A 55,206-nucleotide genomic window follows, 5' to 3' on the forward strand; every position below is an offset into this window, starting at 1 on the left:
TTCGTATAAAAATCTAATTTCAGTGTTTTCACCTGTTCTTCAAATAATTCAAGATTTATTGGTGAAAACCATTGTCCAAATGAAGTTTTTCGTGTAATCTTGTCCATGAGATGTGTCCTTTATTAGTGGATTTGGACGGGTTACCACCTGACTTATCCATTATAAAGGACTTTTTCTTTGCATAAAATAATTTATTGAAGATTTCGAATGTTTTTAATAGTAAAACAAAATTAGTGCAACACTAGTGAAAATTTACTAATAGAGGATGAGTTCAATATGGGCAGCACGAATAAATATTCACGCCAACTATTATTTTGGCCAGAAGGAAAAAAAGATCAAGAAAAGCTCCAGCAAAAAGTTGTTACAATAATTGGGATCGGTGCCTTAGGTACAGCACTTGCCAATCACCTAGTTCGAGCTGGCGTCGGAGAAATAAGAATAGTTGATCGAGACTTTGTCGAAGAAAGTAATTTACAACGACAAATGCTTTTTGATGAGAGCGATGCCCGTGAACATAAACCAAAAGTTGTTGCTGCAAAGGAGAAGTTAACTGCTATAAATTCGACTGTTACCATTGTTTCTTACATAGAGGATATAAACGCTAACAACATCGAAGCAATTGTAGAAGGATCTCATTTAATTTTAGATGGAACCGATAATATGCAAACAAGGTTCTTAATTAATGACGTAAGTATTAAATTAGGGATACCTTGGATTTATGGCGGTGTTGTTCACTCAAGAGGGATGACAACTACGATAATTCCAAATCGAACACCTTGCTTTCGTTGTTTATTTCCTAATGTAGAAAATGGGCATGGAGAAACGTGTGACACACTTGGTGTATTAAGTACTGTTGTACATGTCATTGCATCCTATCAAATTACTGAAGCATTGAAACTCTTAATTGAGGATGAGACTTATATTAGAGAGGAAATGCTGCAAATTGATGTTTGGAAAAATGATTTTGATTTATTTCCGTTTCAACTATCCCTAAATGAAACCTGTCCCTGTTGTCAAAAAAGAAATTTTGAATTCCTATCAAAACCTAACCGCGGTTACTTTGTTTCATCCTTATGCGGGCGAGATTCAATTCAAATTAGCCCCACAGACGAAAGAAAGATCGATTTTAACGATTTCGTACCAAAATGGGGCCATTTAGGTACACTAATACAAACGCCATATTTATTAAGGTTAACCTATGACGAATATCAACTTTCTTTATTTACAAATGGACGCCTTTTTATTCAAGGTACTAATGATCAAACTATCGCAAAACGACTTTATTCAACCTTAGTAGGAGATTAGATTCCGTTCATTGTTATGAATAACTAAATTTCAAATTCACTAAGCTTATTACTACGAGTTTAGTTTTTTAAGTTACCCTAACATTTCTTATCACTTTTGCATAAGTTAACAACAAACGAATGAAAGGTGATATTATTCAGATGAGGAAATTAAATTATACTGATTTGTTAGCCGAGCTCGGTATTAGTAGTGCACACCCCGGTGGATCAAATTTATCGAAATCTATTCTTTCAAAGGAAAACATTAATAAAGAAATGCATGTTCTTGATATCGGTTGTGGTACAGGACAATCGTCTGCTTTTCTAGCCAAAAACTACAAATGTAAGGTTACCTCCCTTGATGCCCATTCAACTATGGTTGAAAAAGCAAAAAAACGCTTTAATAATAAAAAATTACAAATTAATCTACTTAAGGCGAATGCTGAAGCACTCCCTTTTAATGACGATAATTTCGATCTTATACTCGCCGAGTCTGTTCTGGCGTTTACAAGTATCGATCTATCATTACCTGAGCTTTATCGTGTGTTGAAACCTAATGCAAAACTTATTTCCATTGAAATGATCACTACTAAAGACTTAAATCCATTTGAAAAAGCTGAAATACAAAACGTTTACGGTATACAGAAAATACTAACTGAAAATGAATGGACGAATCACTTTACCAATGCAGGTTTTTCAACTGTTATTGTGGAACATGACGAGAATGTAAATTATCAACACTTTGCTTCAGAAGAAAATGACCCTTCACCTTACATTGACCCAACATTGTTTACTATCTTAGAAAGTCATGTTCATATAATGGAGAAATTTAAAGATAGGTTAACTTATCGTATTTTTAAATGCACTAAATAATTTCGCTTTATTCCCTATTACACTTAACTGAGTGAATTTCATAATTACTAAAACCGTATTTATTAAAACACATTCGAATTCGAATGTGTTTTTTCTGCTTATAGAAAAGCACAACAACTTGGTCATAACTCAAAAAGGAAAAAATGCTTCTGTGTCTACTAACTTTACTTCATAATAAATTACTCCGAAGTAGTGTTTTGTGAGACGAGTAGCCGTTGGAGGAAAAATGCATGTAGCTACTCTAGGATGTATTTCATGCAGTAATTGAGGTCAGTAGCTTTAGAGACTTGGGAAATTGCTTTCTTTTATTTAATATACTCAAAATGCCACGCACTTTTTCTTATCCATATATTTAAAATACATCTTAAATATGTTAATTTTAATTCAACATAAGAAAAGCGCAAGGCGCCCGCCTATCGGCGACAAACACTGGAAGACCTGCTCGTAGCGGTCGGGTTTTTGACCGAAAGAGAAGGTCTGAAGTGATCGAGCCGATGGCGCCTGGAGCTAGACAGTTTCCAAGTTAGAAATTTATAGATTCTGATTATGTAAAAACAGACAAACTAACGTCTAAAAAAAATCGGCAAAACGGTTATAATTTTGTCATGAAAACTCGGGAAAAGTAATCATACATAAACAACAGTTGAAGGGGAGATTTACATTGAATGTAATAGTTTATGACCTAGAATTAGTTAAACGATTTAGGAAAGGTCAACTTAGCGAAATTGTTGAGATCGGCGCTTGTAAAATTGACTTAAATTCCAAAAGGATTGTTGATCAGTTTCAAGTTTACATATCACCTAAAAGCGGTTACGTTTCAAAAAGCACTCGAAAGTTTATTAAAATGAAAAAAGAAGATCTTGATAAAGCAATACCTTTCAAAAAAGGTATGCAACAATTTACTCAATGGATAGGGGACAATTACTACCTATGCTCCTGGGGTAAAGATGATAAGTCACATATCATCAATCAATGCATTCGTAATAAAATTAAACTAGACTGGTTTAAAAATTATAATGATATTCAAAAGCAAATAGGAAAAATCATTACAACTAACAACAATAGTCAATTAGGTTTGAAAAACGCTTTAAGTATAGCTGAAGTTGACCCTATAGGAAAAGCTCATAGAGGGATAGATGATGCCATTAATACAGCTCATTTACTAATAAAGTTTATCGATCAAATAAAATTAGACAAAAACATAGTTACTAAAAAGGAAATCTTTCAGCAATCCAAAAAAATTAAGGAAACCATTCAACTTAATAAAGCGTTAAAAGTAAACGATAAAAATAAAACAACAACCAGCTAGCGGTTGTTGTTTTATTTTTATCATTTACCTCACTCATATGTAGTTTTGATAACATCTTGTATAAAAGAATACATAAGGAGATGAAGCAAAGTTAGACTAGACAAATTCGACATTATGCTCTACTAAGAATATCCGTTAACACAGGTACAATTTGCTTTTTACGAGAAACAACGCCTTCAAGAAGAGCTGTGTTATTAATTAATGTAACATTATAAGCTTCTTCCACTGCATTTGTTTTATTTCCTAAAGCTAATGCCACTGAATTACTATTTAAAATATCGGTAACAACCAATACAAATAAATCTAAGTTTTTCTTCTCGATTTCTGCATTTAGTGTTGCTTCTAATTCCTCTTGACGAACTAGTACATCATTTGTATCAACAGCATTTACTTGAGCAATTTCAACCTTGTAATTACCCATTTGAAATTCTTTAGCATCAAGTGAAATTAATTGAGCTACAGTCTTGTCACTTAAATTCGCTCCTGCTTTTAGCATTTCTAAGCCATATGAATTAGCATCCACCCCTGCAAGTTCTGCTAATTCATGCGCTGCTTGTACATCTTCGTCAGTACATGTTGGAGACTTAAATAATAAAGAGTCAGAGATAATTGCTGATAACATCAATCCTGCAATTTCTTTTTCAATCTTAATGCCTTTCTCTTTATAAATTTTATTTAAAATAGTTGCTGTACAACCAACTGGCTCTGCACGGTAATATAATGGGTCACTTGTTTGAAAGTTAGCGATACGGTGATGGTCAATAACTTCTAACACACGAACTTTTTCAATATCCTCTACACTTTGTTGAAATTCATTATGATCTACTAAAATCACCTGATTAACTTCATTTGCAACAGTTTTAACTAAACGTGGTGCTTCTGCTTTAAAATAGTCCAATGCAAACTGAGTTTCTCCATTAACATCACCTAAACGGACTGGCTCAGCATTCAATCCTAATTTCACTTTTAAATCTGCATAAGCAATTGCTGAACAGATTGTGTCTGTATCTGGGTTTTTATGACCAAAAATAAGTACCTTTTCCATTTCTCTACTCCTTAATGATTAAATTTTATATCGATAGCACCTATTCTATCGAAAAAAATACAATTTGTCTAAACTGTATTTTACATTATGTAGTAATTTTTTTCACTATTTTCTATTTTATAAAAGACCCAATGACCACGAAGAGAAAAAGCAACCAGCGAAGTTATTTCTTCACTAGTTGCTTCTCTTTATTCTTTTATCTGTACTTTATACTTTCTGAGCCACGTATCAATTTGCGCTAAGTGCGCAATAAGCTGTGGACCGGTCATAAGTTGCCCGAACCACTCGTAAGGTCGTAATTATAAAACGTTGATATAATCACATTTTAACAGAAAATATAATCTTATAAAACTTGCTGCAACTCTTTCCAATGTCTACCGAATATTTGAGCATGACGTTTGGTTAAGAATGAATTATCATATCTTTTTTCTATTGGGATCGGCGGTGCTAAATGCACTAAGAATGGAGATATTACTTCTTTTCCATTTAATAAACAGATTGAATAATGTTTCGGTGTTTCCATCGCTTGTTCTACAGTAAATAAAGGCTCTAGACGTTCTTTTGCTTTTTCGAATGTTTTTTTGTTGTCATTAGCCATCAAAAATTGATTAACTCCACCACTGATTAGGTTTTCTTGTAAATAATCAGGTAGCTTATTCCAATGGTGAAATGCGAATATACTGCCTAACCTCTCTTTACGTCCTTCCGTTGCGATCCGTCCCATTAATTCTGCTAAGCCTCTCGTTTCAACTTGCTCTGGTTCATTAAAAATCATGAAACAACCATGTTTTTCTTTATGCTCTTCACTCATTAACATGCGAGTCATTAATACTTTTAACGTAAGCCAGTGAACTAAAACTTTTGCTGCATTCCCGATTTTTCGTCTAGGCATACGTACGATAATTACTTTTCCTTCTTTCATCCACTTTTCAAAATCAACTTCTTTTTTTGGTGGTTGAGCAAAAATATCATACAGATTATCATCACCAAAAAACATAGTCAATCGATCTAGGATAGGATCAGCTTTGGTCCCTAATTCTTTGTTATCTCCCCATTGCATTAAGTCTTGTGCTAAACGCAAATTCCCTTTTTCCTCTAGTTGTTCGATAATCTCGAAGCGATATTCCTCATCTTCAATTAATCGTTTGATGTTAAAGAGTGATCCACCACTCGCTTTGCTTGCTTCCATTAAGATTTTCTTGGCTCTTGTTAAATCTCCTAAGTTTAAAAAATCAACCATTTCAGTAGCAAATACGCTCGTTCCTTTGCGACCAATTTTATTCATGACATCGGTTAAGTCTAACGGTATAATCCATTCTTCGTTCGATAAATCTAAATCGATTACTTTTTCAGGAGGAATTAAATCTCTTATCCCATCCGCCATACCTTTATGACCCTCTTGGCATATCCAGTCAGGGATAACAAACGATATGCCATGATTTAGATTGCCTTCACGAACAAAGTTCTGGAGTAGATTATCTTTTCCTGATCCTTGCTTACCAATGAATGTATATCCCGAATAAAAGCTATCTTTATCCTTAGTCGGTACTCCTACTTCGATTTCTTGATCTTTATATTCTGAAACTCCAACGTGTAAACACGTATCTTCACGTACAATACTTGGTATGTCTGTTTCCACTTTCTTTTTCACACTGAGTGCATCATCATATTTTCGTTGTAATTCTTTGTTAGGCATCATTAATGCTAATTTACTCATTTCATCTGTACTAATTAAATTTACATTTGCGTCAAGTTTTGTTTTTAGTGTTAATTGAAGGTTGTTCACTTCTTCGATGATCTCTACTCTTCTTCTATTAAAATTAACAGTAATCCCTTGGAGTTCATTTGTATCTGTTAAATCAGTTAATGAAAGTGAAGGTGTTTCAGACAACGAATCTCTTACTAGTCGATCTGACGAATGAGCAAAAATACGAATATGACTTTTAAATACTGGTAAGTATGCTTTATCATGGCTAATTCGATTAGTTCCAACTTCATCCTCAATCGAATGTGCTTTATTGATGACTTTTTCTTTTTTAAATTCTTTTTCACTCTTAAAGAAAACGTTGCTGAACGCTTGGAATGTATCCACTAATAGATCATTGATTTCATTTACTACTGCTGCAATCCCTACTTTTACGCCATTTGCGACGCGACCACCGTTTAATGTCGCTCGTTGAGGAACTTTCCCCTTCGATAACTTTTCAAATGCCCATTGAGCATTCTTAACCCATTTTTTTCTGTTTTCTACTTCGTTACAAACACTCACTCTTACCATGTCGCCATCATCTGTTAATTCATCGATCGTATTCATTAAACCAGAAATAGGTGTCTTGGTATCGTTGGTATTTGTATTTAAGCTAAATATGTCATGCTTTAAATATTTCATTTCTTGAACGATGGTATTTTCTATTGGTACGTGTAAATCTTTTATATCAGCTTCTTTCATCGTAATGCTCATTTTATTTTCTAACTTACGTTTTAACTTTTTGGCTTGAAACTCACTAGTCGCTACGTAAAATTCAAGCCTTTTCTCTCCTTTTTCTTGTTTAAAGATCACATCAAACCAAAAGTAGTCTTTTTCACGAAATGTAAATTTAAAGCCTTCTCTTTCTCTACGACTACCTAAACTTTCATACATCTCATACATCTTGTGGATAGTTTTCCAAAGCCTCTTATTGTTGTTGGAAACATTCGTATGAGGAATAATGCGATAAACCACCATTTTATTTATTTCTATCTTTACTACATCGCTTAATTTAATCGCTTTAACTTTTAAAAATTTGTTATACCAGGGTTCTGGCCACGCTTCCACAATCTTTCTAGGCCGGTAAACCTTAGCCGGCCCAGGTAAGTTGTTACTGACTGTTGGTAAATAAGGATTGTCAATATCTACAATAAAGTTATCTCCTTTAATCATTTTTTACCCAACTTTCTAACTACATGTATTTTTAACAAATCAGTTTCATGCAATAAAGCTCCAGCACCCATTCCCCAAGCAAAAACACCAATACCAATCATAAAAGCTGTCATTTTTATTCCTCCTCTTAGTAAATCAATATACATAAAGCTAAGATAAGAAAAGCTGCATAGGCTAATAAAACTTTAATAGCACCACCACGTTTTACCATGCTTCCTAAAATGATGACTACACCAGCCAAGATAGTACTGTAACCGACAATGTCAGGTAAACTAACCACAAACCAATCCCATATATAAATTAAACCTTCACCAACCTTTTTCCCAAGATAATCTAAAACTACATTGTCGCCTTTATCGTATTGATCCACTTGCCCATTTTCAAAAAATGTTTTTACACCATCTAAAAATCCTTTATCTCCAGTTAGATCAGCTAACGTATCTGCTAAAGGCGCTGGATCAATGAACTCGCCGTTCGGTGTTTGTACGGCAAAATGTAAATGAGGTCCTGTCGTACTCGTGCCAGTATTACCACTTAACCCAATAAATTCACCGAATTCTATTCGTTGTCCTGGTGAAACGTGTATCTCTTTTAAGTGGCCGTATACATAGGCGTTACCGTCATCGCCTCTAATAATTATTCCGTTACCTAACGGTGTATTTTCTGGCGTTAAACGTTCAACAACCCCAGGTGTAATACTTTTTAATTCTGTCCCCTCACTTAAACCTAAATCAATTCCAGTATGCGGGCGAAAATTTCTCACTTCAGACACTTCTCCGAACTTTGATGTTAGTCTGATCTTATATTGACTGCCTACTAATTCCATGTCTATTTGCTCCCGATTGATTTAAGAAAGTCTCTTATATCAATTGCGTGCCTTGCAAGCAAGTAACCACAACATACCCCTATCACTATTTCAATCGCTTTTGTACGATGCCCAAGTGCCCATGCAGCCCCAGCGAATATAATTACTAACACCACACCAGCGTCAAAAATCCCCATAATCGCATCATAAATATCTTTGAATGTAGTTTCGGCATCAGTTAAAGTTTCTTCTGGAGCAACTACAGCAACTACAGCTGGAGCAGTACCATCAGCCAACGTTTTTGGGGATAATAAAAATAATGCCGGACCTGCTGCAGTTAATACTCTTTTCATTATTTTTTTACTGCTTTTATTTTCAAGTGAGTAAAATTCACGACTTTTAAAATCGAATTTTTTAACAACTTTAATTTTTTTCATTTTCTACTCCCCCTTAAAATCGGATAAACTTTCATCAATTCTTTTTCATGCCAAATTTTCATAAGAAGATATCCAACAATCATCAAAGTTTTCACTTAAATCCCCCTAATATCTTTTTGATTTCAGGAAAAACTAATAACACTCTACAATGAAAGGATGACTGTAAAATGCATATCATCATTGCAGTTGGAGCTGGCATCGCAATCGGAACTTTAGTTAATCTTTTTGTGGGATAAACGGGCGGCTTATCGCTCGTTTTTTTATTTCCTTCTTTTTTAATTCTAACTTTTCTGCAACAGTTAATTTTCTAATGTTATCTTTTTCAACTGGTTTATTTACTTCGATCATTGTCGCTTTTGTTTCAACTTTTTGATTTATATTTATATCTTCCAGGATTAGTTTTTTAACATAAGCGGTAAAATTCCTTCGTTTTACGTGCTTCAAAATTAGTTCATCATCTGCGTTTTTTTGATTGAAGGAGACAGACTTAATCACTTTATTTTTACTCATAAAAATTCACTTCCTAAAATGTTTTAGACTTGCATTTTTTCAGAGGTATTCGCATATAGCTATTAACAGGCGTAGCGTTAGTAGCTAAATTCCCCGAAAGGGTTATTTTTTTACTCAAATTGGTATTACCGGTATTACCATTTTTCTCTATATCATCATTTCCATTAAGTTGTCATTTTCATCTGTTTTCATATCTTGTTTAAATGGGGTTGCTATCCCCTCCATATCTTTTTGAATTAATCGTTTCACATAATTTGAGAAGTTTGGATATTGCTTAAAGTGACTAATCATTTTGTTTTCGTAAGGATCCGCTTTATTAAATGAAATACTTTTAACTACTCTCATTTAAATACACTCCTTGCTATCTCATAAAACCCAATAGAATTTGCATATACTGGGTGGACAAGCTTGTATGAATTTCCTTCAAATATAGTTGGTTCAAAAACACTTAAATTATTAAAATATTTTTTTAAATAAGGAGCTAACATTTCTGCCGAACCTCCGATTAATCTGACAAAATCTTGTCGCCCCCATTTATTAGCTTTAGTTATAATCGACTCTGCTAAAGATTCTAAATCATTACTTTTATTTGTGTTCATCCCATAATTAAGAGTAAAAGCTTCTTTATCTATATACCTCTTATCATTTAGAGTAGCTCCATTTACCGTACCTGACCCAATATCGATAATTCGAACAATACCTAACTCTGGTTGGCACCAAAATGAAGCTGCTCCCTCAGCCGCCACCTCCACACGGCGAATAACAATTGTTTTTGTGACGCCGTTAACTTCTAGTTCGTGTCTACCTCGAAGCATTTCTTTGATAGCATTCTTTTCAATATGATCATGCTTTTCTATCGGTTGACCTACCACAACAGAATGTTCAAAAGCATCACTATATCTGTGGATAGCTAATAGGACTCGTAATCTTGCATCTTCATGAGCTTTTGTATCACCCATTCTAGACCTTATAAACTCAGACTCATATTTTGCAAGCGTTCCAGCGAACCCTCTTTTACCTTCGAAATAGTATTCCATATCATCTTTCGAAAAAGTTTGTTCTAGTTTTCTTTTTCTCCATTCTCCTAAACATGAAAGGAACTTATAAGGACCGTAAGGCCCCATTACTTTCACTTCATAGTTACCTGCATCGATGCCTAAAATCATTAAACCCACTCCTCCTTTAATTTGCTTTTTCAAGAAAACTTATTAAATCAACATTTAATTTGTCATAATCATCAATTTGTAAATAAATACATTCAGCAACAAAGTTTGGATCTGCGTCGTTTCTTTCTAATATTTCAATTAATTCACTCCACTTTTCTAATAGGTTAATTGTGTTTTTGATAGTTTCTTCATCTGTTTTCGACCAACTATCTCTTAAAGCGATTTTTAAAATTGTTGTAGTTATCATTAAACTCACTCCTTTTATTACTGTTGTAATAATTCTTTTGTTATTATCAAGCTTTTTATTACTCTTGTAATAACACTATATGTGCGTATGCCTAGAAATTGCCTGTCCATTAAAAAATATATTTTACACCTTACAAAAACGTTAATATCCATTAAAGTAAGACTATAAAAAAAGAGGATCTCGTTATTCTGAGACCCTCTGAAATATTGAATTTACTGTAACGTTTAATTTTTCGCTAATTTCCAAAGCTGTTTCCAAATTTGGTTGCATCTTTTGAGTTTCATATCTACTGTATTGAGATATGTTTATCCCCAAAAAACTTGCAAACTCAGTTTGGTTCATTCTTTTATCGTGCCTAAATTCTTTTAATCGATTTTTTATAGACAATATACTCCCTCCTTCTTATATATTATGGTTTCGATAATAAAATTGCTTTTCCCTTCAAAAAAATTTTAGGGACAGGCAATTTTTAGGTATTCGTGCATATACATATAGTAAGAACTAAATAACACCAAAGGAGTTAGATAGCCCCTCACAAGAGGGGTTAAAATTATTTTATGTCTAAGTTTGTCGAAACCATTTCCTTATTTTGGGTAAATAGTATAATGTTGCATGTACAATAAAGAATGGGGGAATTACATTGAAAAAAAGATTATTATTTTTACTTGCTGCTCTATTATTAGTTGTATCAGCATGCGGAACGACTGAAGAACCTACAGAAACAGAAGTTGAAAATGAAGAAGGTGTAAATCAAGAGGAAGAACAAGAAGAGGTTTTACCAGAAGAAGTTAATGACGATGGATTCGAACACTCTGTAGGTGACGTTATTGAAAACGAAGGTGGAAAATTCACATTAATTTCTAGAGCTAGTGATATTGAAACACAAGAAACCGGACCAATCATTTTTAATATTTCACAAGTGAATACATCAACTGGCGACCTAAAAGGTGATCTTGCTTCCTTTTTGGAAAAAGATTTTATTAATTACATTCAAATTGACATGGAAGTAGAAAACACATCAGAAGAAAATATCACGTTCTTTCCCGCACAAGCAACAATTACAACAAATACAGGAGAACAACTTGAATCCGACATGTGGTTATCCGAACACATTGATGGCGAATTTATTGGTGCAGTAAAAAAATCTGGTTCTCAATTTTTTATCCTAGAAAAATCTGTAGCAGAAGATATTGAGTGGGTAAGAATAATTATTGGGGCCCCTATGAATGCTGATTGGGAAAATGTTGGTGAAAAAATTGACTTTACCGTAAATCTAAAATAAAAGGAGATAAGGAGATAATATGAAATTAATAGCTATTCTTTTAATTGCTTTAGGTTCTTTAGGTTTACTTATGTCAGTTATGATGTATGGTGACATAGGAATTGCGGCGGCAATAGGGGCCATTACTGCATTATTGTCTGGCATAGGATTTTTAAAAGTAAATAAGAAAATATCAGAATAGCCCCGGTATCCGGGGCTTTTTGACTAAATCATTACAATTTTCTTTAAAAACTGAGAGATATACTGACATTTTTATAGAAAAGTAATTAGCTAATTATTTCAGATTGAAATTTTAATTCAAATTGTAGTTGTCTCTTATATAGTAGTTGGGGTTTTACCTCCACGTTCTCATTAATTATTTTTGCTGTTGTACCAAGGGTTGAAGGTGGTTTATTTTCCGAGAACTCATGTAGACCGGCCATGTTCTCATTATTTCAATTAATGAGAACTCATATGGACATTATTTAGCTATAACACGTTAGTGTCATGACAATGATAAAACCTCAGTTGTTTTATTAAAATTTAGCCCTCACCAATTAAGGCAAGGGCTTATAAATTTTATCCAAACATATGACCCCAAGTTTGCGGACCAACAATTCCATCCACAGTTAATCGATGTCTACGTTGATATTCACGAACAGCTCTTTCTGTTATAGGACCGTAAATTCCATCTGATTTAACTCCTAATTTAATTTGTGCTGCTTTAACATCTTCGCCACGCATAAATGGTGATTGTAAACGTAAAAGTCTTGTGTACTGTGGTTTATTTTGTTTAAAAGTTTCTAATGCATTTGCTGATTGTGGTCCGAAAAGACCATCAACTGTAATTCCTGCTGCTCGTTGAAATGCTCTTAGAGCTACCTCTGTTTCATCACCAAAGTGCCCATCAGCTCCCCAACGAGGTAAGTCGAATCCCGCTGCAGTAAGTTCTTTTTGCATTCGTTTGACGTGTTCCCCTTTATCCCCATGACGGATAATATTTTCACTACCTGTTTCAACAACCACTTTTACTTGTGAAGGCTTTTTAATTTCAGCCTCTCCTTCCCAGGCATCTGCATATTTCTTAACATCAGTTAGGAATTGGTTCCACGTCACACCATTTGGTTCCAACCAACTTTGAGGGTCTGAGCGTCTACCTGGATCTTCGAAACGATGTGCAGTAATTTTAGCAAAAGGATCCCAACCATTTTCTGCACATACCTTAGCCCATGCCCACACATAACGATCATAAGCCTCAGCAAATTCGCCTGTACGGCATAAACTAATAGCAATAGCATGATCATTAGCTTTACCTAGATTAAGCGTTTGACGGTCATTTTGACGTTGGATATGGAGAGCCTTTTCATTAAGTGGAATAATCTCAATGATTGACTTTGAATCTACCAACTGATGATAGGACGCTCGTACACTGTGATTTTGAAAGTACCTTACATGAGTGTCGGCGTCAGCTGAGTTGTTTGCTGTTTCATGAGCTGCACCATAACGTGGACCAATTACTTTTTCCTGATTACGGTTTGCTAAATTGCTAATATACCTTTTTTCAATTTGATATTTATTTTTAACTGCCATTATTTTTCATCCTCTCTTGGTTCTGTATAAGTTAAAGCTTGTAAGCTATCACTAAATCCTTTTGTAGTTGGATCATTAATAGCGTTGTAAGTTGACACCGCAACTAATCCTAGTACATAAGGGTTTTTAATAGCTTCGATGATTACATTTCCGAGAATATTCCATGTTGTTAAATCTTCGAGAGACAACCCCATGTAGGCAAGGATTGGAACTAATACAGCTAAAATAACTTGCACAACAAAATGTGGGTTTTTAAATCGTACTTTCCAGTTGACTTTCATGTTACCCTCTCCTTGTTTTTTTATGATTTGATAAATGTTTGTACCACGAAAAACAATAACCCAATTCCACCTACAATAATTCCCCCCATAACCGTGCGCCATAGCCAAGTTTGATTATTTTCTAATTTATCAAGCCTTTTGTGAGCGCTACTTGCTTTACTTTCTAAAGATGCATTCTTTATTTTCAATTCCTCAACATCACTTTTAACACTTTTAACATCTCTTACGTTTTCCTCAATTCTGATTAGACGTTCTTTAAAATCGTCAAAACTTTCAACAAGCTTATCTAGTACTTTTTCAAAAGCTTCGCTCACCTGCTAACCCCCTTTGACAAAATAAAAAGAGCTCCCGAAGGAACTCTCATTGTACATGAAATCTTTTGTGCGCTTGTTTCTTACGTTCTTCGCTAACATGGGCATAGACTAAAGTAGTGCTCGGGTCCTCGTGACCTAGTAATTTTTGAACATCAGCGAGATCTGCTCCATTTTCCATTGCAAGTGTTCCAAATGTATGTCGGAATGTATGTGGGGTTATCTTTTTTGATATGTTAGATCTTTGTTCAATCTTATCGATTATTCTTTGTATATTTCGATTACTCATTTTTCTATACGGTTTGCGTTCGGTAACAAATAAATATTCACATTCATCGTTACGGCTATTTAAATATTTACGTAATTGGTGCATGGATTTTATCGATAGATAGACTGTCCTTTCTTTATCCCCTTTGCCAATCACATGGATTTTCATTTCGTGTAAGTTAATATCAGTCGTCTTAATATTAGCTATTTCGGATAATCGGCAACCTGTCGAATACAAAACTTCTATTAGTGCTCTTTCTCGTTGATCTTTACAAGAGTCACGTACAATTTCCATTTCCTCGATACTTAACCCTTTTGGTAATCGTTTAGGCTTCTTTGGCGGCTTGATTTTAGCAGCTGGATTACGTAATAGTAATTCCTCTTCAACCATCCAAGCGAAAAAACTTTTTAAAGCCGATAATTTTTTATCTACAGTACTAATCATCCAGCTACTATTACTTGCGAGGTACTTCCTTATGTCAGCTGTGTTAATTTGTACAATAGGTTTATCAATTTTTTCAGAAAACAATTTCAATTCAAGCTTGTAGCCTTCTAACGTTTTATCAGACATTCCTTCAATTTGTCTTGCAGACAAATACATGTCGATTTTTTCTTGCAGATCACCCTCAATATCTGTTTCTGTTTTCCTTTGAATTTCGTAATTAGATAAAACCTCTTCTAACCTAATTACGAGCTTTCGGCGATCCACATCAAGAAATAATGTGCTTATGACTACTTCTAGGTCATTCATAAGCCTGGCAGTATCATTTACCTCAAACATATTCAATTCCCCCTGGAAAGGTTATTTCGCTTTGAATACGTCCTACAACAGAAAAGAAGTAGGTACGCATTCCAGGTGCGTTTAAGTCGGGGAGCTACCCCAACTAACCTACTTCCATTTTAACATATCACTTTTTAAAAGTGATAGTCAATAAAGAACATTTGTTCGTAAAGTTATTTGACAGGCATGTTTAATTCTTTAGCGTTGTCGATGTGATACTCAACGTGGTCATATAATGACATATAATCACCGTCGAGATCATCTGAGCATTCGTCATAACTTACCGCTAGTTGCATCTTAACTATGTCGTTTTTAAGCCATAGTTGAGCTATTGTATTGTCCCTCATTTCAGATAACACTTTTTCTACATCTTTTGAAGTTGTCATAATAGCATAGCACTTCCCTTAAATTTGATGGCTTAAAAATTTATACCCTATCATTTCGTCAGTAGATTCATCACGAATTGCCGTGACTCTTCCTTCCATCATTAAGTCACCTAATATTAACTTAAAAAAGGTTTCGTCATATTTAAAACCATATTTAACGCCTCTTTGTATAACCTCGGTTTGTAACATATAATCCATTATAGCTTTAGCAGAAGGATAAACGGGTAGATTTTCAACTTCAAATGCCTTATTTTTATCGTTTATAATCAATCGATGATAACTTTTGTCAGTAGTATCAAAAGCAACATTTGCATTTTCTAGATAACTTAAAACTTGTTGTTTAATCTTATCTCTATTTGTGACTTTGTAATAAATAGAGTAATACATGAAAAAACCAACCGGGACGATTATTACAGCTGTAATAATCGCAGTGATTATTACTTCAAATAAAAATTCAAACATAAATTGGCACAACCTTTTCTTGTATAATTACAGCAATCTCTATCTTATTTTTTATCTAAAGGTAAAAACTTCATAGCAATTTTAGCTTGTTCATAGACTCCTGAATATAACGTAGATTTTTTTGGATCGATTAAATTTAGTCTGTTACAGTATTTTTTAAACATTTCAACATACCATCCGTCAGCTCTAGGATCTATAGTTATGTTTTCAATAAAATCGCTCGGCTCGAGATTTAGATATATAAAGTCATTATCTTCTTGTTTTGGTTTGATAAACCCTTCATCGTTAACTGTAACTAACCTTACTTCATTTTCGTGTTCAAATGCTCTTCTTTTAAGATATGCCTGGGAGAACGGACTTTTATATTCATTGTTTTCAATTGAATTATTGAGTGCCTCTAATAAATCGTCGTAATAGATTACTGGCGCCAGAAAACCATATTGAATTTCTTGTAACAATTCAATTTTTAGGACTGAAGTTTCTATGAGTACCCCATCCCTAAATGGGGAATAAATTCTCCACATAGCATCGGACTCTTTATTTAAACTAAAGCACATACCGTGCATGATTTCAGTAATTTCCCAAATAGGGTACTCCAATCTTCCGTCATCTCTTAAAGTCGGTAATTTACTTCCAGGAACTTCCCATGTATCTTCCCATTTTTTTACCTTTGTTAAGTAAATCTTTTTACACTCTACAAATGACATAAACTGATTTAAACTCATATATCTGTATAATTTTGTTTCAGGTGTTAAATCTGACGTTTTTATGATCCCTCTTTTATTCATAATACTCTCCTCACAATCTGAGATTTGTTTCTAAGTAAGATATTACGATTATACAACAAAATTTGTAAAAAGTAGTGTATACTTGTCAATATTTGATAGAATGGGGGTGAAACCATGGATCCAATTATCACTTCAGCAATTACTTCATTCGTTACTACTATTGCAACTAATGGTAGTAAAGTTCCAATGCAGACCCTTGATGACCTTTGGTATTTAGCTTTCGGTAAGATCAACCATATTGCTGAGCTTAAAAAGGCTAAACATGAAGTTGAAACGGCTCATTATAAAGATTTAGTTGCTCAAAAAATATTGAAAATCAATGAAAACAACCTACAAGAACCGCCTATGAGCGTAGTAGGACCCGCCTTGGAAGCATCTCGTTATTACATCGAAGAAGAAAAATTAAGGGAAATGTTCGCGAGCGTAATTGCTGCTTCAATGGATAAAACCAAATCAAAAAACGTACATCATGCATTTGTTGAAATAATAAAGCAAATATCTCCTGATGACGCAAAGAACTTAACTTTTTTTAAGGTAAGGAATAATCATCCCATTGTACAGTTTAAATCTGTCCACCTTAATGGGAAGGGCTATCTATTATTAAAGACAAATGTTTTCCTTGGACACTACACAGACATAATTACTGGTAATGAAAACGCCGCTTCAATTACCAATTTACATCGATTAGGATTAGTTTCTATATCGTATGAAGAAAACTATTCAGAGAAGCACAATTACACTACTTTTCGTGACTCTACTTTCTATAAGAACGTTAGTAACCACCAAGACCCTGAAGTAACTAGAATAGAAATGCAAGAAGGAATTATAAGGATAACACCTTTAGGGCAATCGTTCATTAATGTCTGTTTATAAATTCATTCTTTTTTACGTCTGTTCCTAATAAATAAATTAACTACAATAGAAACTGTCATGCTTGTTAAAATAACCAAGATAATTTCACTCATTCTTTATCTCCTTTTTAAAATTAAAGTAAAAAACACCCACTATTTCAAGGGTGTTTTTTTACTTCTTAAAAGTTTTTTTATGTCTAAAAGTTATGTCACAGTATTGTCCGATTGTGTATTAATATTCTTGCACCCATGTACCTGTATTAGCACTATATACTTTTAACCTGTCTGCCTTTTCGGATGGTATAAAGGTTATTCTTCCTCTATACCTGTATATCGTTACTGTGCCAACAGTTGTTTTTGCACGTATTCCAACACTCGCCACTTTATCGCGTTTTAGGTATGTTTGTGAGTAAAAAGGAATCGTTTGTCTTTTGTCACCTTCGGAATATACCTCAAAACGGTTAATAGTACCTGAAAATCCGTACTGAAAGTCTGTACTCTCCTGTCCTATAAATGGGTTGAAAGTATTAATTGAAGCTGGATCACTACTTTTAACGGTAACTACACCCTCAAATAACAAAATACCATCGCTAGGTGGGGTGAAAATGAACTTAAATTGATTGATTTCCACTAAACTTGTGCTATTAATCGTAATGGTTGTCGTCCCAGTTTCAAAATGCGTTTCAATCACAAATGGTTCATTAGGTGTAAATACATCTTGTCTAGCGTGTTGAATGATAATATTCCCGAACCATTCTAATGCTTTAGTCAATTCAACACTGCCGTATGTGGAACCGTATCTACCGTCTGCCCACTCAGGATTACCACTCACAATCTTTTTAACATGATAGGAATAATTATAGGCACTGGGGGTATCTTGCTGACTATTATTGATTACTGGTGTAGCGATATCCCGCACTAAGAAATTAATTAAATCATCGTAAATGAATTGGTTTGTTGCGTTTATAGAGTTATAAGCAACGTAATCATGACTTGCGCTTCCTAAATTGTGAATGTCAAGATAGGCAGTTGCATCTGAATAAGTGTTTAGCGTATCTCTAATATATTGTGATTCAATCTCGCTAAAAGGTGCTGTGCCTTTATAATCATGCCCAAAAGGTGTTGAAGCTCCTGCGTATTCGCTCCACTTGTAGTCGAAGTTGCGGTTTAAATCAACACCATTTGAATTCTGTCTTACACGAGGATGTGGTTGTGAAACTCCCCAGGGATTCTGAATTGGGAGAATAACCAATCTTACGTTATTACGGATATAAGCCAACTGCGGGTATTTGTGCCAATCCTCCATTAAATGCTTTAAAAAAAGGTACACCGCTAATATTCCAGTCAATTCCCCGCCATGTATCCCTGCACCTAAAATTAAAGTTTTTCTGATTTTTTTAGGTGTGAACACATATCTCCACACATCATAAGTTCCGCTTGCATCTTTACCTAAAGACGTTCGTGTTAAATGGCTTATATTAGCTAATCGCAATGGTTCGAACAAATTGTTAATAAACCCATCTGCGTTACTTCCAAACGTATCAAAAAAGTAATTCGCATGATCCTTTCTTGCTGGAAGTTGTGTAGGCGGTTGCCAGTACATACTTGCATTGTTATCTGCTTTGACTTGCACCGTGTCAACTTGTGTCATAGTATGTGCCAACTGTACACCAAGATCAGTTAACTGTGGAGCGTAATCTTGCTCTAATTGTTGCAACTTTTCACGTATTTCTGTGTCTAAAAGTCCTTGGTCAAAACTACCGTCAAGGAGTGCTTCTGTTATCTCTCGTGCTTCAGCTGAAGTTTTCCCCGACTCTTCGAGTGCCTCAGCAATGGCTTCACGAACGTCTTTTCCAAATATTGCATTACGAACCTTATTTGCTAGTTCCTGTATCTTTTGAGGTATCGGCAATATAATCATCCCCTCTCAATTTGTTTCTCAATTGTTCTGATTTAATCCTTATCTTTTCAGATGCTTCTGCAATTCTTTGTGCCCTACTCTGGATCTCCGTCATTCTCTAACGCCTCCAACCTCGACACAATATCATCTAGGTCTACTTCATTTAAAACATTAATCAGGTTAAATTTTTCTCTAATACTATCCAAATCAGTATTAAAAGTAATACTGATTAAATCAGTTTTTTCCTTCATTAAGTCATGTGTTTGTTTATCATTTGCACTCATTAAGCCATCTTCTGTAGGAGTGGCTATATCATAGATAGGAATTTCATCAATCGCTTCAATGAGGTTGTCTACAGCATGATTTAAGTTATTGATTGCATCCTCTAGAGCTGGTAAATCCCCTTCTTCTAAGTCAAATTTGACTTGTTGTATTGCTTGATCTACGGCAATAAGTTCAGTTTTTAAATTATTTATTGTTTCCGATTGTTTAGTGACTCTGCTTTCTAGATCAACTATTGTTTGAGCTGACCTATTCATATCAGATTGATATTGATTTAAAGTTTTGAACTTATCACCAATAGTTAACGCTGCGTTTTGTGGGTTATTTATATCTAACGATTTGCCAATAACTCTCAATCTTTCATCAATAGCCATTATCGGGTTTTTAAGAGGGTATGAATTCCCTTTCTCAAATGAATCAATATCTAACCCTATTAAAGAAAGGTCAATAGCGCTTAACTTATATTGAACGTACGCTACTTTTTGTTTAGATAACCATTCTAATCCTCTTGCTAATAAGTTTTCTGGAAGAGTAATATCGTTCCAAGTAATAGAACCACCTTGAATTCCAAATTCAGATTGCAAAATTTCATCATCCAAGTATGGGATTCCGTTATTAACTGTTTCTATGGTCAGTCGAGCTTGTGAAGCATCTGTAGCTTCTGGATCCTCACTCTCAACTCGCTCCCCTAATGGAGTTAATCTTGTAATGATTTCAGTGGGATCCACATCCCTACTCATGCTTCTTAAGTTTTTTGCTATTCGTATTTCAGTTTCCTTATCCTCACCTATTCGTTCCAAATAATCTAAAAAACGAACCCCATTTTCCTTTCGAATTTGGAGTTCGCCGCCTATATTATCTATCAACTTTTCTTTTAAAGTTTGAAATGTGTCATGCTCTGCAGATAAATATAGATATAAATAATTAGTTGAATTTGTAACGTTCATTTCTCCAACTTCAAACTTCTTATAATCTTCCACTTGTAAGTTATGATATTCAATAATTTCATTAAATAACTCAAATGGCGTGCCACGGAATTCCATATGTTTTTGAACCGAGTCGTGTAAATATCCTAGTTCTCCTTCGCATTCATACGCCGCACTATGAAGGCCTGTTTCGTCCATGTTTTCACTTGGTCCTAATACACGACCTTCAAACTCTACTTGACCTTTTTTTATATTAAAAACATTTATAAACGTTTTTAGAGGTTTGATTTTTCCGTATCCCGGATTATTCATGTAAAAAGAAAAATTAAAGGAATCTATAGCGTTAATTTCAGTCTTAATAACTCCATTAGCAATCTTTATGTCATTTACATAGGGGTTGTGTATCTCAGTCTCTACACCATCATTAATAATTTTAATCTTATACAAACTAAATCAGCTCCTTATAAAAAAGGAAAGAAATAGAGCCATTACCGTCAATGTGTAATGAATTTTCCCCTGATTTTAATACGAAATCTTTACTTTTTGATTCTCCTGTTGGGACATTAAAAATAACACCATTCATTTCAACAACCATATCATCGGATGCAGTTATTATTGGTGTTATATCAGGTGTACCCACATTTAACAATGTCACATCAGTAGGTCCGTTAACTTCAAATTCAACGGGCTGAAATGCATCTAAATCAAAGTTGATTTCATTCCATATGTCATGCCCTTCAGGATATTCTGCAATCATAAAAGGATACGCTTCGAAATTAACTGTTAAAATGCCATCTTCCCAATTTTCATTAAAAGCTGATTCGTCCTCCACCTCTGCTAAAAAGTAATAACCTGGTATTGTATCATCATAAAGTTTTTGTTTGCCATTGCTATTCATTAACCAATTTATTATTTCAGTTTTCTTTGTTGTCATATGTTTTTTTGATTGATCTTTAATATTGAATGAATACGTTAATGTTCTCTCCGTGTATGTTTGATCTCCATATAACTCACTGAAATCATATTTTTGATTAGAAAATGGAACAGTGACAAAAATTTTGTTTTTACTAGGTATCCCAATTGTTTTGCCAGGGGCCAACGTAATGCCGAAATTATTATAGGAATGTTTACCATTAAAATTTATTCCAAATATCACGTAGCGAGCCCCCTTTGTGATCTTCTAACTCGTACTCCACCCTCAATATCCGTGTAGTCACCTGTTATTTTTGCAAAAGTTTTCCCATCAATATTTAGAACTTGACCGTCTTTAACCGCTTGTATTAAATCAATAAGTAATTCTTCCATTCTTGTACTACTGTTACTGTTAATAATGCTACCGTTTTTGGAAGTGCTTCCTGGTTGCATGGATCCAACAACTGCATTCATTGTAGATTGTGCTTCTGGTATCATATCTTCTACCCCGTCTAAAAAACCGTCAATCATATTACGTCCCCAATGAACAATAAAACGACCTTCACCTTTTTTAGCAGGTGACCAGAACTTTAAAAATTCACCAGCTTTTTTAACGACATCTTCTGCTGCTTGTGCGACTTTCGTTCCCATGGATTTTATACCATCAACAAAACCATCAATCATATTTTTCCCCCACTGTAAAGCGTCGCCCTTTAATCCTGTAAACCACCCGGATATATGACCCCACAAATTTGAAAAAGTGGTGCTTAGTATATTCCATACGCCGCTTAGGTAAGCATTAATCCCGTTCCATAGATTTTCCCAAATTAATTTCAGTCCGTCGCCCATTCGTTGCCAATCTCCAGTGAAAAGACCAATGAAAGCGTCAAGTAATCCTCTTAAAATTCCAAAAATTGATTGAACCACTGTTACAATTGTATTAAAAGCTGTTTTTGCATTTTTAACTAAGGTATCTCCGAAAATTGACCACCATTTTAGCGCTAAATTTACAAAAACTTGTATTATTTCTTGTATATAAGAAAAGGCAGTTTCAAAGAATGCTTGAATTACTGGTAAATTTTCTACTACCCAATCCTTCATTGATTGAAAAACCGGAATTAAGTGTGTTTTAAACATATCAACGGCTACATCTATTACTTGTGAAATGATTTCAAAAGCTTTAGAAGTAATCGCTTCTATTTGTGGCATGTGCGCCTGTATCCAATCCATCAGTGATTGCATAATTGGAATAACTTTTAATGCTAAGGACATAAATAAAAATTCAGCTTGATCTTTCATTTCTGCTACAGTTATACGAAAATCATTTGCTTTATTTAAATCTTCTTCACTGATTATATTGGCTGAAGCTTTAGCCTTTTCCATGGCCTCAGCTCCCATATCAACGACAGGGGCTATTTCTTTCCATGAACCACCTAGTAAATCAGTACCTATTCTTGCTCTTTCTGTTGGGTCTTCGATTTCAGATAATGATTTGGTTATTGCATCCATTCTAGAGTCGGCGTCCATATTTGATATTTCTTCAAAAGACAAACCTAAGGTTTCTAGAGCATCACTACCTTTTCCACCTTCATTGGCCATAGTATCTAATGATTTAGTCAACTTTTGTGATGCGTTTGTCATTGCATCAGCAGATACCCCAGCAACTTTTGTTACCTTTTCCCAACGTTGAATTTCATCTGTGGACATACCGGTGATTGCTTTTAAATCAAGTAATCTATCTGCTGCATTTCCTGCTTTAGTTGCCATGGCAAACATAGCTCCGCCCGCTGCGATTGCTGCACCACCTATGGCAAGTCCCCATTTACCTGCAGTTTTAACGCCATCGACAAATCGACCGCCTAGGCCTTTGGCATTCTTTTCAGTTTTTGAGATACTTTTATTTGCTTTATCAGAATCAACCATAATGCTGCCGAATAATTTAAAAATTTCGATGCTCATCACCTTCTTTCTTAAAGGTGTCTAATATCCCTTTTACGTCTTTAAGAATTTCTTCCTCTGATTTCGGAATTTCTGTAAAAGGCTTGTACCATTCTTCAAAAGATTTATAGTTTTCTTCTGTCATGTTAGGATATTTCGTTAAATACAGTTGCCATGCTTTATTCTCTTCTCTTTTGTATAATGCTTTCTTTAGTAACCGTGTGATTTTATTTAGAGGTAACTTACTAACATAATCAAAAGAATAAAAGCTATGCAGTAAATGAAGGGTTTCTTCATACCCACCTACTGCATAGCTTGTTTGAAAAAATCTGTCAATTCTTTGTTTGAAAAGATTTCTTTTATTGTTGATATTGTACGAATTAAAGGTTGCTTCTTAACTTCTTCTATTTTCTTGTCTTCTGCAATTGCGACAATGTTAAAAAATTCTTCTTTAATCTTTGGAGAGTTCTTCAATACATAAGAAAATAAATCAATTCCGCTTTCAATCTGCAAATTATCTACATTTTTTCCTTTAACATCTCTAATAAAATTCTTCTTAATATACTCTTTTAATTTCAATTTATCGAATATGTCAACCATATAAGGTAACATATCAAATCCTTTTTCCGATTCAATCACAATTAATTCCCCCAATACAAAAAGGGCAGTTACGCCCCTTATTTAACTAGCTTTTGGATAAAATATTTCAAATGGAACTTTATCTAATTCTTCAGGTTTAAAGTGACCTTCAAATTCGAGTGCTACAACCGCTTCGTTTTTCGGTTGAGTTTGTAAGGTTAAACCATTTTTATTAAATGAGTTGTAAATTTGAATAATAATGGGTTCACTAGAACCTGACTTTCTACCGACATATGTGATATTACCGATATAGTCACTTAGCTCAATTTCGGTTTTACCCTTAATAATATCGTAGTCCTCACTTGTAGTTGTATCTATTTCACTAGCGCCAATAGCTGCCGCTAACACTTCTTTTGTTATCTCGATAATATTTGCTGACATTTTAACTTCCCAACTATCGATCATTTGCATACCTTCAGCTTTACCTTTTACACCGTCAACCTCTACATTTCTTATTTCTGGAATAGCTGAAAATTGTCCGCCGCCTTTTGTTGCTCCCAGTAGCTTCCCTGCAGTAACCGCACTTTCAAAGGTGTCGGTTCCTACAATAAAATTCTTAAAAAAAGCTCCAGCATCTAGAAGTAAGTTTTCCGCTGTTTTATTAGTAAAGCCTGAAAAAAGCTTATTCATCATTTAACCCCCTGTCATAGTAACGCAGTTGAAATATTAATTTTCGTCTTTTTAACCTCTTATCTTCATCAAATGGCGGCAAACGATTTTCTCTATAAATAGTAAACTGTATATTATCGTCAATGTAAGAATAATAGTGTAGTTTCTTCCAAAATAGATTTGTTAGTTGCTCTAGATTAGTTGAATCAGATTGATTATCGTAAATATCCATATCTAAATTGAAAATTTCTTGTTCTTCATCGGTGAATGAATTAGGTAAATCGTATACTATATAGGGAAATATTGCTTTTGATGAGGAGTATTGGAAATAAACTCTAGAAATACTCTCTTCGCCCACAATGATGTCAGGATGAATAGACTTTAATAAAGATTGTAAAGTTTCTCTCAAATTATTCATTCTGGACCATCCCCACTCTGGTATTCTTCTTCACTGATTAACCCTATAGCTCTGTTATCATCTTCAATTGCAGAGAGATATTGACCTTGTATTTTACGGATTTCATCAATGTTTTCGTATACCGTTTCACGTAAAATATTTCTTCCTGGCTGACCATTTTTTCCTAACTCCGAATCCGCGCCATACCACGTGTTGTGTTTAAACCCAATTAGTAAATCTCCTTCTCTACGCCTTACCCAGTATTGAGATGATCGATATAAACGTCTGTTCCTTTTCATACCCGGTAACTTTTTAAGCTTTTCTATCATTCTTTTACGGATTAATTTAGCACAGTCTCTTAATGCCGCTCTTGTTAATTCAGTAAGTGTATATTGCGCTCGATCAACATTGGAAACAAATTCAACGCCATCTCTTTTAATCTTAGTAACTGATTTAGGTAACGCCATTGTTTACACCGTCCTATTTACCAGTCCACTACAAATTAATTCAGTGTTTTTTTCGTCTTTGTCGAACGTTCGAATAATTGTATAAATTTTACCGTTATAATTAAGGCTATATTCTTCGTTATACTCGTCGGACCATACTTCAAACGTTAATTCAGGTCTTAAATCCGTAGCTGCTGCTTGATAAAATTCACTTTGACGTATAGATTTTCGTTCAGCAAGAACTTGTCTTTCCGTCGGTATCTCAATATCATCGCCCTTATCATTTGTGTAGGAAGTAGATCCAATAAGTTTTATTAAATATTTCTTTTTGCCCATTACTCCACCTCACTAGCATAGGTTAATTGAGTAAGTAGTGTTTTAAAAACTGGAGAAAATTTAGCTTTACCGCCTTCAAGTTCCCAAATATCAGCTACACCCATAACAATAACACCAACTGCTAAATCATCTTCCATTTGAGCTTCAGTAACACCCGCTATTCGCATAAATGATTTAACGGCTAAAATTTTTTGATTCAAAATTTTATCAAGAGACGTATTAGTAAGTGAAATATTTAAACCTATTTTGCATTCTTCGATTAATTCTTCATCGGTCATTATTTATCACCGACTTCACAACTAAATGGTACTAAAACAATATCCAAACCTGTTTTTTCATTTTCATAGCGAATTTTCTCAGATAACTGTTCGTGCTCTTGCGTAGATAACGGTTTTGTTGCTCTAAAAAAGATAGCATCTTCTTTTTCTATGATCTTTTCAACTAATTCATCCGTTTTTTTTCTTCTTGCCAATGAGATCACCACCTTACATCAAATAAAAGAGGGCACCAAAGATACCCTCTCAATATTCAGTTAATATTAAGTTGTAACTTTTTTCTTAACTCTCACAAATCCTTTATGCATAGCTACGTTACCACCTGCCCATACTGATCCCCGGTAAGCAATTTGACCTGTTCTAAACTTGAAGTCTCTTGACTCTTCAACTGTAACTGGTGAAAAGATTGGCATTTCATAACAATGTACCATTCCATACGCCATGCAGTATGTGTCAGCTTCTGTTGACCCTAAAGAAAGTGGTGCACAAGCACTGTTAATAATGAATGGGATTTCAAAGCTGCCATCAGATGAAATAGTACCTGTGTTACCGTTCTTCTTAATTTTGTATAGCTTTTTACCATTAGCGTCTCTAACAGCTGCAAAAGCCGCCAAATCTTTTTTGTTAAGAATTAAGTAACCACCACCTTCTACTTCTTCATCTCCGCCATAGCTAAATACAATTTTGTCTAAAGTGTCAGCATCGATATTTGAAATCTCAATGTCTGTAGATGTTGGTATTACATTTGCTGGAGCATTAAAAATACCAGTTAAGGCGTTTGCCCCACCCGGGCCAACAATAATTTGTTTTGTGATTTTCTTTCTAAGAGCTTCACCAATGCTTTTAGCAACTCTTGATTGATAGTCTACGTTTGGTAGCTTCATAGACTCATCCGTCATTTCAGCATAAGCTGTAATTTTTGCTTTATTGATTGTCACATAATCAAATACAGGTTCAGCATCTTTGTACTCTCCGTTTTCAGTGGTGTAATCCCCTTCACCAGCTGAAACTTCAAATCCCTTTGTATAACTTTCGCCACCAATAAGAGGAACCCCATTAACAACATCAACCAATGAAGAAACTTCATTAAATCTATCATTAAGGGTGTTGCTGTACTTCTTTTCAACAACCAAAGAACCACCACCGATTGATACAGCACGTAATTCAGGGATTTCGTCAATTTCAAAAGTAACTGATCTTTTTTCTTTTAACGCTGCTCCACGAGTTTCATACATTTTTTCTAGATCATTCTCGCGTTTTTGTACATCAGTATTTTGTGTTCCTAAACCATATGTTCCAACTACATTTAATTGTCCTTGTGGAGTGCTACGAATTTCCCCTTCACCTTCTCCAGTTCCTTCTGGTACATCATCAGGTAAAGCATCAAGTTGAGTTCTAAACTCAGTGATTTCAGCATCTAAGACTTCGATTTGATCAGTGATGCTTCGAACTTCCTCGACATTTTCGCTTTTCTTACCTTTTTCTTTTAATGCTGTTCTTGCCTCTTCTTTAGCCTTTAATTGTTTTTTTAACCAATTTTTCATATTTGATTATACCTCCAGTTTTTTAATATAACTTTTCCAATTTGATTTTTGCGAGCTTTAATTCTCTTTCTTTTATCTCGTTTTCGGAATCATCCGTTTCCTTTGAGCGAAGTGCATTATCCAATGCCTTCTTATCCGCACTATCCAGTGTTTCGCTCCGAGCATTTATATCTGCCCCTTGGTATTGAGGGGTTGATAACGCTGAAATTTCAAAAATACGATTGAATTTAACGATTTCCCTTAGTGGAACATCTCTATCTTTATCTCTCCAGTTTTCTTCTTTAATTGTGAAGGCAAAAGACATCCCAGAGATATCACCTCTTTTAACAGCTGAATAAAGAGCTCTTGCTTCAGAGTTATTCTCTACATCTAATTCAGCACGAAAAAAAAGCCCTTTATTATCAGGCTTTAACTGTAAGGTTGAATTTGAATTATTATTTCGACTTCTAGCTAATGGTATTTTTCTGCGCTCGTGATGAATGAACATTGGTACATCTTTAAGATCTGCACCATCTAGTGCTCCGGATAAGATCTTTTCACGGAACCAACCACCGATATTCGTTTCCTCATCATAGACAATTGCATAACCTTCAACAATATGACCATTATCTTCTGTAGGCTCTAAAGCTCTAAATTCATCCGACTCTTTAAAGCGCATAATTTTATTGTTCATTTATTTTTACCTCCTCTTTCATTCCAGATTTTTTCATCTGATACTTATTAGCAATATCTACATCAATATAATTAAGACTTTTTTGCCTAACGTCTCCACCTTCATATGGCGGATAACCAAACAATTGTAAAAGTTCATTATTTGTTAAAGCTCCACGATTACCTAAAATATCCGCGACAGCGATTTTATTTTTTGTGTTTGTAAATAAGAGCATTTGAGGGTAAAATACAATTTCATTTCCTACATCAAGTTCTCTATTACTAAATAAAGTTTTACTAAATGCTTGGCCCAAACTAATAATGATAGGTTCAAGAGTTTTTTCATAAAAAGCTTGGTATTGCTCATCGGTAAAGTCTCCTGTAAGAATAGGGACAGAAACTCCATAATAATTCAGAACTTTATCCTGTAAAAATTGCATTGTATCTTTATCAATTATTTTAGGATTGGCCTTAACATCAATGTAATCGCCCTTTAAGTCCATAGCTACAATTCCACTTTCACTGTCCTTTATAGCTTTTTCAAATCGTTTTCTTTCATTGGCTTGCTTATTATCTTCTAACATCGTATTTATTCTAAGAATACCTCTTATAGATAGGCTTGTTTTTATAGCTTTCTCTAACCCTTCCAATACGGTATTATTAATTTCTAAAACCTTTAAAATAGCATTATTGTCAGGTTGACCATTAACCCCACCACCCATAATTTCATTAACTGAAAATTTCTTTCTTAAATGTATTACATCTGAATAGGGCAATGTATAGCTTTGGCCACTTGAAAACATAAATTTCACAAATAAAGTTCCTGTTTCATCTTGTAAGAAATCCACCTGTGTTGGATTTAAGGGATATAGACCTGTATATTCTCGTCTTTTGAAAGAACCATCTTCATTGGTGATAATGTCATATTTTGGATATATAAAAACGTTATAATTCATAAACAGTAACCAAACGATTTTTTCTATAAAATCTTTAGTTGTCATTAACTCATTTGGAGCGAATTTTAATAATCTGTTTAGGCTCCCTTTTATATTTAACTGCATTCCATTTTGATCAGTCCGTATATGTTTTGGACGTAATTTACTACACTCAGTAGCAATACAATCAATCGCTGTTTGGACAACATCTGATGCATAAATATCTCTCCCAAATTGACTAAAAATTGGAGCTGAACCATCTAACAATCTAGCATATTGCATATTTTTATCTTCTTTCCCTGTAAAAAGACCTCTAAAAACCTCTTTAAAACCCAATTCATCACCTCCCAACCAAAGAAAGAAACTCTGTTCTGTTATCGATATACACTCTATAGGCAATAATCATCGTTACAGCTCCATCAATTTTCTTCTCTTCTTTTCCTTGTACTTTCACTGGCATAATCTCTTGCTTGGTATTGATATTCAAAGCCGTATTTTCAAGACAATATTTGTCAATAGGGTTGTTGTTATAATTAATAAGCTTGCTTTTTAAATCGGCTTCTACTAGTTTCATAGGTTCAGACATGCTGCCAAATTCTTGGGATACTCTTACACATTCAAATCCATATGAATCCATTTCTTTTGCCCAATAGATTGCAGACCATTTATCATAACCAACTTTATAACAACGAATTCCAAACTCTTTATACAATTTCACAAACCAAGCAGTTACAAGACTAAAATCATTTTCATTTCCTGGTGATACAATGACTAAATCTTTCCTGATCCAAGCCTGGTACTTTTCAAATTCTTCTTTTGGTAAATCTAATAATTTCGATTCAGGAATAAAATATTTTTGTAAGAAGTACTTCTTTTGGCTACCTGGTTTCATCATCATGACTCTAGCACTTGCTAAGTCACCGGATTTTGATAAATCAACAGCGCCTATTGCAAATGCATTTCGAAAATCTTCAATTTCAAAATTATCTTCACTTAATATATCTTCTGGTGAAAGCCAAGCAGTAGCATTATTTTGCTTAATATTAAAGTCCTTTGATAAAACAAAGACACGCATGGATTTACTTGTCTTAGCCTCTTCAATCATTTTTTTGAGAAAGCTACGTTTCTTTATCACACCTAAACCAGGATTGGATTTAACCCAAGATTTCTCATTTTGCCAAACTTCTTGTTCACTATCTTGCGTATAAAGCCAAATTAACCATCGTGGACGTTCAATCTCTCCATTTAAGACTTGTCTTGCTTCACGTAATCGCTCATCTAAGTAACCATCATTGATAACACCTTCTGTAGTTAGTTCAATATAAAGAGGCTCATCTTGTGTTGAAACAGCTTGTCTAATCGGCATAGTGGATGTGTTATCTTTTAATTCATGAACCTCATCTACTGCACCAATTTTAATGTTTTTCCCTTCTTTTGCCCCTGTTTTAGCTGATATTTTTTTGATTGTGCCTTTGTTTTTGTAACTAAACTTGCCATTTTTTTTAGGCTTTTTTGGGTTACCAAAAAAAATTCCTTTGATATTACTTCTTGTCACTTTTTCGAGCGATCTACTTTCCTCTCTCATAGAGTTGATTGCTTGGAACATCAAATCTGCTTGCTCGTAATCATTGCTTGAGCATAATATCCTAGTACCGATTTCACCACAAAAAAACTCAGCGAGACAAAGCGCTGAGACTAAAGGTGTTTTTCCATTTTTTCGAGCAACGACAAACAATACATCTTGATGAAGTCTGACCCAACGATCAATTTCCTCATCAAATATTTTGAAAATATAAATAGCCTCAACAAAGGCTTTTTGAAATATGTCAAGTAAAAACGGCTTGCCAGCAAAGGGAGCTTCAAAGTGCTTGCATTTAGTTTCTATAAATTTAATGCGTTTATGGCCATCTTCAAAGTCAACTTTTATTTCAGGGTTATCAAAGTATTCCATAAGAATATCAAGTTGAATCATTAATTCATTGCCAATGATAATCTCACCTTTTTTACACTTATCAACATATTCTAGTAAAAAGGAATATGTTCCTTGATAAGTGTACGGATGAGCCCAAACGTTTTGACCCTGGATCATTCAAAATCACTCAGATCATCATCTTCATCAATAATATTTTTATTTAATACACCATTTAAAGTTTTGATGATAATTGAATAACTGTTTACATTCTTTAAATATTGTTTAGCGGCTTCTATTGGTTTTTGTAGATGCTTTTGCTGTGGATGGAAGTTTACCATACCTATTTCGGTTAGAGTCTCTTTTAAAACGAAATTCTCAGCCTTGAGGAAAGCCGCATCCTCAATTAGACCTTCAACTAATTTTCGTTTCGACTCATCGATATCAGCAAAGATCTCATTTAATTTCTTGAGCTCTTTTTGATACTCGGCCTTTTTAGACATGTTTTATCAAACCTCCAACGAATTTCAAAAAATCCAGTCTGTGTGAAAATTGAGTTCCCCCTACGGTCCTGGGAGAGGCTAAAATCCCTTGATTGCCGGGGGGTTAAATATTTACCTTATCAACTAATTTTCTAGAAGGTATGAGTGATCTGTCTAAATCCACTCCGTTTGAACTGATAATCCTCTCGGAAAGACCGTGTTCTAAGGGATTAACCACAACTTCTAGGTTGAAGGTCTCTTTAATCTCCTTTGCCAAGGTTTCTTTCTCATGTAATTCATTTGTTAAATATTCTAGTTTTTGTTTGGTTATTTCTATATTCCGGTTAATCGCTGGTAGTTCTTCATCCCAAGTGTCTTTATACATTTTTGCCATTCGTTTTTTTAATTCACTTTTCATATTTTTGCACCTCACTCTCTAACTACTTTTAAGTATGCCTAACCAAATAATCTGCTAAGAAAACCTTTAGTTTCTATTGGCTTTAGAGGCTCAAACGAAATTAATTGAATAGCCTTATTAACATACACAATGTCTCTACCGCAAATAGCTAAGTCACCAGCTACAATAGGTCCCCGTTCAAAGTTTTTAAATTTTGATATCAGTTCTTTATGCTGTTCATCATTTACTAAAGCTGAGATTACCCGTCCATCTCTCATGCCAACATCTATAATAAATTTGTTCTCATTTTGTTGTTCCATTTCAAATTTCTCCTCCTACTTTTAAACTGTATAACTCTCAAACCACTTCTCAATATACCCTTCCCATTCTTGCTGCCGATATTGTCTATCAGCATCTACTTTCAATCTTCTTAAGCACTCGTCTTTACTTACATCACAAAAGATAATCTCAGCACCTAAATCATTGGCTATTCGATCACGTTTGTATTTGTCTGCATATCCGCCAATAATCCAAGCGTTATTCCACTTCCCGTAACGTGTTTTAATATTATCGATCATTTGATTATGAATGCCTCTTACAATCGATAATAAATTGTCGGGTTTATCGTATTCAGGTAATAATGTAACAGCTGCATAAAGGCGGTCCATATCAACTACTATATCTCCACGCTGCATGTTTTCTTTTACAAGAGTAGATTTACCGCTTAGTGGTGGACCATAAACCAGATACACTTTTTTTTGACCAGAATATCCAAACCGATTATGCTCTTTGTTATGGCAATCAAAACAAACAAGATCGACTAATTCAGGATTTAGACTAATCATATTATCATGAACATTTTCAGGAGTTAATTCAATTTTGTGGTGACCAATAATGTCTTTCGACTTTGCAATAGTTTGTTTACATCGAGAACATTTATTTCCACGTTCATTAATTAATCCAAGTCTGAAATTAATCCACTTATCAGAATTATAAAATGTCTTTAACACTGGATGTTTTGCCATTGTTACCACGCCTTTGCTTCTGCTGCTTTTATATCAGCCTTCATTTTATCCATTCTTAAACGATGTTCTTCACTCACCATTTCTGGTGGCATCGATCTAATCATTTCCTCATACTGCTTGATCTTACTTGTTAAAGCTCTCATTGCTGCTGCTTGCGAAGTAAGTAATTTTGCTTGTTTATCCCAAGCATGTTGATATTCCCACTCTTCTTCTACAAATACTTCATACTGCTCAATCTTAGACCCTTCATCAGTATCAACTCTCTGATTTTCAAGCTGCTTCTTTTGCTTTTTAAGGACCTTAGTTTCATCGTTAATGTCTTTAACAAACATTATCTTCTGTGCTCGAATAAAGTTTGTAAAACTAATTAGAATTTCTTCGTACAAAATATCTAAAGTACTCATACCTTCTCTTACAGCTGCATAAATCTCTTTAGTCTCTTGGTCATTAGGTAGCCACTTAGCAAACATGCCATGTTTATATGCGTTTTGATTTCCTTCTGGAGCTCCGCCACCTTTATTTCCAACCGCATTTTTATTACGATAAGGTGCTCCTCGTTTCGATGGAGTATCAGGAATTTCATCCCACCGATCAACGCACTTCCACTTTCTCACTTGGCTTGCACTTATTCCAAGTTCTTCGGCAATCTCTTTTAACTTCTTTTCTCGACCACTTTTCAACCAAATTTTTAAAGCTTCAAAACGTTTAGGACTAGGCTCTCTAGACAAGTCATACACCCCACCTCCAACCGAATTGAGTTTGTTTTCACGTTTTTTAAAATGACGTCTTTCAGGTACCTTCAAAATCGTTTAAACAGCATAAAAAAACAAGAGTAAAACTACTAATTTACACTTGTATAAAAAGGGTTAAATTCTCCTAAAATATGGTTCTACACTAACCCATAACCTATATTCTGTTGAACTTATAAAAAAGGGTTAAATTCTTGTAAATTCTAAGTTTTTATTACTTCTTAAAATAGTAGTGCCACATTGAGTTATTTAAGTGTTACTAAAACGTTACTTAAAGCCTTATTGTGGCGGCATCTGCCATGTCCTGAGTGACACCGATGTAGCGCAATGTAATGTGTAAATTACTATGTCCGAACATTTCCATTAGTAACGCTAAATTGTGTGGATTTTGCATATATATGTGATAGCCCCATGTCTTTCTCAAAGTATGACAACCTATTTCATCTAGTCCAAATTCACGTGCTGCCTTATTCAACATTTTATAAGCTGTGCTTCTGTCAATCGGTTGACCTCTTAATTTACTTTTTGTTTTTATTTGCCTACTCGCAAACAAAAATTCATCATCTCTTTTTCCGGAAATAAACTTTTCTAAATCACCTTGTATCTTAGGATGGATAATAAATTTCTTAGGTTTCTTATTTTTTTGCTCGATTAACTTTATATGCTTTTTGTTTCTAACCATTCCAACGCGAAGCATTCTTAAATCACTTACCCTTAGTCCACTATAAATACCAAAACAAAAAAATAAATAATCTCGCATACTTCTTAATCTAAGATATTGTTTAATTCCCTCAATAACATCTGGATCTCTAATCGGCTGTACAAAATTCATTTCATCCAGCTACTCCCCTTTCTAAATATAAAATAAAAGAAGCTGCATTATTATCAGCTTCTTTACTTAATACTCTCTGCAAAGCACTTATATTAAATGCTCTGTAGACAATATATATTTATTTGGAATTACAAAGTCCACCACTAACCACTTTAATTCTTTTTGAAATATACATGTCGCAAATTTCAACGTTTTTAGTTTTTATTAAATATTTAGAGCACACTCTATTAGGGGAAAAATATGAGCAATATTTGCATTTCTTTTTCTCATTCTGTGATATCCTAATACCTTTTATTAATTTAATTCTATCTCTCTCTGTTGAGGTAGTAGATTTCTTCAAATACACACACCATCCATTCCAGATAATCCATATATCTTTATCATAACATTTACCACCCAAGAGTAAGCCAGATAAATAAAGTTATGATAAAAACTGGAAAACATAACAGAGTAAGGTGGTCTTAACCTTAATCCCCCATCACGAACGTCGCAAGACTAGCGCGTTCAAGACTCTAAGCGTCCTCTTGGGTAAGGTTCACACTTTTCATCGTCTCAAAGTTCGATTGGGTAGCCATTGATAAAGGAGTTTAGGCGTATCTCCTATATTCAATAGCGTACAAATTATTCCAAAAAAAATAGTCCCCTAAATTGGTTACTATTTTATCCCCCATTTTGTCGGTTTTTTGTCGATTAAATAATACCTAGAGCAGTCGCTAAACTATTGATTGCATTACGTTTCTTTTCATAAAATTTATCCTTTTTAAGTCTTAAAGATAAATAAATTTCAATATCCTTTCGTTCTGTAGGATGCAAGTATTTCGCTTCAATTATTTTCTTTTCAATTACGTCCAAACTGTTCTGGAGAGCTCTATCAATCTGTCGTACTTTTAAAATGTTTTCTCTATCGATCTGATCACTTTTAATTAAAACAGGAAATAAATTATCTATACCTTCTTCTTCTTGCTCTTTTTTATTTTCCATTTTTACCTTCAAAGCTTTATATATTTTCAACTCTTTAATTACTTCATTTTGTATTGTTTTATCATCGATTAATTGTTTAGCTGCCAAAAGTGATTCCCCCTTATTGTTTAAGTGCTCCACCTTTACCCCGTCTATAAACACGTCTATTTGTGCCCATTAATTCAATAATGTCATTTCTACTAAATTTTCCTTCCAGTTTTTTCTCTTTCTCCATACTTTCCTTCTTTGAAAATTCCATTCCATGTTGTTTACACCATCGTTGTAGTTGTCCTCCTAAATCTTTCATTTTTTTCACCTCATTTTTTAATATAAAAAGAGGACACTAAACAAGCAGAATTAATCGCTGCTATATTTAGTGCCCTCCGGTTTTCGGTTAGGCTAAATATTCATTTACTTGCGTGTAAATAAACCAATCCTTTACGTCATTGGTGATTTTCATTTCAATCGGCATCTTATTATCTCGATGTACTTTTAATAGATTTACTGCTTCTTCCCATTCAAACTTTTCTTTCTCAATCTTATAACTCCATATCGCAAAAGTATGATGCTCCCAAAGCTCATAATAGAACCTCTTTTTCTTACATTTACTTTCAGGAGAAAAGTTACTTTCTAATGGAGATAAAGCATCTTTAGGAATATAACCTTTAATGTAACAATATGAGTTGTCTCTCCAATACGCTTCAGCTGCATTGAAATTGTTTACAGTTTCAAATATGGTAAGCTCCTCAATAACCAACCTTTCCATCATTATCACCTTTTACTCGAACTATTCATTAAGCATTTCTGGGTTTTCGTATTTATTTCCAACAACCTCATATCCCATTGAAATGATTTCCCACAAAGCGGATGGTAGCCAATTAATTCTTTGTACCTTATTTGTACTTTTAGCCACAAAACTACTTTCATAAAAATCTACAAAGAAATCTTGGTGCGCCTTTAATCTAAGAATATCCCCTTCATAAATCTCCTTACCGTTATTATCTTTCAACCCTGTATATTGCATAGGGTAGGAAACGTGTTTCTCTTTCTCCCACAAATCTAAAACATAAGTAAGTGAACACCCTTTAAATCCATATACCATTTCTTTAGCTTTTGTTCTGAAAAAACGAAACTTAATTTCCCTCATCTCTAGCCAACTCCTCGATCAATGTTATCGCTTCGTTAATTTTATAATTCACTTTAAAATCGCAATTTTTTGTGTAAGCGTTCGTTGCTTCTAATAACAACCAATGAACATCTGACAAAGTTTTTTCAAGTTTAATGACCCTTTCAGACCTTTCGATTAACCATGAAATATCTAACGCTGAAATATCCTTTTTATCAATTCCATTCCATTTACTTTTAATCGCTCGTGTTCTATTCATTTTCTTCAATCCGTTCATACATGCCAATAATTTCGTTTAGTGTTTCGATGTGATTTCTTAGTTCTTCGTTTTCTTCTCTCAACTTAACCACTTCTGAATAATACTGGTTCGTATGATCTTTAAATGTATTAGCGCACCATTTCGCTTCTTTTAGGATTTTATTTAAACGCTCGTTTTCCTTTTGTACGTCTTTTAATTGCATAAAAACTTTCCTATGCTCGTCTATCCAATGCTCTTTGACACGCTCAATTTCTTCAACCCCATCAACCACTTTCTCGGTTAGGTTATAATTTTCGTCATACATTAAAGATAGCTGCCTTTTACTCCATTCGATTTCTTCAATCAAAAAATATAGGTCTGTATCTTTTAGGGTTTCTTTTATTTCATCAAAACTTTTGCTTTTGTGTTTGTATCTCATTATTTTACCTCCTATTGACAATCGGGGCATAAATCCACCCATCCATCTTTTAAATCTAACTGTTCGCCACGTTCACTTCTCCAACCTAATTCATTCTTAGCGTCAATCGCATTATCAAAAGTATCAAAACTTTGATCTGCTTCATTTCCACAAATATCACAAATCAATACATAAGCACCGTAATTTTTATCAATCATTGTTTTAGTTCCTCCTTTTTGTACCGCATTTGTACCACATTCAGTTGGTGCAAAATATGCACATACTCAACTACTCGAATTTTTCGATATGTCGCAGTATCACTCGACAGTCCAGTATTCTCAGAATGTGAATTATGCTTTTCTAACTTCTACCGAAACCATATTGCATATAATTTCAACGGTCTGTTTTTTTTCTTAAACTTTTCAACGGCTTCAATTGGCCATCTTGCCTCAACTTCCTTTTCAATAACAGCACCTTCAATAACGCCTTTATTTATAACAGCTTTTATCATCCAAAGTTGATTTTCTATTTTGAAAACTCCTTTCTTTATTGCACTCAAATTCTCTAATCAAAAACTTCTTCTTTCTTAACACCCGTTACATTTTCAATTGTTAATGTCTTTTTATAAACCTCGTTCATTCTGTTTGTATAGCCCTTTTCATAGATCGTACCGGCATCAAATTCTTTTAGCCGAAGTTCACATAGAGCGCTACAAAGTTTAGAATCTGCCACTTTATTACATACTCGTTTTTCCAACCCCGATAACTGTACATAGGTGTGCAATTTTCTCCCTGCGCGTTTTAATATTTTTATCTTCTGACGTGTTTTCATAGTATTACATCCCCCTCGTTATCCATTAAATTTCGTACCACGCTTTCCATTTTTGTAATGGTTTTTCTGCTTATTCTGCTTTAATTTATGAATGAGTCTTCTTAATTCCTTAGACTCATTTTTTAGTTTGCTATTGGCTCTCTTAAGGTGTTTATTTTCCTGGTACAACTTTTCAATTTTTAATTGACAGTGTTCATGCGTTTCATCCATTAATATATTTACTTTATCCAATTCAGAACACTCTCCGATCATTTAAAGCTTCTTGCAAGTTTTCGTTTCTACACGATCTACTTTCCCACCTAGCCAAACTGCTATCTGTTCTCCGTAACCAGTTGACGGTGGATCGACCTGGATCAACTCTCCATTTTTTACGATGTAAATGCAATTTTTCAATAAGTCTATGTCAACTGTCACTTTTTGTTGTTTTGTCGTCAAATTAACCTTACCCCTCTCGGTTTATGGTATAATAAGTTTGCGATCACTCATTATGGCCGTCCGAGAGGGCGGTTTTTTTTATTTGAACATTTTCATAATTTTTTTGTTTGCTTTTTTCTTTAAAATCTTACCACCAAGTGTTTGTACACCTTTTCCTTCTTTTACTGATTTTGCATCGTTGATAACCTCACATACCTGGTCAATTCGTTGCATCCCTTTAATTAAGCTTCTTAACATATTTATCACTCCTCTCATTTCTAAACTAGGAAACTACTTTCCACCCATTTCTGAGACGACTATTTAATTCATGCTTTTGAAGTGGTTCATATAAATAAACTTTTTGATTTTCTTCAATCCGAAAAAGTAAATGCCATTTTGGTTGTCTTTTTCTCTTTCGACTCATCGAAACACCTAATACCCAGTCGCTTGGCGATCATGATTAATTTTATTTTTTTCTAAATAAGCTTGTTCAATTTGTTCCCAGGTGAACCTTAGAGATTTTCTTAATCCTAAAAATTGAGACAACATTCCGTAATAATAATTTTGTTTAGCTTGTCTACCTTCGCTCATTTCAAACTGAATAATTAACTGAAATTGCTTTGAAAACATTTGGATTGGATCAGTAATTTTTACTAAATAAACTTCTGCATCCCTATGGAACCCAAGTTCTAAACCAATTGAAAGTAAGAAATGTAAGCAGTCAACATATTCCTCTAAAAGAGGGTTATGCCATTCTATATCGTCATAATTCATCGATGGTCGTTTAGCTACTTTTATTCTTGGAGATTGATCCTTACTCCAAAACTTAAATCCTCGCCATTCGTTTGCTAGTTCCCCTAACTCAACTTGTAAAGCTAATGTTTTTTCCGGGATTAAATAATAACCTTCAAGACTATGTTCTTTAGTAATCCGATCATCTAATATTTTCTGAACTTCAAAGAGTTTTTTTATGTTCATTGTTTTCCCCTTTCTTGGTAACCAAGTAACCGCAACTTTTAAAAGTGAAATCTAGTTCTACTCCAAACTTTTTTGCTTGTTTAACAAAATCTACAGCACCTTCACGAGTAGCAAATAAAACACTGCCATGATTTTTAATGATTAATAGTTTTCTATAAAACCTAGCCTTTATTTCTCTTTTCTTATCCGTAAAATTTACTAATTTCATCCCAAACAACCTTTTCTATCTTTTGCCCTGGAATATACTAACTCCAATTCGTTTAGGGAAAGCTTACTTAGTAATTCCCCTTCTTCATTCTCATAAATATTAAAAACTAAATTTAGCTGCTGAATTAAATACACACGTCTTAATTCCATTTCAGTCACCTACCATATACCGTTTTTACGCGGCTTAATCTTTCCTTTTCGAGCACGATCCATGATAATTACTCCTACCTCATCATGGGTTCGTTTTAATTTTCGGGCAATTTCTTTAAGTGAAATACCTTCTTTCCACAGCGTTTCAAACTTTTCAACGTCTTTATGCTCCCAATCCATATTCACATCTGACAACGCTATGTAGGGGTTGAATGGGATTATATTATTCCTTTTCATACTGTCATACTCTCCAAATTGTTCATAATTTCTTGGTGCATTTGATTTAATCTTTCTAAAGATTTTTTTTCATTTTCCTTAGAGACTTCACAACCACAAGGTTGAAACATATACGCTCCGCTCCATACCATAAAGCTTAATCGACCAGTATTGTTGCATTTATCACACATTGTTAGCACCCTTTCTTTATCCCAATAATTGTTTTTCAAATTCTTGATTTTCTTCCACCGACTCTTGATCACGTATAGAATATTCAGGCATATGAATTTCAAAAGTGATCTTTTTTACACGACTTTCAACTCTTCCAGATGGATATAACGTTTCTGCAGATAAATCAGAGATAGGAATATTTGCCGTAATAATAGTTAAAAGGTTATTGTTCATTCGATGTTCCAATATTTCCGTAATTACGCGCTCTTTCCATACGCTAGGATCTGAACTCCTTTTACTTCTTGATTCTTCTACACCTAGATCATCGATCAATAATAAGTTCGCTTCACGAAATGTCCTCATTACTGCAGATGTGCTCTTTTCACTATCAAACGTTGATTTAATTTCATTCAAAATATCATTAGCAGAAATAAATAGCGGTACAATTCGATATTTTTTAAAAAGTGCGTTCCCGATGCTAATCATTAATCTTGTTTTACCGCTGCCTTTGACCTGACTGTGGAAATAAAGTCCTTTTCCTTTTTCTTTAATCTCTTCATAATTTTCAACAAATCGAGCTGCAATTCGTTTAGCATAAGCTGCTGCTGCTTTTGCATTATCATCCTCGTAAACTGTTAACGAAAAATTATTTATACTAGCATTCAAGAATTTTTCTGGTATTCTAGCACTCTTTAGTGTTTTTTCAATTTCCAAACGTTCTTGACGTTCCTTTCTGCAGTTACATTCTTTGTAAGTGATATGGTTGCTATTGAGTTTTTCTCTTTTATCAAGAAAGTGATAGTGAGTATCTTCTACATGCATCAAGCCCGTGCCGTCGCAGGATTTAAAAGGACAATTAGTAGTCGCATTCAGTATCTTGTATCTCTCCATTTTCCCCGACAAGACGTTGGTTTTGTTGTTTTGGAGTAATTCCATTCTCTGTTTTAATTTTGGATACTTTTGAGATAGTTTTTGTAGAATTTCCCCTAGTTCCTCCACTTTGTCCACCTCCAGCTAATGCTTTTGCACGTTCTGTTTTTTCATACTGCTTTGTAAAAATGTATTGCGCAATGTAGTTAAACGAATTAATCCTATCGTGACTATGTTTGGGTTTAAAATTATCAAAAACTTCGTTGGTCCAATTCATAGCATCTTGAAGATTAATTCCTTGATCGATAACTTCAACAATCGCTTGTATGTCAGAGGGGGAAATTATCAACCCGGACCCTCTTCGTTGTAAATAGCACTGCTCTAATTGCTGAATGGCATTTTCACGCATTTGATTTTGAGATTTTTTTTCGAGATTTACTTTGTTCTCTTTATCATCTTCATAATCATTAATATCTGTAGTAATATCTGGTATTGCTTTGGTCATATTGGCCACCCCGTCTGGACAACTTGACCACATGGCTTGGTCATTTTGACCACATGGCTTGGTCATTAAATTTTTAAGTATTTGATAATTGATTGTGTACCATTTTGTATGATCAGCCTTCATTTTGTTAAAGTTTGCAGTCACTAATAGTTTGTCTTTTTCAAGATCACTGATCGTCCTTCTAATTGTTCTGTCTGACCAAAACGGAAACTCAACTTTCCACTCTGAATATGTTTTGTAAAACCATCGAATACCTTCACGATTATGGGTGCTCTTGTTTAACCAGTAATGAGCTTGTTGTAAAACAATTGCCTTATTTAATCCAATTGATGTTGCTAAAGAAGGTAATACGAGCAAAGGATATTCATCAAGTAAATAATTAGTAGTCATGATAGTATCTCCAATCTATGACTCTCCAAATTTGGTGAGTCCCACCTTTTTTGTATATAATCAATAGCAACTTGGAAATCACTTCGTGATATATCTCGAAACGATGATACTCCAAACATTTTTTTCAACTCACTATGAAGTTGGGAGAAATACTTCCTTCTAGCTTTATCTGGAACATGGGAGAATTTTCTATGAATTGATGATGCAATAGCTTTTTGGATTTGTTTTTGTTCGATTGATATTAATGTAAATTGATGACTCTCCAAATTTTGGCGAGTCCTATTAAACTCCTTAATATAACGTTCTTTAAACTGCATCGCCCTCTCACCACTGTAGCCCATAGCAAGAATGGCAAAACCATCAAATGTAACTATAAACATAGGCATAATACGACCTTGTTGGTTTTTATAAGAGGACTCTCCAAAATTGGCGAGTCGAAAAGGTTCGGAACATTTTAAACTTCGAATATCCCTTAGAACTTTGTCATGCCCTTTTTGAAATACTTCAGCAATTTTCAAACTGTTTGTAACAGGTTGTTTATCTTGTATAAATACAATTTGTTCCACACTTGTTGTTAACACTGTTATTCCCCCTTTCCTTTAGGGTTTTTACGAACTGTTCATCAACGCTTGAATGTTATATCTGATAACTTAACCTCTTTTAGCTTTTCATCTAATTTCACTACCGCTATTGGGTACGCAATTACTCCGCCAGAATGACCACCTATCATAGGTGAAGGGTCTAATACGTGCGAATACTGAAATACGCCTATAAATTCAGCTTCTAATAATTCGTTTTCTAATAATTCGTTTTTTATATTCACGTAACAGTCTTTATCCATAATCTCACCTTTCTTTTGGTTTGTACTACGAACTAGGTATTTGAACGTCTTTCATTTGTTCAAATCTTATCTGTGACCTATCCCCACTTTCATATGACTTAACAAGATGTTTTATAAATGTAGTGTTAATTACAGCTTGTGGATGCGGTATAGCTTCCCAATAAGGTATTAAATCTTTTATCCGTTCAACTTCTGTTTTCCATTCTTCTTCCGTTGTCATTTGATCACCCTTTCGTTTGCGTCGTAGTTTCGCTCAAAACAAACTCAGCTGCTCAAAACCCTGTATTTGTTCAAACTTCTCTTCTATTACTTCCTCTTCGGTTCGTTCAAACAAATTAGCCTTTAATATTGCGAAATGTGCTTTTTCATTTTTAATATGAAGATAGTAAACATAAACATATTTGCTTTTATTGCTTAATGATTTAATAAAATAATCCTGTCCTTTTTCTACTAGTTGGCAGGTACCTGTATTGGTGCAAGTTGCCTTAACCAATTCTGTACATCCCCTTTTCAATAGATGCAATTAAAGTTTTGAAACCTAATGTTTTAAACGTGTTAATCAACACCGATTTCTTTAAGTTAACCTTCATATCATCCAGTGATGATATTTTTAACAGGTCCTTAGTATCACACCGGATCATGGCTAACTGTTTGCTTAAAAATGTTAGTTCTCTGCCTTCTTTTAGCTTTGATACATATCTCTTAAACTCAGAGTCTTTTAACTCATCTAGTTTTTCATAAAGAGTTTCTAAGCAACCGTATCTAGCTATTAACGGGTATGCTGCCTTTTCTCCTACTCCTGGACACCCTGGTATATTATCTGATTTATCTCCAAGGAGTGCTTTACAATCTGCCCACTGATCAGGTGCTACATTCCATTGTTTCATTAAATGTTGTGGTGTAATGGTGTGTTCCCTATTGCTTTTACTTATAAGCTGACTTGTATTCTCTGACAATAGTTGAAATAAGTCTTTATCATTGGAAATTATCCCGACTACTGATTGCCCTTTTTCTCGTCTCCATATAGCATTAATGCTTCCTATTACATCATCTGCTTCTATCTCTTTATGTGAATATTGAGCAATACCTAATTCAGAAAAAAGTTTCTGAGCAGTCGTAAACTGTTGTTTTAACTCTGGTTCCGTTTCTTTTCGATTAGCCTTATAATCTGGATAGATTTTTCTTCTAAACGTATTTTCACGTCCTTCATCCCAAGCAATAGCAAGGTGAGACGGATTTGATCTACTTATTAAATCCAATATTTTTTGAGCCATAATATAAACTGCATTAGTATAAAGACCATCATGCCTTTTTAACATGCTCTTCTTCGTTGCGTGAAAAGCAGTTGCAAGTACATTGCTTCCATCTATTAAAATGAGACGTTCAACCTTTTTAAAAGATGGTGGGACTGCTTTAATATTTGGTTTATATATAGTTGATATTGAGAAATCTTTTATTTCTACTAACACTTTCTCTTGCATATGTTGTGATATATCATTTTCTATTTCTTTAAGACGAACAACAAAATCTCCAACCTTCATAATGCTTTTGGCATTTTTCTGACTATCGATTTTGATCATGAACTTCTTGTTAATAATGCTAATTTCACTTACTGTTTGGTCACCTGTGAAACGCTTTTCTAATTGAAGTATTAAACTTTGAAAGGAAGCCCTTGTTGCTTTGCCTAATTCAGTGTCCGGAAGTATAACCATACAAATGTTTTCTTCATAATTTTTTGGCACATAAACACCTTTGGCGATTAGAAACCACCTACTTCCACTGGATATATTTTAATAAACTAGTTATACTTGAAATAAGGAAAAATTTTCTTAGCTGACCTTTTCACACTGCAATGTGAGAGGTCTTTTTATTTTTAGAACAAGAACTGCTTCGTGTGAAAACTCCCATAATTCAGATTCGCATATCGGACATACATTTAATTCTCTGTTTTTTTCGACTGCAAAAGCTTCGTCGCATTCTTCGCAGCTATAAACATCCATATTCACTGTTTTGCTCCTTTCCATATAAATTGGCATCCATATTTTCAGCTATCACAATGAGAATGTTGGCATCATTCAAATCGTGTGTTATTAAGATATATATTCACATCCTTTCCGGTGACGGATACCGACTCACCGTTGAAACAGCGATTAGCTTATGTAATTTTCTAGGTTGTGGTCGGGGGCGGCCCTTAAATCGCTGTCTCAACGAAAGGCCGATAGCCTTTCAGACTTGCATTATGTAGATCTAGTTGATAAAATATAATTACTCTTGTTATACGGCTTTAAAAGCTATGGCAGTAAGTGTTGGCGCACTTGCTGTTTTTTCTATTTTCGGACCATTTTTTCGTTGGAAATTAACTCTTATTAATGTTACTTGTTCAGCTAATTTGAAAAATATTTCAGCTTCTAATGAATTACCTTTTCCCTCTAAAAAATCTCCACGTTTAACTAATGCTTCAACAATCATTTCCATTTCCATACCGTCTAGTTCAACGTCTTTACCCAGGTTAAATACTTTGGTAGACATAATCTCAAATAGACGTTTTGAGAATCCGTTAAGCTCCTTTTTATAGGAATGAATAGCATTAAGGATTCTTCCAAAATTGATAGAATTGAATGGTTTAAGAGTTTTTTCCTTCATTTGTCATGTCTCCTTTAACATCATTAGAATAATTAAATATGATTGCATAATCATAAGGTGTTTTTGCTTCTTTTATTGCTTGCCATAATTGGTTGATTAATTGTTGAGTCATTTTTACCCCGTTAATAATTGTGATATTACTTCTAAACTTTTCATTACAATTGATTGATCAACTCCAGACAATGCTGCAATCATAATGTCTTTTGCACTAGTTGTGTTCATCCACTCAATGAATGTTTGCACATCCATTTGTTTCTTGTTATTTTCGAATTTGCTAATACAACTACGAGAACGATGTAATTTCAATGCTAGTTCCTCTTGTGATAGTCCATTTCGTTCCCTCGCCGCTCGCAACAAAGCGCCAAGGTTCACTTTCTCCTCACCCCTTTGTTTCTGATCTGGAACTGTTCTAACCAAGAACAGAAATTGAATTATTATTTAATTAAAATAAAATTGTAAGAACTCTTTTCATTTAATGCTTGTCCACCTAGGGGGAACTCCCCCATTTCCATCATACTTTGCTTTGTTTCTCTGCTTCTTTGGCCATTCTCTCTGCTCGTTTACGTTCAGCAATAATGCGACGAGCATCATCAATGAAGCAGGACAAAAATCTTTTTGATTGCTCAGCGTCTAAAATAATTTTTACTCCCAATCGCATTCACCCCTTTTGACCTGAGTACATTAATATATGCAATACACTGATTGTCTAAAAACACTTAGTTATAGAGCGGTTTTTAAATTTTTTCATTAATAATGCTTTTCTAATTACGCGAATATCACCAGCATAGTAAGTGTATTTTTCACCTGAAATGTTCCCAACAAACTTGTAATTAAATTTGCCATCTAACGTTGCTGTTGTTCGTGAGAGACATTTCATGTTTATTCAATTCCTTTCCATTCTTTGTAATGGTCAATGATTTCTTCTTTGACTGCTTCCCAGTGTTTATCATTTAAACGTGAGTGAGGCTTGAAAGTTATAAAGTCAAACCAAGACATATTTGTATGGCCTTCTAAATTATGGCTTAGCAATAAAGCCCCTTCTGATTTCCAAAGGTCATAGCATAAGGAACCAGGAGCAAATGAATAAGTATCATTAAATTTCTCTACAAGGTTTTTAGAAACAAAGCTTTTAGTATGACCTGTTAAGTGAACATAAAATTCAATGGCTTTCTTACGGGTCAGTTTTTTCTTATCTTCACGTTTCATCTGTTTCATACAATTATCAATTTCATTGCCTTCAATTAAGCCTTCTAAAGCTGTTTCTTTAAAGAAAAATGAAATTTGATATTTTTCATTGTGGTAAGGACAGGTGCTATCAAATTTGAAGTTAGGATAGGGTTTAACACCTTCATAGGCCCAGACACCTTCACTTTCACATTTACCTGTAGTTGCATAAATGGTCCACACTCGACCTTTTACATAAATGACTTTGTCAAATAAATCATTTAATTCAAGTTGATTAGACATTAGTTTCAACTCCTTATTATCAATTCATCATGTTGCTATTCCAACAACATTGTTACCAAAAAAATTTTCAATGTTACAACGTAGTTCAAACGCTAGTAAAGGCAAGTGATCAGCCTTAAATGAATATTCACCTCTTTCGTACTTCATATAAGTAGAAGCATTTTTAAATCCTAGTTTGATTGCCATATCTTGAAGAGATATGTTTAATTCTTTTCGTCTTTGTTTTATAAAATCGAGATTTAAAGTTTTCATCATTTTCTCCTTTTTTTGTTGTTATATCAGCAACTTAACCTAAGTATATGTTGTTAATTTAGCAAAGTCAAGTTTTTTTGTTGTTGATTTAGCAAAATTATTTTTTCTTATATAGAAAAATGATAAAATTGATTTGTTGCTAATATAGAAAAGTGGTGGTTAGTATGGGTAAAAGTACACCAAATAGAGTTAAACATTTAAGAAATAAACATAATTTATCCTTAAGAGAATTAGAAAAGCGAACGGGAATTAATTATAGTGTCATTAGTAGAATTGAATCTGGTGACCGACCTTTAAATGACAATGAGTTGAAAATATTTGCTGATTTATTTGATGTATCTGTAGACTACCTTATTGGCAGAACTGATGAACCAGTAGTAAAAGATAATAACCCTATCAACATCTCTTTCCGGGATGGTGGAGAGGAAATAACAGAAGAAGAAGCTGAATACTTAGAACAGCAACTTAAACAATTTAGGGAGCTGCGAAAGAAGTTTCAGCAGAATAATGAGTAGTAAATACAATTATTGGAGGTATTTAACGATATGACGGAACATTTACTACAAAAAATTATAAAGAAACTAGACAATATTGATAAAAAAGTGAATGAAATTGAAACTACTATGGCTACTAAAGATGATATTAAAAGATTGGAAGCTTCAATCAATAGCCAACACATCGAAAATATCAATTCTGATGATCTAATTCTACGCAATTTAGACGAAATAAAAGAAAGTGTCCGTTACGTCAATCGTAAGATAGCAGATACCGAACTCGATGTGCATACGATGAAAAAAGCACTTAAACAATAAAGCATAAAGCGTAGAAATTTCAACAAGAGGATAAATTCAACAAGACACGCAACTATATTTTTGCGTGTCTTTTTAATTGACCAAAAGGGGGAAATTTGATGTATGGAAGCTTATTCTTTTTAAACACGGTTAGCCCTGATCGGCCAGTAGAAGAAAAGTATGTAGTCGAAATTGAGGGGCAAGATAGAGTTTCCTTTGTTAAAAAAGAAAATGCAATGCTTTTTTTATTTGATAATGGTGTAAGTACATTTCAATATTTCACGAAAGAAATATCAGAATATAAAAATATAAAAAATGTTGCAACGTATGAATTATGGCATATCGAAAACAGAGTTGGTTATGTCCTTTATAATTATGAACCTTTTATTGATGAAAATAATCAAGTACAAAAAAGAAAAGCTTATGTTTGGAGGTTTATTGGATTTGGCAAACCTAGTTTTGCTGCTACTAAAGAAGAGTTAAAAAATAAGGTTATGTCATTAATTTCCGAATATAAAAATGATACTGATAATCGAGGACTAAATGCATATCCTTATTTTACTCAATATTATAGATAGGGGTAACTTATATTGCACTCATACGATTTTATCGCTATTGATTTTGAAATAGCAAACCATAATTATAGTAGTGCCTGCTCATTAGGAATGGTTTTTGTAGATGAAAGGAAAATTGTAGATGAAAAGTACTATTTAATTCAACCGCCCAACTTAGAGTTAGATGAAGAGTTTTCAAAAATTCATAGTTTAACACTTGATCAATTGAGTACTGCACCTCTTTTTCATGAAGTGTGGGATGAGATTAAGCCTTTTTTCAATGACGACTCTCTTATCATTGCACATAATGCACAATTTGACATGAACACATTGAAAAACTGCTTAATAGAAAACTCTTTAAATGTACCTAACTTTAAATATGTTTGCAGTATTCCTATCAGTACTAGAGCCTGCAGAGGGGAAGGAATAGGATCTTCTTTAAAAGAACGAACTAAACGTTTTGGTATAACTTTAGATGATCATCATCATGCACTTTCTGATGCGAGAGCTTGTGCGGAATTGGTAATCAAATGTTTAGAAGTTAAGAAACGCAAAACAATTCATTCTTATTGTAAGACATATTCTAGTATACCAGTAAAATTATTTTCAGATTTGAAAACTCAATCTACTTTCTTAATACGAGGAAAACGGAAAAAATTTGATAGTGTAAAGATTGCGGAGATTACTCCAACTACCAGTAATATTGATAATAATCATCCTTTCTATAACCGACTCTTTGTCTTTACTGGTAACTTAGAAACTATTGATAGAAAAAACGCAATGCAAAAAGTTGTTGATGTTGGTGGTATTATTAAAAGTGGTGTAACAAAAAATACAGACTACATCATTGTCGGTAAACAGGATTTATCAATAGTTGGAAAAGACGGATTAAGTTCAAAGGAACGAAAAGCCTATGAACTTATAGAAAAAGGAATTAATATAAAAGTTCTTAATGAAGATCAATTTTTAAAAAACTTAAAATTGATTTCAAATTTAAAATGATTTAGTCCAGTGATGGACTTTTTCTTTTCGATAGGAAATGTCATTATTTGATAACTTTTGTCGAAAGTATAGCATTTCCTGAGAAATTATGTAAAATCTACTATAATTAACAAAGGAGGTTTTTACTTGGAAAAGAATAAATTTTATCAAAAAAAATGGTTTGCTTGGGTCTGTCTAATTCTATTAGCTCCAGTTGGTATTTTTTTGATGTGGCGCTATAAACATCATAGTGTTCCATTGCGTTCAATTGCCTCAGTAATTTTTGGACTCATTTTTTTAGTAGCTATATTTTCTGATGATACTAATGAAGTCTCTCAAAATGAGAGTGACCAAGAAGTGGTTGAAACTACTGGTGAAGTTAATGAACCTATTGAAGAAAATGAAACTACAGAAGTTGAGGAAGATCACACCGAAATTCTTGAATTCAATGGTGAGATGTCACTTGAAACCGCTGATAGTAATGTAACAGTAAATATTAATTCTAATGTTCCTGATGGCGGAATTTTTGAAGTGACAGTTGTTAATGGGAACTTTGACGTAGTTAGTGAATTTCTAGAAATTAAAGGAGGGTCTATAAAACACACCTTCGATATTTCCGATTGGCCTGTTGGATACATATCTGGAATAGCAAGTCTACGATTTAATTATGAAGAAAATCCACAACCTGAGCATATTAAGGCTATTTATGGTGAAACAGGGGAAAAAATGACTGGAGAGTTAGTTCAAGAAAATCATTTAGATGGATATAATGGAGTAATTTCCATTGATACTGTACCTTACCCAGACGAAACTACGGTTTTAGCTAAACAATCTGAATTATTTGATGAAGCTATTAATGAAATGATTTCCTTAGGTGAAGGAATTATTAAAAGTATTAAACCTATGACAGGTGACGATTGGAAAATTGTTGATGTAGTAATTAGTGATGCTTGGTACCACTCGCAAGAGTACGAAAAAGAACGATTTGCAGAACAAGTTGGTAATGCAATCGAAAATATCGTATTAAATAGCGGAAAAGCTACTGGAACTGTTAGCGTTTATTTTAAAGACGAATATGGTAAAGAAGTTGCTACCCCAAAAATTTTGGGTGGTTATAATATCAAAAGATAAAGCCTTTATGGCTTTTCTTTTTATTTACAAAAAGAACACACATTCGTATAATTAGTTTTAAATAGAAATTTTTGGGGGTTAGTCATGCGCTTTATATCATTGCACGAAGAAAAACTTACAAAACTTTATCAAAAGAAAGGCATTATTACAGTAAGTGATTTATCCATAAGTAATATTGCTGATAGTTTTAATATTTTGATAAAGTACCATCACTTGAACAGCAAATGTTTATACGATAATAATTGTGGTTTAATGTTATTAAAAGAAAATCAACGTATTGAAAATGAACGTGCCGATTTTTTTCATGAAATGGCTCATTTTTTCTCACATGTCGGTGATCAACGTAAGATGGTTAAAGATTTTGTCAGATTGCAAGAAAGACAGGCCCATTGGATATCTCTCTACGCTTCAATGCCAAGATTTATTTTTGAACCAATTTTAAATGAAACTAGATCATTAAAGGAATTGGTAGAAGTGTTTCAGCTTCCAGAAACTATGATTAAAGAAAGAATAAGAATTATCCGTCAGCAAAATTCCACTCAAAGTTATTATGACAACTTACATCAACAAGAAGACCTGCGAATAAATCGCTCATTACAAAAAGAAAAAATCTATGATTCTACTTTAGAAGTATTACAGAAATTAAGCAATCAAGTTGGAGAGGAGAAATTAAGTTATGAAATTCAAAGTCTATTACGATGAAATTGATGGTGAATTACGACCTATGTGGCTGATATTGCCAGTTAATATTGATGGGGCTTTTTCTTATTATTCGTTACAAGCACCGTTTGAAAGATTTTATCCAGAAGAATTTTATGGAGATATGAAGAATGTAACTGTATCCCAGGGGGAGTTGGTACGTTGTGTTGATGATCCATATTCATTTGGAATTAGCCTTGATCTACTAACCAATTATTTAACTAAAAATGGTTATCCTCTTGAAGTTATTCATGAGGCAGATAATTTTATTGTTCGATTTGATGATCTTGAGGAGCTGCTACAGTTTGATGTGAGAGGAATATTTTAAATGATATTGAATAAGTGTGAAATAAAAGACGAGGTGATTAATCATGCGCTGTGCAATCTATGCCCGTGTATCAACTGATGAACAAGCAACCGAAGGATTTTCTATCCCCGCACAAAAGGAACGATTAGAAAGTTTTATAAAAAGCCAAGGTTGGCATATACACGACTTTTATATTGATGACGGGTATAGTGCCAAAAACTTAGAAAGACCTCAAATTAAGCGAATGATGAAGGATATTGAGGCAAATAAGTTTGATGTTGTAGTAGTTTATAAATTAGATAGAATGGTCCGTTCGGTTGCAGATCTCCACAAATTACTTAAACTTTTTGAAAGAAATAAAGTTATGTTTAAGTCTGCAACAGAAATGTTTGATACTACTAGTGCGATGGGGCGATTTTTTATCACTCTTGTTGGAGCTATGGCCGAGTGGGAACGTGAAAACATTGGAGAACGTGTGAAATTTGGGACTCAGCAAATGGTGGAACAAGGAATAAGACCCGGGTCTCCACGACCATATGGTTATGAGTATACCGAAGGCGGTGAACTCAAAATTGTTGAAGATGAAGCTAAATGGGTGAAATTTATTTTTGATAAGTATGCAACGAATGGCGCTCAAACTATAGCCATTGAATTAAATCAAATGGGGATTAAAAATAAGAAAAATGATTTGTGGCATGGATCAAGTATTCGTTATATCTTAGATAATCCTATTTATGCAGGATTGCTTCGTTGGGATTATAGGCGTAGATCTGGTGATGTACGAATTTTTAATGATGATTTCACAATTGCAGAATTTAAACAAGAGGGATTTCAGCCTATTATTACAAAAGAGCAATTCGAATTAACTCAAAGTTTAATAAAAGAACGAGCAACCAACCGTATTCGTTCAACTACACATTACCCTTTTTCTACAATTATTCGTTGTTCGGAATGTGGACATAAATATGTAGGTAGAACTGAAATAAGGCAACCGGGTAACCGCCCATATCGTTCTTATTCTTGTCAGGGACGAAAAAAATATGGGGTTTGTAATGCGGCATCTTTCTCTGAAGAAGCGATGAACGAGGCTTTTTTAAAAAGCTTAGAATATTCATTGGGGCAATTAGATGAAATAGCTGCTGGACATGATATAAATCATATAGATGTTGAAAATTCTCTTTTAAAAATACAAAACAAAAAAGAACGAGCTAAAGAATTGTATATTGAAGGTGACATTTCTAAAAAACGTTACCAGGAATTAATGAACGAATACACAAAAGAAGAGAATAAGCTTCAATCAGCAATTGATGAAGCAGAAGAAGTTATATCAACTGAAGAAATAAAGAAGTTTTTACTTCATCTTAAAGATGAATGGAAAGACATGGATTATGAGGCCCAGAAAAAAGCAATTCAAAGTACATTTGAAACAATAACAATTAAAGTAATTAAAAAAGGAACAGCTGGTAAAAATCCTAAACCTGCTGTCCTTGATATCATTGACTATCAAAAGAGGTAGTCTTTTCTTCTTTATTACGACCTAACGAGCACAACGGATGCCCGAACCACGGTTTCTTGAAAGCAGCTCCATCTGTATCTATAATTTCTCTTATCTTCTTTTCGTTTACAAACTGGAGTAGTGGCGATGTCGGATCATTGACAATTTCTTGTAACCATTTCCTTACAGCCTTCGTGTAAAAAGGGTTATGGGTTTTAGGATATGGACTCTTTTTTCTATAAAGTACACTGTTTGGCAACACTCCTTCTAGAGCCTTACGTAAAATACCTTTTTCTCTACCTTCTAGGTTTTTCATTTTCCAAGGAATATTCCACACGTACTCTACTAATCGATGATCAGCAAAAGGTACTCGTACTTCAAGACTCGCCCCCATACTCATTCTGTCTTTTCGATCAAGTAGCGTTGTCATAAACCATACCATGTTTAAATAAAACAGTTCTCTCCTTCTCGCATCCTCATTACTTTCTCCATCTAGACGAGGAGTTTCAGCAACAGTATCTGTATAACGGTTCATAACATAATCTTTCAGCTGAAGTTTTTCTCGCCACTCATCTGTTAATAGTGCCTCACGCTCTAGTGTGGAATGCATCCAAGGAAAGCTCTCACGATTCATCAAATCCTTGCGGTGGAACCATGGGTAACCACCAAAAATTTCATCAGCACACTCACCGGAAAGCCCTACTGTTACATCTTTTTTGATTTTTTCACAAAACCAAAGTAAAGATGAATCAATATCAGCCATACCTGGTAAATCGCGAACGTAAACGGCTTCTTTTAAATAACCTGCCAAATCTTCATTTGTTATTATACATGAATGATGTTTCGTCCCTAAAAATTCAGATACTTCTTTTATCCAAGGACCATCTGCGTTTGGCTGAAAATCATTTGCTTTAAAATATTTATCATTATCTATATAATCAATGGAGTACGTATGAAGTGGTCCTCTTCCCTCTTTCTCAAAATAGTTTGCCGCAAATGCTGTTAAGGCACTAGAATCAACTCCACCTGAAAGAAACGTACTTACAGGCACGTCAGCTACCAACTGCCTTTCCACAGTATCCTTTAATAGCCAATTAATTTTTTCCGCAGTTTGTTCTACATTTTCTTCATGTACTTCACTCTTTACGTTCCAGTACCTTTGAATTTTTAATCCATTTTTATTATATTTTAATACATGACCTGGACGTAATTCCTTCATATTATCGAACACACCGTGCCCTGGTGTTCTTGAAGGACCTAACCCAAACACTTCCGCTAATCCTTCCCTTGTCACTTCTGACTTAACATTAGGGTGTGCTAAAATTGCTTTTAATTCGGAACCAAATAGTAATGCTCCATTTAATTCTTGATAAAATAAAGGTTTTACCCCTAAACGATCACGAGCAATAAAAAGTTCTTCCTTTTTTTCATCCCAAATCGCAAACGCATAAATACCATTTAAATAATCAACACACGCTTCTCCCCACTCAATAAAGGAAGTAAGTAAAACCTCTGTATCTGAATGGGATTTAAAGGTATGCCCACGCGCTAGCAGTTCTTTTCGAATATCTTCTGTATTATAAAGCTCACCGTTGTAAGCCATTGTACAAACCTTAGATTTTTCTGACTTTGTCATTGGTTGTTTTCCACCTTCAGGGTCAACAACAACCAGTCGTGTATGACCAAAAGCTGCATGTAATGAACTCCAGACTCTGGAATCATCTGGTCCGCGCTGACTTAATGTTTTGGTCATTTTATCAACAGTTTTTACTTCTTTTCGTAAATCATTGTTCCAATCAACCCAACCAGTAATA

At 34.0% G+C, this 55,206-nt stretch carries 83 protein-coding genes (1 of these 83 only partly in view); 14 read left to right on the forward strand and 69 right to left on the reverse strand.

Going from position 1 to position 55,206, the window contains the following annotated elements:
• Positions 1–276 precede the first annotated feature (276 nt).
• The 3 genes from BKP37_RS12535 (at position 277) to BKP37_RS12545 (ending at position 3,465) form a co-directional block, all read left to right on the forward strand.
• A complete protein-coding gene (locus BKP37_RS12535; protein ID WP_071309952.1) occupies positions 277–1,305 on the forward strand; it encodes a ThiF family adenylyltransferase in 1,029 nt (342 codons plus the stop codon).
• Between the two features lie 140 nt (positions 1,306–1,445).
• Positions 1,446–2,156, forward strand: coding sequence for a class I SAM-dependent methyltransferase (locus BKP37_RS12540; protein WP_071309953.1), 711 nt, complete (start codon positions 1,446–1,448; stop codon positions 2,154–2,156).
• 661 nt (positions 2,157–2,817) lie between these two features.
• The gene (locus BKP37_RS12545) at positions 2,818–3,465 is read left to right on the forward strand and encodes a 3'-5' exonuclease (RefSeq protein WP_071309954.1); all 648 of its coding nucleotides are present in this window, start codon (positions 2,818–2,820) and stop codon (positions 3,463–3,465) included.
• Positions 3,466–3,577: 112 nt separating this feature from the next.
• On the opposite strand, the gene BKP37_RS12550 is transcribed toward BKP37_RS12545, so the two are convergent.
• The 9 genes from BKP37_RS12550 to BKP37_RS12590 form a co-directional block, all read right to left on the reverse strand.
• A complete protein-coding gene (locus tag BKP37_RS12550; RefSeq protein WP_071309955.1) occupies positions 3,578–4,510 on the reverse strand; it encodes a manganese-dependent inorganic pyrophosphatase in 933 nt (310 codons plus the stop codon).
• Positions 4,511–4,853: 343 nt separating this feature from the next.
• Positions 4,854–7,430 carry an ATP-binding protein gene (locus tag BKP37_RS12555; RefSeq protein ID WP_071309956.1) on the reverse strand — a complete coding sequence of 859 codons (2,577 nt, stop codon included), beginning with the start codon at positions 7,428–7,430 and terminating at the stop codon, positions 4,854–4,856.
• A gap of 127 nt (positions 7,431–7,557) precedes the next feature.
• The gene (locus tag BKP37_RS12560) at positions 7,558–8,256 is read right to left on the reverse strand and encodes a M23 family metallopeptidase (RefSeq protein ID WP_071309957.1); all 699 of its coding nucleotides are present in this window, start codon (positions 8,254–8,256) and stop codon (positions 7,558–7,560) included.
• 2 nt (positions 8,257–8,258) lie between these two features.
• On the reverse strand, positions 8,259–8,672 hold the full coding sequence (locus BKP37_RS20540) for a hypothetical protein (protein WP_071309958.1): 414 nt from the start codon (positions 8,670–8,672) through the stop codon (positions 8,259–8,261).
• A gap of 216 nt (positions 8,673–8,888) precedes the next feature.
• Positions 8,889–9,182, reverse strand: coding sequence for a hypothetical protein (locus BKP37_RS12570; RefSeq protein ID WP_071309959.1), 294 nt, complete (start codon positions 9,180–9,182; stop codon positions 8,889–8,891).
• Positions 9,183–9,329: 147 nt separating this feature from the next.
• On the reverse strand, positions 9,330–9,527 hold the full coding sequence (locus BKP37_RS12575) for a hypothetical protein (RefSeq protein ID WP_071309960.1): 198 nt from the start codon (positions 9,525–9,527) through the stop codon (positions 9,330–9,332).
• On the reverse strand, positions 9,524–10,348 hold the full coding sequence (locus BKP37_RS12580; protein ID WP_071309961.1) for a ParM/StbA family protein: 825 nt from the start codon (positions 10,346–10,348) through the stop codon (positions 9,524–9,526). The genes BKP37_RS12575 and BKP37_RS12580 overlap by 4 nt, the downstream gene beginning before the upstream one ends.
• A 16-nt stretch (positions 10,349–10,364) precedes the next feature.
• Positions 10,365–10,595, reverse strand: a complete 231-nt coding sequence (locus BKP37_RS12585) for a hypothetical protein (RefSeq protein ID WP_071309962.1) — start codon at positions 10,593–10,595, stop codon at positions 10,365–10,367.
• Positions 10,596–10,778: 183 nt separating this feature from the next.
• Positions 10,779–10,982 carry a helix-turn-helix transcriptional regulator gene (locus tag BKP37_RS12590; protein WP_071309963.1) on the reverse strand — a complete coding sequence of 68 codons (204 nt, stop codon included), beginning with the start codon at positions 10,980–10,982 and terminating at the stop codon, positions 10,779–10,781.
• A 253-nt stretch (positions 10,983–11,235) separates the two neighbouring features.
• Here BKP37_RS12590 and BKP37_RS12595 point away from each other — a divergent pair, with 253 nt between their 5' ends.
• Together BKP37_RS12595 and BKP37_RS20135 are read left to right on the forward strand one after the other, a co-directional pair.
• Positions 11,236–11,877: a hypothetical protein gene (locus BKP37_RS12595; protein ID WP_071309964.1), complete on the forward strand. Its 642-nt coding sequence runs from the start codon at positions 11,236–11,238 to the stop codon at positions 11,875–11,877.
• Positions 11,878–11,896: 19 nt separating this feature from the next.
• On the forward strand, positions 11,897–12,058 hold the full coding sequence (locus BKP37_RS20135) for a hypothetical protein (protein ID WP_169823136.1): 162 nt from the start codon (positions 11,897–11,899) through the stop codon (positions 12,056–12,058).
• A 377-nt stretch (positions 12,059–12,435) separates the two neighbouring features.
• Here BKP37_RS20135 and BKP37_RS12600 read toward each other — a convergent pair whose 3' ends face one another.
• The 7 genes from BKP37_RS12600 to BKP37_RS12630 all read right to left on the reverse strand — a co-directional run bounded on the left by BKP37_RS12600 (position 12,436) and on the right by BKP37_RS12630 (position 16,722).
• Positions 12,436–13,446: a peptidoglycan recognition protein family protein gene (locus tag BKP37_RS12600; protein ID WP_071309965.1), complete on the reverse strand. Its 1,011-nt coding sequence runs from the start codon at positions 13,444–13,446 to the stop codon at positions 12,436–12,438.
• A complete protein-coding gene (locus tag BKP37_RS12605) occupies positions 13,446–13,727 on the reverse strand; it encodes a phage holin (RefSeq protein ID WP_071309966.1) in 282 nt (93 codons plus the stop codon). The genes BKP37_RS12600 and BKP37_RS12605 overlap by 1 nt, the downstream gene beginning before the upstream one ends.
• Positions 13,728–13,747: 20 nt before the next feature.
• A complete protein-coding gene (locus BKP37_RS12610; protein WP_071309967.1) occupies positions 13,748–14,041 on the reverse strand; it encodes a hemolysin XhlA family protein in 294 nt (97 codons plus the stop codon).
• 46 nt (positions 14,042–14,087) lie between these two features.
• Positions 14,088–15,086, reverse strand: coding sequence for a site-specific tyrosine recombinase/integron integrase (gene xerA / locus BKP37_RS12615; RefSeq protein ID WP_071309968.1), 999 nt, complete (start codon positions 15,084–15,086; stop codon positions 14,088–14,090).
• A gap of 173 nt (positions 15,087–15,259) precedes the next feature.
• Positions 15,260–15,472: a hypothetical protein gene (locus BKP37_RS12620; protein WP_071309969.1), complete on the reverse strand. Its 213-nt coding sequence runs from the start codon at positions 15,470–15,472 to the stop codon at positions 15,260–15,262.
• Positions 15,473–15,490: 18 nt separating this feature from the next.
• Entirely contained in the window at positions 15,491–15,934 is a 444-nt protein-coding gene (locus tag BKP37_RS12625) for a hypothetical protein (RefSeq protein WP_071309970.1), read from the reverse strand.
• A 44-nt stretch (positions 15,935–15,978) separates the two neighbouring features.
• Positions 15,979–16,722, reverse strand: a complete 744-nt coding sequence (locus BKP37_RS12630) for a DUF2971 domain-containing protein (RefSeq protein ID WP_071309971.1) — start codon at positions 16,720–16,722, stop codon at positions 15,979–15,981.
• A gap of 114 nt (positions 16,723–16,836) precedes the next feature.
• Between BKP37_RS12630 and BKP37_RS12635 the strand changes: the two genes are divergently transcribed.
• The gene (locus BKP37_RS12635; RefSeq protein WP_071309972.1) at positions 16,837–17,595 is read left to right on the forward strand and encodes a DUF4393 domain-containing protein; all 759 of its coding nucleotides are present in this window, start codon (positions 16,837–16,839) and stop codon (positions 17,593–17,595) included.
• A gap of 210 nt (positions 17,596–17,805) precedes the next feature.
• On the opposite strand, the gene BKP37_RS12640 is transcribed toward BKP37_RS12635, so the two are convergent.
• From BKP37_RS12640 to BKP37_RS12870, 52 genes are all read right to left on the reverse strand, one after another.
• Complete coding sequence (locus BKP37_RS12640; RefSeq protein ID WP_071309973.1) at positions 17,806–19,485, reverse strand: M14 family metallopeptidase; 1,680 nt, start codon at positions 19,483–19,485, stop codon at positions 17,806–17,808.
• Positions 19,448–19,588: a hypothetical protein gene (locus BKP37_RS20140; RefSeq protein ID WP_169823137.1), complete on the reverse strand. Its 141-nt coding sequence runs from the start codon at positions 19,586–19,588 to the stop codon at positions 19,448–19,450. The genes BKP37_RS12640 and BKP37_RS20140 overlap by 38 nt, the downstream gene beginning before the upstream one ends.
• Entirely contained in the window at positions 19,569–21,128 is a 1,560-nt protein-coding gene (locus BKP37_RS12645; RefSeq protein ID WP_071309974.1) for a phage tail spike protein, read from the reverse strand. The genes BKP37_RS20140 and BKP37_RS12645 overlap by 20 nt, the downstream gene beginning before the upstream one ends.
• A gap of 1 nt (position 21,129) precedes the next feature.
• The gene (locus BKP37_RS12650) at positions 21,130–21,837 is read right to left on the reverse strand and encodes a distal tail protein Dit (protein WP_245712518.1); all 708 of its coding nucleotides are present in this window, start codon (positions 21,835–21,837) and stop codon (positions 21,130–21,132) included.
• Positions 21,834–23,552, reverse strand: coding sequence for a phage tail protein (locus BKP37_RS12655; protein ID WP_071309975.1), 1,719 nt, complete (start codon positions 23,550–23,552; stop codon positions 21,834–21,836). Before BKP37_RS12655 ends, BKP37_RS12650 begins: the two co-directional genes overlap by 4 nt.
• Positions 23,533–23,676, reverse strand: a complete 144-nt coding sequence (locus tag BKP37_RS20145) for a hypothetical protein (protein WP_169823138.1) — start codon at positions 23,674–23,676, stop codon at positions 23,533–23,535. Before BKP37_RS20145 ends, BKP37_RS12655 begins: the two co-directional genes overlap by 20 nt.
• A 158-nt stretch (positions 23,677–23,834) precedes the next feature.
• A complete protein-coding gene (locus tag BKP37_RS12660; protein WP_071309976.1) occupies positions 23,835–24,170 on the reverse strand; it encodes a hypothetical protein in 336 nt (111 codons plus the stop codon).
• 42 nt (positions 24,171–24,212) lie between these two features.
• Entirely contained in the window at positions 24,213–24,800 is a 588-nt protein-coding gene (locus BKP37_RS12665; RefSeq protein ID WP_211271453.1) for a hypothetical protein, read from the reverse strand.
• On the reverse strand, positions 24,793–25,197 hold the full coding sequence (locus BKP37_RS12670) for a hypothetical protein (protein ID WP_071309978.1): 405 nt from the start codon (positions 25,195–25,197) through the stop codon (positions 24,793–24,795). The genes BKP37_RS12665 and BKP37_RS12670 overlap by 8 nt, the downstream gene beginning before the upstream one ends.
• On the reverse strand, positions 25,194–25,643 hold the full coding sequence (locus BKP37_RS12675; protein ID WP_071309979.1) for an HK97-gp10 family putative phage morphogenesis protein: 450 nt from the start codon (positions 25,641–25,643) through the stop codon (positions 25,194–25,196). Before BKP37_RS12675 ends, BKP37_RS12670 begins: the two co-directional genes overlap by 4 nt.
• Positions 25,644–25,646: 3 nt before the next feature.
• Positions 25,647–25,958, reverse strand: a complete 312-nt coding sequence (locus tag BKP37_RS12680; protein WP_084034692.1) for a phage head closure protein — start codon at positions 25,956–25,958, stop codon at positions 25,647–25,649.
• A complete protein-coding gene (locus BKP37_RS12685) occupies positions 25,958–26,236 on the reverse strand; it encodes a hypothetical protein (RefSeq protein ID WP_071309980.1) in 279 nt (92 codons plus the stop codon). Before BKP37_RS12685 ends, BKP37_RS12680 begins: the two co-directional genes overlap by 1 nt.
• Positions 26,236–26,430, reverse strand: coding sequence for a hypothetical protein (locus BKP37_RS12690; RefSeq protein ID WP_071309981.1), 195 nt, complete (start codon positions 26,428–26,430; stop codon positions 26,236–26,238). The genes BKP37_RS12685 and BKP37_RS12690 overlap by 1 nt, the downstream gene beginning before the upstream one ends.
• Before the next feature lie 66 nt (positions 26,431–26,496).
• On the reverse strand, positions 26,497–27,777 hold the full coding sequence (locus BKP37_RS12695) for a phage major capsid protein (RefSeq protein ID WP_071309982.1): 1,281 nt from the start codon (positions 27,775–27,777) through the stop codon (positions 26,497–26,499).
• Between the two features lie 22 nt (positions 27,778–27,799).
• A complete protein-coding gene (locus BKP37_RS12700; RefSeq protein ID WP_071309983.1) occupies positions 27,800–28,450 on the reverse strand; it encodes an HK97 family phage prohead protease in 651 nt (216 codons plus the stop codon).
• Positions 28,440–29,699, reverse strand: a complete 1,260-nt coding sequence (locus BKP37_RS12705) for a phage portal protein (protein WP_071309984.1) — start codon at positions 29,697–29,699, stop codon at positions 28,440–28,442. The genes BKP37_RS12700 and BKP37_RS12705 overlap by 11 nt, the downstream gene beginning before the upstream one ends.
• Positions 29,700–29,703: 4 nt before the next feature.
• Entirely contained in the window at positions 29,704–31,452 is a 1,749-nt protein-coding gene (locus tag BKP37_RS12710) for a terminase large subunit (RefSeq protein ID WP_071309985.1), read from the reverse strand.
• Positions 31,449–31,775 (reverse strand): hypothetical protein, encoded by a 327-nt coding sequence (locus BKP37_RS12715; RefSeq protein ID WP_071309986.1) that lies wholly within the window; start codon positions 31,773–31,775, stop codon positions 31,449–31,451. Before BKP37_RS12715 ends, BKP37_RS12710 begins: the two co-directional genes overlap by 4 nt.
• Before the next feature lie 103 nt (positions 31,776–31,878).
• Complete coding sequence (locus tag BKP37_RS12720; protein ID WP_071309987.1) at positions 31,879–32,172, reverse strand: hypothetical protein; 294 nt, start codon at positions 32,170–32,172, stop codon at positions 31,879–31,881.
• Positions 32,173–32,210: 38 nt separating this feature from the next.
• Complete coding sequence (locus BKP37_RS12725; protein ID WP_071309988.1) at positions 32,211–32,471, reverse strand: hypothetical protein; 261 nt, start codon at positions 32,469–32,471, stop codon at positions 32,211–32,213.
• A gap of 21 nt (positions 32,472–32,492) precedes the next feature.
• Entirely contained in the window at positions 32,493–33,176 is a 684-nt protein-coding gene (locus BKP37_RS12730; RefSeq protein ID WP_071309989.1) for an HNH endonuclease, read from the reverse strand.
• A 2-nt stretch (positions 33,177–33,178) separates the two neighbouring features.
• Positions 33,179–33,904 carry a phage terminase small subunit gene (terS, locus tag BKP37_RS12735; protein WP_071309990.1) on the reverse strand — a complete coding sequence of 242 codons (726 nt, stop codon included), beginning with the start codon at positions 33,902–33,904 and terminating at the stop codon, positions 33,179–33,181.
• Between the two features lie 292 nt (positions 33,905–34,196).
• Positions 34,197–34,757: a tyrosine-type recombinase/integrase gene (locus BKP37_RS12740; protein WP_071309991.1), complete on the reverse strand. Its 561-nt coding sequence runs from the start codon at positions 34,755–34,757 to the stop codon at positions 34,197–34,199.
• 690 nt (positions 34,758–35,447) lie between these two features.
• Positions 35,448–35,825: an ArpU family phage packaging/lysis transcriptional regulator gene (locus BKP37_RS12745; protein WP_071309992.1), complete on the reverse strand. Its 378-nt coding sequence runs from the start codon at positions 35,823–35,825 to the stop codon at positions 35,448–35,450.
• A 13-nt stretch (positions 35,826–35,838) separates the two neighbouring features.
• Complete coding sequence (locus tag BKP37_RS12750; RefSeq protein WP_071309993.1) at positions 35,839–36,024, reverse strand: hypothetical protein; 186 nt, start codon at positions 36,022–36,024, stop codon at positions 35,839–35,841.
• A gap of 87 nt (positions 36,025–36,111) precedes the next feature.
• A complete protein-coding gene (locus BKP37_RS12755; RefSeq protein ID WP_071309994.1) occupies positions 36,112–36,483 on the reverse strand; it encodes a hypothetical protein in 372 nt (123 codons plus the stop codon).
• 21 nt (positions 36,484–36,504) lie between these two features.
• A complete protein-coding gene (locus tag BKP37_RS12760) occupies positions 36,505–36,864 on the reverse strand; it encodes a YopX family protein (protein WP_071309995.1) in 360 nt (119 codons plus the stop codon).
• Positions 36,851–37,102, reverse strand: a complete 252-nt coding sequence (locus BKP37_RS12765) for a hypothetical protein (protein WP_071309996.1) — start codon at positions 37,100–37,102, stop codon at positions 36,851–36,853. The genes BKP37_RS12760 and BKP37_RS12765 overlap by 14 nt, the downstream gene beginning before the upstream one ends.
• Entirely contained in the window at positions 37,095–37,520 is a 426-nt protein-coding gene (locus tag BKP37_RS12770; protein ID WP_071309997.1) for a hypothetical protein, read from the reverse strand. Before BKP37_RS12770 ends, BKP37_RS12765 begins: the two co-directional genes overlap by 8 nt.
• Positions 37,521–37,531: 11 nt before the next feature.
• Entirely contained in the window at positions 37,532–37,717 is a 186-nt protein-coding gene (locus BKP37_RS12775) for a hypothetical protein (protein WP_071309998.1), read from the reverse strand.
• Between the two features lie 149 nt (positions 37,718–37,866).
• Entirely contained in the window at positions 37,867–38,058 is a 192-nt protein-coding gene (locus tag BKP37_RS12780) for a hypothetical protein (RefSeq protein ID WP_071309999.1), read from the reverse strand.
• Between the two features lie 5 nt (positions 38,059–38,063).
• Entirely contained in the window at positions 38,064–38,330 is a 267-nt protein-coding gene (locus tag BKP37_RS12785) for a hypothetical protein (RefSeq protein WP_071310000.1), read from the reverse strand.
• Between the two features lie 18 nt (positions 38,331–38,348).
• On the reverse strand, positions 38,349–38,561 hold the full coding sequence (locus BKP37_RS12790; protein WP_139193123.1) for a hypothetical protein: 213 nt from the start codon (positions 38,559–38,561) through the stop codon (positions 38,349–38,351).
• A 21-nt stretch (positions 38,562–38,582) separates the two neighbouring features.
• The gene (locus tag BKP37_RS12795) at positions 38,583–38,765 is read right to left on the reverse strand and encodes a DUF3954 domain-containing protein (RefSeq protein WP_245712519.1); all 183 of its coding nucleotides are present in this window, start codon (positions 38,763–38,765) and stop codon (positions 38,583–38,585) included.
• Positions 38,766–38,843: 78 nt separating this feature from the next.
• Positions 38,844–39,002 carry a hypothetical protein gene (locus tag BKP37_RS20150; RefSeq protein ID WP_169823139.1) on the reverse strand — a complete coding sequence of 53 codons (159 nt, stop codon included), beginning with the start codon at positions 39,000–39,002 and terminating at the stop codon, positions 38,844–38,846.
• Positions 39,003–39,027: 25 nt separating this feature from the next.
• The gene (locus BKP37_RS20155) at positions 39,028–39,168 is read right to left on the reverse strand and encodes a hypothetical protein (protein WP_169823140.1); all 141 of its coding nucleotides are present in this window, start codon (positions 39,166–39,168) and stop codon (positions 39,028–39,030) included.
• 8 nt (positions 39,169–39,176) lie between these two features.
• On the reverse strand, positions 39,177–39,722 hold the full coding sequence (locus BKP37_RS12800) for a dUTP diphosphatase (RefSeq protein WP_071310002.1): 546 nt from the start codon (positions 39,720–39,722) through the stop codon (positions 39,177–39,179).
• The gene (locus BKP37_RS12805; RefSeq protein WP_071310003.1) at positions 39,700–39,930 is read right to left on the reverse strand and encodes a hypothetical protein; all 231 of its coding nucleotides are present in this window, start codon (positions 39,928–39,930) and stop codon (positions 39,700–39,702) included. Before BKP37_RS12805 ends, BKP37_RS12800 begins: the two co-directional genes overlap by 23 nt.
• 158 nt (positions 39,931–40,088) lie before the next feature.
• A complete protein-coding gene (locus tag BKP37_RS12810) occupies positions 40,089–40,316 on the reverse strand; it encodes a hypothetical protein (protein WP_071310004.1) in 228 nt (75 codons plus the stop codon).
• A gap of 186 nt (positions 40,317–40,502) precedes the next feature.
• Complete coding sequence (locus tag BKP37_RS12820; RefSeq protein WP_169823141.1) at positions 40,503–41,288, reverse strand: DnaA ATPase domain-containing protein; 786 nt, start codon at positions 41,286–41,288, stop codon at positions 40,503–40,505.
• Positions 41,289–41,322: 34 nt separating this feature from the next.
• Positions 41,323–42,231 carry a hypothetical protein gene (locus BKP37_RS12825; RefSeq protein WP_071310007.1) on the reverse strand — a complete coding sequence of 303 codons (909 nt, stop codon included), beginning with the start codon at positions 42,229–42,231 and terminating at the stop codon, positions 41,323–41,325.
• On the reverse strand, positions 42,228–42,812 hold the full coding sequence (locus tag BKP37_RS12830) for a Rha family transcriptional regulator (RefSeq protein ID WP_245712520.1): 585 nt from the start codon (positions 42,810–42,812) through the stop codon (positions 42,228–42,230). The genes BKP37_RS12825 and BKP37_RS12830 overlap by 4 nt, the downstream gene beginning before the upstream one ends.
• A gap of 41 nt (positions 42,813–42,853) precedes the next feature.
• Positions 42,854–43,072: a hypothetical protein gene (locus BKP37_RS12835; protein WP_071310008.1), complete on the reverse strand. Its 219-nt coding sequence runs from the start codon at positions 43,070–43,072 to the stop codon at positions 42,854–42,856.
• A 25-nt stretch (positions 43,073–43,097) separates the two neighbouring features.
• Entirely contained in the window at positions 43,098–43,292 is a 195-nt protein-coding gene (locus tag BKP37_RS12840) for a hypothetical protein (RefSeq protein WP_071310009.1), read from the reverse strand.
• A gap of 33 nt (positions 43,293–43,325) precedes the next feature.
• Positions 43,326–43,565 carry a hypothetical protein gene (locus BKP37_RS12845; RefSeq protein ID WP_071310010.1) on the reverse strand — a complete coding sequence of 80 codons (240 nt, stop codon included), beginning with the start codon at positions 43,563–43,565 and terminating at the stop codon, positions 43,326–43,328.
• Entirely contained in the window at positions 43,558–44,814 is a 1,257-nt protein-coding gene (locus BKP37_RS12850) for a 5'-3' exonuclease (protein ID WP_084034695.1), read from the reverse strand. Before BKP37_RS12850 ends, BKP37_RS12845 begins: the two co-directional genes overlap by 8 nt.
• A gap of 532 nt (positions 44,815–45,346) precedes the next feature.
• Positions 45,347–45,715: a hypothetical protein gene (locus tag BKP37_RS12855; RefSeq protein WP_071310011.1), complete on the reverse strand. Its 369-nt coding sequence runs from the start codon at positions 45,713–45,715 to the stop codon at positions 45,347–45,349.
• Positions 45,696–45,827, reverse strand: a complete 132-nt coding sequence (locus tag BKP37_RS20785; protein WP_281243061.1) for a hypothetical protein — start codon at positions 45,825–45,827, stop codon at positions 45,696–45,698. The genes BKP37_RS12855 and BKP37_RS20785 overlap by 20 nt, the downstream gene beginning before the upstream one ends.
• Positions 45,828–45,829: 2 nt before the next feature.
• A complete protein-coding gene (locus BKP37_RS12860; RefSeq protein WP_071310012.1) occupies positions 45,830–46,087 on the reverse strand; it encodes a helix-turn-helix domain-containing protein in 258 nt (85 codons plus the stop codon).
• A gap of 139 nt (positions 46,088–46,226) precedes the next feature.
• Positions 46,227–46,367 carry a hypothetical protein gene (locus BKP37_RS20160; RefSeq protein ID WP_169823135.1) on the reverse strand — a complete coding sequence of 47 codons (141 nt, stop codon included), beginning with the start codon at positions 46,365–46,367 and terminating at the stop codon, positions 46,227–46,229.
• A 227-nt stretch (positions 46,368–46,594) separates the two neighbouring features.
• On the reverse strand, positions 46,595–47,182 hold the full coding sequence (locus BKP37_RS12865) for a hypothetical protein (protein WP_071310013.1): 588 nt from the start codon (positions 47,180–47,182) through the stop codon (positions 46,595–46,597).
• Positions 47,183–47,209: 27 nt separating this feature from the next.
• Positions 47,210–47,434, reverse strand: a complete 225-nt coding sequence (locus tag BKP37_RS12870) for a helix-turn-helix domain-containing protein (RefSeq protein WP_071310014.1) — start codon at positions 47,432–47,434, stop codon at positions 47,210–47,212.
• A gap of 164 nt (positions 47,435–47,598) precedes the next feature.
• On the opposite strand from BKP37_RS12870, the gene BKP37_RS12875 reads away from it, so the two are divergent.
• The 8 genes from BKP37_RS12875 to BKP37_RS12910 all read left to right on the forward strand — a co-directional run bounded on the left by BKP37_RS12875 (position 47,599) and on the right by BKP37_RS12910 (position 53,413).
• Positions 47,599–47,949, forward strand: coding sequence for a helix-turn-helix domain-containing protein (locus tag BKP37_RS12875; RefSeq protein ID WP_071310015.1), 351 nt, complete (start codon positions 47,599–47,601; stop codon positions 47,947–47,949).
• Between the two features lie 30 nt (positions 47,950–47,979).
• On the forward strand, positions 47,980–48,246 hold the full coding sequence (locus BKP37_RS12880; RefSeq protein ID WP_071310016.1) for a hypothetical protein: 267 nt from the start codon (positions 47,980–47,982) through the stop codon (positions 48,244–48,246).
• A 98-nt stretch (positions 48,247–48,344) separates the two neighbouring features.
• The gene (locus BKP37_RS12885) at positions 48,345–48,803 is read left to right on the forward strand and encodes a hypothetical protein (RefSeq protein WP_071310017.1); all 459 of its coding nucleotides are present in this window, start codon (positions 48,345–48,347) and stop codon (positions 48,801–48,803) included.
• Positions 48,804–48,815: 12 nt separating this feature from the next.
• On the forward strand, positions 48,816–49,781 hold the full coding sequence (locus BKP37_RS12890) for an exonuclease domain-containing protein (protein ID WP_245712521.1): 966 nt from the start codon (positions 48,816–48,818) through the stop codon (positions 49,779–49,781).
• Between the two features lie 126 nt (positions 49,782–49,907).
• Entirely contained in the window at positions 49,908–50,891 is a 984-nt protein-coding gene (locus BKP37_RS12895) for a MerC domain-containing protein (protein ID WP_071310019.1), read from the forward strand.
• An 84-nt stretch (positions 50,892–50,975) separates the two neighbouring features.
• Positions 50,976–51,593 (forward strand): ImmA/IrrE family metallo-endopeptidase, encoded by a 618-nt coding sequence (locus BKP37_RS12900; RefSeq protein WP_071310020.1) that lies wholly within the window; start codon positions 50,976–50,978, stop codon positions 51,591–51,593.
• Positions 51,568–51,918, forward strand: coding sequence for a hypothetical protein (locus BKP37_RS12905; RefSeq protein ID WP_071310021.1), 351 nt, complete (start codon positions 51,568–51,570; stop codon positions 51,916–51,918). The genes BKP37_RS12900 and BKP37_RS12905 overlap by 26 nt, the downstream gene beginning before the upstream one ends.
• 43 nt (positions 51,919–51,961) lie before the next feature.
• Positions 51,962–53,413 carry a recombinase family protein gene (locus BKP37_RS12910; protein WP_071310022.1) on the forward strand — a complete coding sequence of 484 codons (1,452 nt, stop codon included), beginning with the start codon at positions 51,962–51,964 and terminating at the stop codon, positions 53,411–53,413.
• Here the strand turns inward: BKP37_RS12910 and asnB are convergent.
• Positions 53,391–55,206, reverse strand: partial view of an asparagine synthase (glutamine-hydrolyzing) gene (gene asnB, locus BKP37_RS12915; RefSeq protein ID WP_071310023.1) — the 3' portion only. Its footprint extends 8 nt past the window's final position; the window shows 1,816 of its 1,824 coding nt (coding positions 9–1,824); its start codon lies beyond the right edge, outside the window; it ends in the stop codon at positions 53,391–53,393. The two genes, BKP37_RS12910 and asnB, sit on opposite strands and share 23 nt — an antisense overlap.

Source organism: Anaerobacillus alkalilacustris (genome assembly GCF_001866005.1).
Taxonomy (GTDB): Bacteria; Bacillota; Bacilli; order Bacillales; family Anaerobacillaceae; genus Anaerobacillus; species Anaerobacillus alkalilacustris.

Bases quoted from the DNA above. Each gene is read 5' to 3' on its own strand.
- BKP37_RS12540 (WP_071309953.1), top strand. From the start codon at position 1,446: ATGAGGAAATTAAATTATACTGATTTGTTAGCCGAGCTCGGTATTAGT.
- BKP37_RS12585 (WP_071309962.1), bottom strand. From the start codon at position 10,595: ATGATAACTACAACAATTTTAAAAATCGCTTTAAGAGATAGTTGGTCG.
- BKP37_RS12755 (WP_071309994.1), bottom strand. From the start codon at position 36,483: ATGGAAAGGTTGGTTATTGAGGAGCTTACCATATTTGAAACTGTAAAC.
- BKP37_RS12700 (WP_071309983.1), bottom strand. From the start codon at position 28,450: ATGAACAATAAAATTATGCGCTTTAAAGAGTCGGATGAATTTAGAGCT.
- BKP37_RS12740 (WP_071309991.1), bottom strand. From the start codon at position 34,757: ATGAATTTTGTACAGCCGATTAGAGATCCAGATGTTATTGAGGGAATT.
- BKP37_RS12655 (WP_071309975.1), bottom strand. From the start codon at position 23,552: ATGAGCATCGAAATTTTTAAATTATTCGGCAGCATTATGGTTGATTCT.
- BKP37_RS12625 (WP_071309970.1), bottom strand. From the start codon at position 15,934: ATGTTTGAATTTTTATTTGAAGTAATAATCACTGCGATTATTACAGCT.
- BKP37_RS12715 (WP_071309986.1), bottom strand. From the start codon at position 31,775: ATGTCTAAAAAGGCCGAGTATCAAAAAGAGCTCAAGAAATTAAATGAG.
- BKP37_RS12725 (WP_071309988.1), bottom strand. From the start codon at position 32,471: ATGGAACAACAAAATGAGAACAAATTTATTATAGATGTTGGCATGAGA.
- BKP37_RS12875 (WP_071310015.1), top strand. From the start codon at position 47,599: ATGGGTAAAAGTACACCAAATAGAGTTAAACATTTAAGAAATAAACAT.
- BKP37_RS12750 (WP_071309993.1), bottom strand. From the start codon at position 36,024: ATGAAAGATTTAGGAGGACAACTACAACGATGGTGTAAACAACATGGA.
- BKP37_RS12855 (WP_071310011.1), bottom strand. From the start codon at position 45,715: ATGAAGGAAAAAACTCTTAAACCATTCAATTCTATCAATTTTGGAAGA.
- BKP37_RS12710 (WP_071309985.1), bottom strand. From the start codon at position 31,452: ATGATCCAGGGTCAAAACGTTTGGGCTCATCCGTACACTTATCAAGGA.
- BKP37_RS12865 (WP_071310013.1), bottom strand. From the start codon at position 47,182: ATGTCTAATCAACTTGAATTAAATGATTTATTTGACAAAGTCATTTAT.
- BKP37_RS20150 (WP_169823139.1), bottom strand. From the start codon at position 39,002: ATGTTAAGAAGCTTAATTAAAGGGATGCAACGAATTGACCAGGTATGT.
- BKP37_RS12905 (WP_071310021.1), top strand. From the start codon at position 51,568: ATGAAATTCAAAGTCTATTACGATGAAATTGATGGTGAATTACGACCT.
- BKP37_RS20145 (WP_169823138.1), bottom strand. From the start codon at position 23,676: ATGACAGAAGAAAACTATAAATCTTTTGAAGAATGGTACAAGCCTTTT.
- BKP37_RS20140 (WP_169823137.1), bottom strand. From the start codon at position 19,588: ATGACGGAGATCCAGAGTAGGGCACAAAGAATTGCAGAAGCATCTGAA.
- BKP37_RS12630 (WP_071309971.1), bottom strand. From the start codon at position 16,722: ATGAATAAAAGAGGGATCATAAAAACGTCAGATTTAACACCTGAAACA.
- BKP37_RS12910 (WP_071310022.1), top strand. From the start codon at position 51,962: ATGCGCTGTGCAATCTATGCCCGTGTATCAACTGATGAACAAGCAACC.
- BKP37_RS12665 (WP_211271453.1), bottom strand. From the start codon at position 24,800: ATGAATAAGCTTTTTTCAGGCTTTACTAATAAAACAGCGGAAAACTTA.
- BKP37_RS12825 (WP_071310007.1), bottom strand. From the start codon at position 42,231: ATGACTACTAATTATTTACTTGATGAATATCCTTTGCTCGTATTACCT.
- BKP37_RS12840 (WP_071310009.1), bottom strand. From the start codon at position 43,292: ATGACAACGGAAGAAGAATGGAAAACAGAAGTTGAACGGATAAAAGAT.
- BKP37_RS12555 (WP_071309956.1), bottom strand. From the start codon at position 7,430: ATGATTAAAGGAGATAACTTTATTGTAGATATTGACAATCCTTATTTA.
- BKP37_RS12570 (WP_071309959.1), bottom strand. From the start codon at position 9,182: ATGAGTAAAAATAAAGTGATTAAGTCTGTCTCCTTCAATCAAAAAAAC.
- BKP37_RS20540 (WP_071309958.1), bottom strand. From the start codon at position 8,672: ATGAAAAAAATTAAAGTTGTTAAAAAATTCGATTTTAAAAGTCGTGAA.
- xerA (WP_071309968.1), bottom strand. From the start codon at position 15,086: ATGTTTGAGGTAAATGATACTGCCAGGCTTATGAATGACCTAGAAGTA.
- BKP37_RS12770 (WP_071309997.1), bottom strand. From the start codon at position 37,520: ATGAGATACAAACACAAAAGCAAAAGTTTTGATGAAATAAAAGAAACC.
- BKP37_RS12720 (WP_071309987.1), bottom strand. From the start codon at position 32,172: ATGAAAAGTGAATTAAAAAAACGAATGGCAAAAATGTATAAAGACACT.
- BKP37_RS12730 (WP_071309989.1), bottom strand. From the start codon at position 33,176: ATGGCAAAACATCCAGTGTTAAAGACATTTTATAATTCTGATAAGTGG.
- BKP37_RS12810 (WP_071310004.1), bottom strand. From the start codon at position 40,316: ATGAAAAGGAATAATATAATCCCATTCAACCCCTACATAGCGTTGTCA.
- BKP37_RS12575 (WP_071309960.1), bottom strand. From the start codon at position 9,527: ATGAGAGTAGTTAAAAGTATTTCATTTAATAAAGCGGATCCTTACGAA.
- BKP37_RS12635 (WP_071309972.1), top strand. From the start codon at position 16,837: ATGGATCCAATTATCACTTCAGCAATTACTTCATTCGTTACTACTATT.
- BKP37_RS20785 (WP_281243061.1), bottom strand. From the start codon at position 45,827: ATGACTCAACAATTAATCAACCAATTATGGCAAGCAATAAAAGAAGCA.
- BKP37_RS12820 (WP_169823141.1), bottom strand. From the start codon at position 41,288: ATGCATGTAGAAGATACTCACTATCACTTTCTTGATAAAAGAGAAAAA.
- BKP37_RS12835 (WP_071310008.1), bottom strand. From the start codon at position 43,072: ATGGATAAAGACTGTTACGTGAATATAAAAAACGAATTATTAGAAAAC.
- BKP37_RS12580 (WP_071309961.1), bottom strand. From the start codon at position 10,348: ATGATTTTAGGCATCGATGCAGGTAACTATGAAGTGAAAGTAATGGGG.
- BKP37_RS12620 (WP_071309969.1), bottom strand. From the start codon at position 15,472: ATGACAACTTCAAAAGATGTAGAAAAAGTGTTATCTGAAATGAGGGAC.
- BKP37_RS12680 (WP_084034692.1), bottom strand. From the start codon at position 25,958: ATGGGCAAAAAGAAATATTTAATAAAACTTATTGGATCTACTTCCTAC.
- BKP37_RS12760 (WP_071309995.1), bottom strand. From the start codon at position 36,864: ATGAGGGAAATTAAGTTTCGTTTTTTCAGAACAAAAGCTAAAGAAATG.
- BKP37_RS12775 (WP_071309998.1), bottom strand. From the start codon at position 37,717: ATGATTGATAAAAATTACGGTGCTTATGTATTGATTTGTGATATTTGT.
- BKP37_RS12535 (WP_071309952.1), top strand. From the start codon at position 277: ATGGGCAGCACGAATAAATATTCACGCCAACTATTATTTTGGCCAGAA.
- BKP37_RS12785 (WP_071310000.1), bottom strand. From the start codon at position 38,330: ATGAAAACACGTCAGAAGATAAAAATATTAAAACGCGCAGGGAGAAAA.
- BKP37_RS12675 (WP_071309979.1), bottom strand. From the start codon at position 25,643: ATGGCGTTACCTAAATCAGTTACTAAGATTAAAAGAGATGGCGTTGAA.
- BKP37_RS12870 (WP_071310014.1), bottom strand. From the start codon at position 47,434: ATGAAAACTTTAAATCTCGATTTTATAAAACAAAGACGAAAAGAATTA.
- BKP37_RS20155 (WP_169823140.1), bottom strand. From the start codon at position 39,168: ATGAGTCGAAAGAGAAAAAGACAACCAAAATGGCATTTACTTTTTCGG.
- BKP37_RS12695 (WP_071309982.1), bottom strand. From the start codon at position 27,777: ATGAAAAATTGGTTAAAAAAACAATTAAAGGCTAAAGAAGAGGCAAGA.
- BKP37_RS12550 (WP_071309955.1), bottom strand. From the start codon at position 4,510: ATGGAAAAGGTACTTATTTTTGGTCATAAAAACCCAGATACAGACACA.
- BKP37_RS12670 (WP_071309978.1), bottom strand. From the start codon at position 25,197: ATGAATAATTTGAGAGAAACTTTACAATCTTTATTAAAGTCTATTCAT.
- BKP37_RS12880 (WP_071310016.1), top strand. From the start codon at position 47,980: ATGACGGAACATTTACTACAAAAAATTATAAAGAAACTAGACAATATT.
- BKP37_RS12765 (WP_071309996.1), bottom strand. From the start codon at position 37,102: ATGAATAGAACACGAGCGATTAAAAGTAAATGGAATGGAATTGATAAA.
- BKP37_RS12800 (WP_071310002.1), bottom strand. From the start codon at position 39,722: ATGAACATAAAAAAACTCTTTGAAGTTCAGAAAATATTAGATGATCGG.
- BKP37_RS12560 (WP_071309957.1), bottom strand. From the start codon at position 8,256: ATGGAATTAGTAGGCAGTCAATATAAGATCAGACTAACATCAAAGTTC.
- BKP37_RS12600 (WP_071309965.1), bottom strand. From the start codon at position 13,446: ATGGCAGTTAAAAATAAATATCAAATTGAAAAAAGGTATATTAGCAAT.
- BKP37_RS12885 (WP_071310017.1), top strand. From the start codon at position 48,345: ATGTATGGAAGCTTATTCTTTTTAAACACGGTTAGCCCTGATCGGCCA.
- BKP37_RS12605 (WP_071309966.1), bottom strand. From the start codon at position 13,727: ATGAAAGTCAACTGGAAAGTACGATTTAAAAACCCACATTTTGTTGTG.
- BKP37_RS20135 (WP_169823136.1), top strand. From the start codon at position 11,897: ATGAAATTAATAGCTATTCTTTTAATTGCTTTAGGTTCTTTAGGTTTA.
- BKP37_RS12900 (WP_071310020.1), top strand. From the start codon at position 50,976: ATGCGCTTTATATCATTGCACGAAGAAAAACTTACAAAACTTTATCAA.
- BKP37_RS12685 (WP_071309980.1), bottom strand. From the start codon at position 26,236: ATGACCGATGAAGAATTAATCGAAGAATGCAAAATAGGTTTAAATATT.
- BKP37_RS12805 (WP_071310003.1), bottom strand. From the start codon at position 39,930: ATGAAATTAGTAAATTTTACGGATAAGAAAAGAGAAATAAAGGCTAGG.